Annotated in this window: 36 protein-coding genes; 9 read left to right on the top strand and 27 right to left on the bottom strand. The window is 67.9% G+C overall.

The features are described 5' to 3' along the window. Positions 1-581: 581 nt before the first annotated feature. Positions 582-1283 (bottom strand): hypothetical protein, encoded by a 702-nt coding sequence (locus NV1_RS00455; protein ID WP_067884273.1) that lies wholly within the window; start codon positions 1281-1283, stop codon positions 582-584. Between the two features lie 580 nt (positions 1284-1863). On the opposite strand from NV1_RS00455, the gene NV1_RS00460 reads away from it, so the two are divergent. Then, positions 1864-2961: an Rv0361 family membrane protein gene (locus tag NV1_RS00460; RefSeq protein ID WP_067884276.1), complete on the top strand. Its 1098-nt coding sequence runs from the start codon at positions 1864-1866 to the stop codon at positions 2959-2961. A 173-nt stretch (positions 2962-3134) separates the two neighbouring features. Next, complete coding sequence (locus tag NV1_RS00465; RefSeq protein ID WP_067884278.1) at positions 3135-4172, top strand: fused (3R)-hydroxyacyl-ACP dehydratase subunits HadA/HadB; 1038 nt, start codon at positions 3135-3137, stop codon at positions 4170-4172. Positions 4173-4208: 36 nt separating this feature from the next. Here NV1_RS00465 and NV1_RS00470 read toward each other — a convergent pair whose 3' ends face one another. Further along, complete coding sequence (locus tag NV1_RS00470; RefSeq protein ID WP_373864567.1) at positions 4209-5654, bottom strand: glycoside hydrolase family 183 protein; 1446 nt, start codon at positions 5652-5654, stop codon at positions 4209-4211. Between the two features lie 273 nt (positions 5655-5927). Between NV1_RS00470 and NV1_RS00475 the strand changes: the two genes are divergently transcribed. Beyond that, positions 5928-6266, top strand: a complete 339-nt coding sequence (locus NV1_RS00475) for an excalibur calcium-binding domain-containing protein (RefSeq protein ID WP_067884286.1) — start codon at positions 5928-5930, stop codon at positions 6264-6266. 1 nt (position 6267) lies between these two features. On the opposite strand, the gene NV1_RS00480 is transcribed toward NV1_RS00475, so the two are convergent. Both NV1_RS00480 and fbaA read right to left on the bottom strand, forming a co-directional pair. Then, complete coding sequence (locus tag NV1_RS00480) at positions 6268-7386, bottom strand: BTAD domain-containing putative transcriptional regulator (RefSeq protein ID WP_067884287.1); 1119 nt, start codon at positions 7384-7386, stop codon at positions 6268-6270. A 358-nt stretch (positions 7387-7744) separates the two neighbouring features. Continuing rightward, a complete protein-coding gene (fbaA, locus tag NV1_RS00485) occupies positions 7745-8812 on the bottom strand; it encodes a class II fructose-bisphosphate aldolase (RefSeq protein ID WP_281181762.1) in 1068 nt (355 codons plus the stop codon). Between the two features lie 141 nt (positions 8813-8953). Between fbaA and NV1_RS00490 the strand changes: the two genes are divergently transcribed. Both NV1_RS00490 and NV1_RS00495 read left to right on the top strand, forming a co-directional pair. After that, the gene (locus NV1_RS00490; protein ID WP_067884293.1) at positions 8954-9667 is read left to right on the top strand and encodes a DedA family protein; all 714 of its coding nucleotides are present in this window, start codon (positions 8954-8956) and stop codon (positions 9665-9667) included. Positions 9668-9707: 40 nt separating this feature from the next. Further along, positions 9708-10373: a DedA family protein gene (locus tag NV1_RS00495; protein WP_067884358.1), complete on the top strand. Its 666-nt coding sequence runs from the start codon at positions 9708-9710 to the stop codon at positions 10371-10373. A 12-nt stretch (positions 10374-10385) separates the two neighbouring features. Here NV1_RS00495 and NV1_RS00500 read toward each other — a convergent pair whose 3' ends face one another. Beyond that, on the bottom strand, positions 10386-11573 hold the full coding sequence (locus NV1_RS00500; RefSeq protein ID WP_084524940.1) for a glycoside hydrolase family 76 protein: 1188 nt from the start codon (positions 11571-11573) through the stop codon (positions 10386-10388). A gap of 83 nt (positions 11574-11656) precedes the next feature. Then, positions 11657-12310: a TrmH family RNA methyltransferase gene (locus tag NV1_RS00505; protein ID WP_067884296.1), complete on the bottom strand. Its 654-nt coding sequence runs from the start codon at positions 12308-12310 to the stop codon at positions 11657-11659. A gap of 322 nt (positions 12311-12632) precedes the next feature. Between NV1_RS00505 and NV1_RS00510 the strand changes: the two genes are divergently transcribed. Continuing rightward, on the top strand, positions 12633-13079 hold the full coding sequence (locus NV1_RS00510; protein WP_067884364.1) for a hypothetical protein: 447 nt from the start codon (positions 12633-12635) through the stop codon (positions 13077-13079). A 45-nt stretch (positions 13080-13124) separates the two neighbouring features. Here the strand turns inward: NV1_RS00510 and NV1_RS00515 are convergent, their stop codons facing one another. The 7 genes from NV1_RS00515 to clpB all read right to left on the bottom strand — a co-directional run bounded on the left by NV1_RS00515 (position 13125) and on the right by clpB (position 21167). Beyond that, a complete protein-coding gene (locus tag NV1_RS00515) occupies positions 13125-13811 on the bottom strand; it encodes a lysoplasmalogenase (protein ID WP_067884299.1) in 687 nt (228 codons plus the stop codon). Continuing rightward, on the bottom strand, positions 13811-14869 hold the full coding sequence (locus NV1_RS00520; protein ID WP_067884302.1) for a beta-ketoacyl-ACP synthase 3: 1059 nt from the start codon (positions 14867-14869) through the stop codon (positions 13811-13813). Before NV1_RS00520 ends, NV1_RS00515 begins: the two co-directional genes overlap by 1 nt. Before the next feature lie 88 nt (positions 14870-14957). Beyond that, positions 14958-15503: an orotate phosphoribosyltransferase gene (gene pyrE, locus NV1_RS00525; RefSeq protein WP_067884303.1), complete on the bottom strand. Its 546-nt coding sequence runs from the start codon at positions 15501-15503 to the stop codon at positions 14958-14960. A 50-nt stretch (positions 15504-15553) separates the two neighbouring features. After that, entirely contained in the window at positions 15554-16363 is an 810-nt protein-coding gene (locus tag NV1_RS00530; RefSeq protein WP_067884305.1) for an SDR family NAD(P)-dependent oxidoreductase, read from the bottom strand. Positions 16364-16423: 60 nt separating this feature from the next. After that, on the bottom strand, positions 16424-17617 hold the full coding sequence (locus tag NV1_RS46570) for a TtfA family protein (RefSeq protein ID WP_067884308.1): 1194 nt from the start codon (positions 17615-17617) through the stop codon (positions 16424-16426). A gap of 85 nt (positions 17618-17702) precedes the next feature. Then, positions 17703-18554, bottom strand: a complete 852-nt coding sequence (locus NV1_RS00540) for a DUF5666 domain-containing protein (RefSeq protein WP_067884311.1) — start codon at positions 18552-18554, stop codon at positions 17703-17705. Positions 18555-18611: 57 nt separating this feature from the next. Then, entirely contained in the window at positions 18612-21167 is a 2556-nt protein-coding gene (gene clpB, locus NV1_RS00545) for an ATP-dependent chaperone ClpB (protein ID WP_067884366.1), read from the bottom strand. 297 nt (positions 21168-21464) lie between these two features. Here clpB and NV1_RS00550 point away from each other — a divergent pair, with 297 nt between their 5' ends. Together NV1_RS00550 and NV1_RS00555 are read left to right on the top strand one after the other, a co-directional pair. Next, positions 21465-22625, top strand: a complete 1161-nt coding sequence (locus NV1_RS00550; RefSeq protein WP_067884316.1) for an FAD-binding oxidoreductase — start codon at positions 21465-21467, stop codon at positions 22623-22625. A 57-nt stretch (positions 22626-22682) separates the two neighbouring features. Further along, complete coding sequence (locus NV1_RS00555; protein ID WP_067884319.1) at positions 22683-23468, top strand: FAD-binding oxidoreductase; 786 nt, start codon at positions 22683-22685, stop codon at positions 23466-23468. Between the two features lie 232 nt (positions 23469-23700). Here NV1_RS00555 and NV1_RS00560 read toward each other — a convergent pair whose 3' ends face one another. The 10 genes from NV1_RS00560 to NV1_RS00600 form a co-directional block, all read right to left on the bottom strand. Next, positions 23701-24870: a globin domain-containing protein gene (locus tag NV1_RS00560; protein ID WP_067884321.1), complete on the bottom strand. Its 1170-nt coding sequence runs from the start codon at positions 24868-24870 to the stop codon at positions 23701-23703. A 433-nt stretch (positions 24871-25303) separates the two neighbouring features. Continuing rightward, positions 25304-25456, bottom strand: a complete 153-nt coding sequence (locus tag NV1_RS43110) for a hypothetical protein (protein WP_157116354.1) — start codon at positions 25454-25456, stop codon at positions 25304-25306. Between the two features lie 178 nt (positions 25457-25634). Then, entirely contained in the window at positions 25635-26714 is a 1080-nt protein-coding gene (locus NV1_RS00565; protein WP_067884324.1) for a phage tail tip lysozyme, read from the bottom strand. 132 nt (positions 26715-26846) lie between these two features. Next, on the bottom strand, positions 26847-27275 hold the full coding sequence (locus NV1_RS00570; RefSeq protein WP_245713490.1) for a heat shock protein transcriptional repressor HspR: 429 nt from the start codon (positions 27273-27275) through the stop codon (positions 26847-26849). A gap of 2 nt (positions 27276-27277) precedes the next feature. Beyond that, entirely contained in the window at positions 27278-28456 is a 1179-nt protein-coding gene (gene dnaJ / locus NV1_RS00575) for a molecular chaperone DnaJ (protein ID WP_157116357.1), read from the bottom strand. A 68-nt stretch (positions 28457-28524) separates the two neighbouring features. After that, positions 28525-29142, bottom strand: coding sequence for a nucleotide exchange factor GrpE (gene grpE / locus NV1_RS00580; protein WP_067884332.1), 618 nt, complete (start codon positions 29140-29142; stop codon positions 28525-28527). After that, complete coding sequence (gene dnaK / locus NV1_RS00585; RefSeq protein WP_067884338.1) at positions 29139-30974, bottom strand: molecular chaperone DnaK; 1836 nt, start codon at positions 30972-30974, stop codon at positions 29139-29141. The genes grpE and dnaK overlap by 4 nt, the downstream gene beginning before the upstream one ends. 435 nt (positions 30975-31409) lie before the next feature. After that, positions 31410-32054 carry an HhH-GDP family DNA glycosylase gene (locus tag NV1_RS00590; RefSeq protein ID WP_067884341.1) on the bottom strand — a complete coding sequence of 215 codons (645 nt, stop codon included), beginning with the start codon at positions 32052-32054 and terminating at the stop codon, positions 31410-31412. 67 nt (positions 32055-32121) lie between these two features. Beyond that, positions 32122-33006, bottom strand: a complete 885-nt coding sequence (locus tag NV1_RS00595; RefSeq protein ID WP_245713491.1) for an RNA polymerase sigma factor — start codon at positions 33004-33006, stop codon at positions 32122-32124. Between the two features lie 119 nt (positions 33007-33125). Beyond that, entirely contained in the window at positions 33126-34016 is an 891-nt protein-coding gene (locus NV1_RS00600; RefSeq protein ID WP_067884346.1) for a haloalkane dehalogenase, read from the bottom strand. 345 nt (positions 34017-34361) lie between these two features. Here NV1_RS00600 and NV1_RS00610 point away from each other — a divergent pair, with 345 nt between their 5' ends. Beyond that, positions 34362-35510, top strand: a complete 1149-nt coding sequence (locus NV1_RS00610; RefSeq protein ID WP_067884373.1) for a zinc-binding dehydrogenase — start codon at positions 34362-34364, stop codon at positions 35508-35510. 107 nt (positions 35511-35617) lie between these two features. On the opposite strand, the gene NV1_RS00615 is transcribed toward NV1_RS00610, so the two are convergent. From NV1_RS00615 to NV1_RS44400, 4 genes are all read right to left on the bottom strand, one after another. Beyond that, a complete protein-coding gene (locus NV1_RS00615) occupies positions 35618-35947 on the bottom strand; it encodes a hypothetical protein (protein ID WP_067884354.1) in 330 nt (109 codons plus the stop codon). A 181-nt stretch (positions 35948-36128) separates the two neighbouring features. Continuing rightward, positions 36129-37697, bottom strand: a complete 1569-nt coding sequence (locus tag NV1_RS00620; RefSeq protein WP_245713492.1) for a dynamin family protein — start codon at positions 37695-37697, stop codon at positions 36129-36131. A gap of 210 nt (positions 37698-37907) precedes the next feature. After that, positions 37908-39731: a dynamin family protein gene (locus NV1_RS00625; RefSeq protein ID WP_067884356.1), complete on the bottom strand. Its 1824-nt coding sequence runs from the start codon at positions 39729-39731 to the stop codon at positions 37908-37910. A gap of 31 nt (positions 39732-39762) precedes the next feature. Beyond that, positions 39763-41124, bottom strand: a 1362-nt coding sequence (locus NV1_RS44400) for a beta strand repeat-containing protein (RefSeq protein WP_373864568.1), incomplete at its 5' end; no start/stop codon positions are given.

The raw sequence follows: 41124 nt of genomic DNA on the forward strand, positions 1-41124 counted from the left end.
CGTCCCGGCGGACCCACCCAGGCGCCGAGCGCGCTCCGGCCCGGCAACGGCCCGACGCCAGTGCCCGGCACATCACGTCCAGGTGGCGGGTCCGCTCCCGACGAAGGGGCGACGACGAAATTCGCGGGTGGTCCAGTGCGGTCCACCGCTCCCGGCAACGGGCCCACCCCACCGCCGCGCACAGCACGCCCAGGTGGCGAGCAGACAGTGAAATCCGCGGGCGGCTCGGCCGGACCGACACCTCCGGGCGGCGCAGCACGTCCGGGCAACGGACGCACGCCCGACGCCCCCGGCGGCGCACGCACATCACAACAGCCCGGCAATGATCAGACCGCGAAGTCGGCGGCCGGATCGACATCTCCGGCCGAGGGGCCGACCGCGAAATTCGCGGGTTGGCCGGTCCGGTCGAGGAATCTCGGCGACGCGTCGGCCTCGAATCCGCCGGCCGCGCCGCTACCGGCGCGCCCCGGCGGCGGGTCTGCCCCGGAGGCGCAGACCGCGCGGTTCGGCGATGCGCAGACGGCGAAGTTGGCGGGTGCGTCGTCTCCTGGCGGTCGCGACTCGCGTTCCGCGCCGGGAAATCAACGTCCCGGGAGCGGCCCGGTGGCGGGATGGCCCAAGAGCGGACCGGCCCAGGACGCGCCGACACCGCCGAATCCCCCGGGCGGTACGCAGTCCGGCCAGCGCACACCGCCACCCACCAATCCGGCCCGGCCGGGACCGGGCCTGTTCGGCGCGTTGCGGTCGTCCCGAGATCTGGTGAACCCACCGGGCCGGTCCGGTCCGGGTACCTCGGCCTCGGCTGACGAACCCGCACGGAACACGCCCGCGAATCCGGCGGGGCGGCCTGGGCACGAAACCGCCGAAACCACGCGATTCGGCAGCGGACCGGCACAACGGCCGCCCGCGCCCGCCGACTCGGTGGATCGCGGGGCGGGCACAGCTGTGCGACCGCGATTCGACGGGAACGGTGCGGGGGTTGTGATGAATTCGAACGAACGGCCCGGGGACAACACATCCGGGAAGCAACGGCCCGGTGGCGGATCGTCGGGCGGGTCGGGGTCGGCTTCCGCCGACGGCGGAACATCGACGGGGGCCGATTCGGGCAACAGATCCGACCAGGGCACATCCGGCAATGCGACGGGACGGCCCGGGGCCGAGTCGTCGCGACCGGGCGGCGGGTCGGCGAAGGAGAAGTCCGCGGCCGACGATTTCGCGGGCCGACCGGAGCCCGGGACGTCCGCACCGAGCCCCAGCGACGGGCCGACTCGGGCGATCCCCATACCTGCGAATCCAGCGGCACGCCCCGGCACCGGGGCGCCCGCGGATTCAGCGGCTCGCCCCGGCTCACGGACACCCGAGAACCCCGCAGCACGACCCGGGGCAGGCGCACCCATAAACCCCGCAGGACGACCAGGCACAGGCACACCCACAAACCCTGGAGCACGATCCGGCTCAGAGGCACCGAAGAATGGGGGAGAGCGGCCCGGGGCAAGGCCACCCGCCAATCCGTCGGCCCGGTCCGGCTCGACGTCACCTGCCAATTCAGCGGCCGGACCCGACTCACGGACACCCGAAAACCTGGCCACACGACCCGGAACAGGCGCACCCGCCAACCCGGCAGCCAGACCGAGTTCCGGAGGACCCGCGAAACCAGCAGCCCAGCCCGGCCCGGCCACACCCGCCAACCCGGCAGCCAGGCCCGGCTCGGGCGCACCCTCCAATTCAGCGGCCGGACCCGACTCACGGACACCCGAAAACCCGGCCACACGACCCGGAACAGGCGCACCCGCCAACCCGGCAGCCAGACCGGGTTCCGGAGGACCCGCGAAACCGGCGGCGCGACCGGGTGGGGGGTCGGCGGTGCCGCGGCCCGGCAGCACCACGCCCCCGCAGTCGGCGGGCGGGCCGGGATCGGGCACACCGGCGGTATCGCTGCCGGGTGCGGCCGCCGGAGCGGCGAAGGGGGCGGGACAGGATTCCTCGGCTGCGGGTGCGGCGGAACAGTCCGAGGCCGTCACCCGGGCGATGGGCAAGGACGGTGCGACGAAGCCGACCGGCAGACCCGACTCCGATGCGCGAGAAAGGGATTCGGAGCGGCCGAGCACACCGGGCGACAGCGGTAAGACGACGGTCATCTCCAAGTCTTCGCTGCCGGGCGGAAAGGGTTCCGGCGCAACCAAATCCGATTCTGCGAAGAATGCGGCCGAGCAGCGTTCGAAGCCGATCGACCCGAAAACCGTTGTCATTCCGATGGTCCCGGATACCTCCGACGCGAATACGACCGTACTTCCGGTCCAGCGCCAGGGCGAGCAGGCCACCGAGAAGATGCGGCTCGACGACAAATCCGGCGCCGCGCAGGGCACTTTGCGCCTGCCGGATCCCGCCGGAGCCGGGGCCCCCTCACCGGCGGACGCGCGCCCCACCGTCCCGGAACAGCCCCGGCCGCCGCTGGCTCCGATCGCCGCCCCGCAGCGGATCCCCGGCGCACCGGACGAATCGGCCGGCGCACCCGGGCGCCGCAACCGGCGGGGCCTGCTGATCGCGGGTGCGGCGGTCGTTTTGATCGTGGTGGTTATCGGCGTGATCATCGCGGTGGTCGGCGGCGGTGACAATTCACCCGAAGCCAAGGTCTCCGCGGCCATCACCAGCTACACCAACGCGCTCGAGACGGGCAGCCTGACCGATCTGCAGGGCGCGACCTGCGGTGCGCAGAACGATTTCTACAAGAGCATGGCCAAATCGCCCGACCAGTACGCGAGTGTGCACAAACTCGCGGTCGAGCAGCGCAAGATCCCCAAGGTCGACGGCGTGAGCTCGGTCCAGATCACCGGCGACAAGGCGGTAGCGCAGGCCAACGTCTACACCGACGCCGATCCGACGCGCGCCTCGCGCACCTTCGACCTGCAGAACACCGCCGACGGCTGGAAGGTGTGTGATCTACCGAACGCCGGACAGTAACCCCGGGCAGTGAGATTTCGCAGCCGATCGACCACGGTGTGACGCGGCAATCCGCCGTGGGCTGTGACGTTTTCACGCCGCCCGGCGATAACCCTCACAGACACCTGGTCACCGGTCCGGCTCGTCTGTAGAGTGGCCGAGTTCTGAAAGACAAGCATGGGGAGCACAGGGATATGCCGCAGCTGGCACCCGAAACGTCGGCAACCACGGCGCTGATCGGTCGGCACTTCCGGATTCGGGATCACTACGATGTCCGCCGCGAGAAGATCCGGGAGTTCGCCCGCGCGGTTCAGAACAACCACCCGGCACACCGGATCGAGGACGAGGCGGCCAAGCTCGGCTACCAGAACGTCCTCGCGCCGCCGACCTTCACCGCAGTCATCGGCATGACGATCACACAGGCACTGCTGGATTCGGAGCTCACGCAGTACGACCTGTCCCAAATCCTGCAGACGGACCAGCTTTTCGAGATCCACCGCCCGATCATGGCGGGCCACCGCACGACCAGTCAGGCGAAGATCGAGTCGATCCGCCAGGTGCGCGGCAACGACTTCGTCACCGTGCGGGCCACCGTGATCGACGAGGACGGCGAGGTCGCTGTCGTCGCGACGGTGACGATCGTGGCGCGATTGGGGCAGGAGGTCGATCCCGATATCGTCCGGCTGGTCGAGGGCCTGGTGATGCAGCGCCGCGAGACCACCGACGCCGATCTGCTCATCCCGATCTCCGAGGAGCAGGCCGTCACCCTGCCGACGCTGGCGCAATCGCGCGAGAACATCGAGGTGCACACGATTCCGCGGTTCGAGGAGCTGTCGGTCGGCGATGAGCTGCCGCTCGGCCGGATGCAGCTCACCCGCGGCGATCTGGTGAACTACGCCGGTGTCGCCGGCGACCCGAATCCCATCCACTTCAGCGACCGCGCCGCCGAGCTCGCCGGTCTGCCGACCGTGGTCGCGCACGGCCTGCTCACCATGGGTCTGGGCGCGGAATACCTGAGCGCGTGGCTGGGCGACCCGACCGCCGTCGAGTCCTACAGCGTCCGCTTCGCCGGCCTGGTGCCGGTCGAGGCCACCGCGCCCGCCGAGATCGAATTCACCGCCAAGATCAAATCCCTGGACCCCGAACGCCGCACGGCCACCCTGCTGCTCTCGGGCACCTCCGCCGGAAAGAAACTTTTCGGCCGAGCCATCGCTCAGGTCCAGCTGAGCTGAGAGCTTGTCGCCCAGTAAGTTCGAGCATCGATATGCTCAATCCCGCAACTGGGCATGCATCAGGTAGACGTTGTAGTCACTCCAGGTGCTGATGGTGAAGTACAGGTCCGAGCCGGTGGACCACGGGTGGATGAAGCCGCCGTAGAGTTCCGGATAACTCATGACGCTGACCGTGGGTGTGCTCTCGGACCAGACGCCCTGAGGTGAATTCGCTTCGCGCAGAACGATTGCACCCTTGGCTGTGTCCAGATAACTCATCTGCCAGACGTTTCGGGCGGCGTCGTAACGCACCGACAACTCACCGGCCGGTCCCTGGGCTATCGGTGTGGCGGAAGCGGCTCCGCCCACCGGCGTCCACGAACCCGCGTGCCAGTACTGGTACGCGGAAGTGTTGAGCACCTGGGATTTACGCACCCGGGCCAATCCCACCGACCCCAGCCGGGTATTGGGCGTGCCGAACATGTAGACGTAGTCGCCCTGCGGAACCATCGCCGCCACTTGAAAATTCGCCAGACCGAAGATGTCGTCCCAGTGCGCGTAGGGGTCCTTGGTCCACGTCCGGCCGTGATCGTCGGAGTAGGCGATCCCGCCGTAGTTGGTGAAGAACGAGCCCGGCGCGCTGTTCCAGGTGCGAATCGACATGTAGCTCAGATATTGTCGCGATCCGATCGCGAAACCCGAGGTCGGGATCGTGGTGATCTCGATATTGTCCTTTTTACGACTGTCCAGCACTTCGGCGGCGTGGCACCGGTCGTCGGTCACCATGCGGTCGAAGATCACGCCGTGACTCAGATCGTGATTCCTGCTGAACGCCAGCACATTACTGCGCCAGTCGTGCCCCATGCCGCCGGGCGGATGGAAGCCGACGCCGACGGTGTCGCCGAAGGCCATGGCGACCTCGCCGGGCGCGCTCTCCCACGAAATACCCAGATCGGTGCCGTACACCTGCCACCGCTTATCGGTGCGATTGACCGAATTCGCGCCGGTTTCCGCGGCCACCTCGGTAACCCGGCCGATCCGCGGCGCGGCGCGCACCGGCGACTGCGGTCCCGCTTCGGTCTGCGGATGCTGCTTGGCGGGCGGCGGCGGTCCGGTGTGCGGCGAGGGCCCCGGAGGCAGCGCGAAATAGAAGGGCTCGGGATTCAACAGCACATCGGGCAGGCCGAGGCGCTGCAGCAGACTCGGCGCGGGTGCGGGCGTGTCGGTCAGATCGGGGCACGGATCGGTACACGGGTCGGCGGGCAACGTCATCACGGTGCGCTTCACCGGCCCGGGCGGCTGCGGCCCCGGATCCACGGTGACCACCGGATAGGGAATCGGAATCTCGAGCGTCCTGGGCACCAACGACGCGTGCGTCGGCACGGGATCGGTTGCACACGGCCCGATCCCGGGCGTCGACGCGGGTTCCGCGTGCACCACGGGCGGTACGCCCAGCACTGCGATGACAACCGTCCCGACGGCAGCAAACAGCCGCATACTCATGGTCCAACCCCTTTGCGTCGTCGCCCCGACCAGACCTTACTGTGTTCGATTGTTCGATCGGCTCCGCTTCGCTCCGGCGTGCCGCGGCCCCTCGAGGGCCGATTCCTTTCTCCCCCGCTCCGTCGATCCGAAATCGCCCCGGGCCCGGCCCAGGGGTCGGCGTTGCCCGGAGGGTGCGGGACTCGGTGCCCTTCGGGCGTTCGCCTGTTTCGGGAACGCGGCCTAGAGTTGACTCGAAGCCTTTGTCCGATAGCAGCGTTCAGGATTGCCGCCGTGAAGATTCCAGCATTTCGCCGCATGATTCCCGTCCTCGCCGCGGTCGCGCTGCTCGGCCTCGCCGCACCCGCCGCGGCCCTGGCCGCACCGGGCTCGGGGGCAGGCACCGGCGGTGCGAGCGCCGGTGGCAGCGGATTCACCGTGAACGATCAGGGCACGATCAGCCCGCCACAGAACAGCTCCGACGATCGGAACACTCCGGTCTGGTATCCGAACTGCGCCGCGGTGCGCGCCGCGGGCAAGGCGCCGCTGTATTCCTCGCAGCCCGGATACAACGCACTGCTCGACCCGAAGGGCACCGGCGTGGCCTGCGGACCCGGCAGCACCACCCCTTGAGCTAGCCCGTGACCGGTGCGAGCGCCGCGGTCGGGGGCGCGTCCGAGGAACCCTCGAACCGCAGGATCGTCGACCCGATCCGCACGGTATCGCCGTCGGCGAGAACCGAACCGCTGTCGATCGGCTCCTCGTTGATGTAGATGCCGTTCGCCGAGTGCAGATCCTTGATCAGCAGCCCGGCCCGGCTCGGCAGGATGTGCGCGTGATACCGGCTGACCTTCGGGTCGTCGAGGACCAGGTCGTTATCGGTCATGCGGCCGATCTTCAAGCCGCCCTTGGGAATCGGGACAGCTCTCCCGTCGGGGAGCCGCAGCTGCCCGGACCGCGCCCAGCGCGGCGTCTCGGTGACCGTCTCGGTCATCGCTTGCGCCATCCGCTCGACCTTCGCGATATCGGCGGTGTTCAGCGGTTCCTGCCGCAGCACCCGCTGTTCCAGCTCGATCAGCGCCGGACCCGGATCGATCCCCAGCTCGTCGGCCAGCACCGTGCGGACCCGGCGACACGCCTCGAGCGCGTCGGCCTGCCGCCCGGACAGGTACAGCGCGGTGATCAACTGCACCCACAGCGGTTCGCGCAGCGGATGCGCACTGGTCGTCGAGACCAGTTCACCGACCACGGAAGCTGCTCGGCCACAGGCGATTTCGGCATCGATGCGGGCCGAGGCGACCAGTAGCCGCTCCTCGTCCATGGCGGTGGCGAAGCTCTCGGCGAAGTGCAGGCCGGACAGATCGTCCAGCGCCTTACCGCTCCATTCGGCCAGGGCCGCGGCGAACAGTTCCGACGCCCCGCGATGATCACCTGCCGCGGCCGCCTCCGAACCGGCCCGCCGCGCCGCGTCGAACCGCCCGAGATCGCATCCGCCATCCGGAATCTCGAGCCGATATCCCGCTGATTCGGTGCGCAGCACCGCCGCCGGGTCCAGGCCCGAATTACGCAGTGTCTTACGGATATTCGAGACGAACACCTGCAGACTCGCCTGATAGGAGTCCGGCGGCTCCTCGTTCCAGACGATATCCGCCAGCGCCTGCGAGGACACCGCCCGCCGCCGATTCACCGTCAACGCGGCCAACAACGCCCGCGGCTTGGGCCCACCGACCGCGACGGGCGCACCATCGATCATCAACCGAACGGGCCCGAGCACCCGAACATCCAAGCTGTGTGACACTTTCTACCCCGCCTAGCCGCTAGGACGCCGCCTCGCCGAGGTCACAGAATACTCGTAACCCCAGCGGGCCTGCGCAACAACTGATCTCGCAAGCACTCGGCAACCGCGAGACCAGATCGCGCTCCCGGCCTCCACCCGGAAACGCGAGTCCGGCGGCACCGACCGACCCGATCCCCGCGCAACAACCGATTTCGAGAGAACATGGGTAACTTCCCGGGCACACCCGAAACCCGGCCACGCACCCATCCGTCGGCCCGACGCGCGCCTCCCCGGGCACCCAGCGACACGCCGAAGTCCCGGGGAGGCGGGGGAGTTACTTCGCGCTGACGGACTTGCCCGCGGATCTCAGGTCGTTGCAGGCTTCCACGACGCGCTCGGCCATCGAGGTCTCGGCCTTCTTCAGGTAGCTGCGCGGGTCATAGGTCTTCTTGTTGCCGACCTCGCCGTCGATCTTCAGCACACCGTCGTAGTTGGCGAACATGTGACCCGCGATCGGGCGGGTGAACGCGTACTGGGTGTCGGTGTCGACGTTCATCTTCACCACGCCGAACTTCAGCGAATCGTCGATCTCCGACTTCAGCGAGCCCGACCCGCCGTGGAAGACGAAATCGAACGGCTTGGAGCCGTCCGGCAGGCCCAGCTTGGCCGAGGCCACCCGCTGGCCCTCGGCGAGCACCTCGGGCTTCAGCACCACATTGCCCGGCTTGTACACACCGTGCACATTGCCGAACGTCGCGGCGAGCAGGTACTTGCCGTTCTCCCCGGCGCCCAGCGCGTCGATCGTCTTCACGAAGTCGTCCGGCGAGGTGTAGAGCTTCTCGTTGATCTCGGCCTCGACGCCGTCCTCCTCACCGCCGACGACGCCGATCTCGACCTCGAGGATGATGTTCGCCGCCGCGGTCTGCTCGAGGAGCTCTCCGGCAATTTTCAAGTTCTCGTCGATCGGGATGGCCGAACCGTCCCACATGTGCGACTGGAACAGCGGGTGCTGCCCGGCCTTCACCCGCTCCTGGGAGATGGCGATCAGCGGGCGGACGAAGCCGTCCAGCTTGTCCTTGGGGCAGTGATCGGTGTGCAGCGCGATGGTCACGTCGTACTTCGCAGCGATCACGTGTGCGAACTCCGCCAGCGCGACCGCGCCGGTCACCATATCCTTCACACCCTGACCGGAACCGAATTCGGCTCCGCCGGTGGAGAACTGGATGATGCCGTCACTGCCGGCCTCGGCGAAACCGCGGATCGCTGCGTTGATCGTCTCCGACGACGTGCAGTTGATCGCGGGGAATGCGAAGGAGTTCTCTTTGGCCCGACCGAGCATCTCGGCGTAGACCTCCGGAGTCGCGATGGGCACTGCAGTGACCTCCGTGGTGTGAAGAAACAGATCTGTCCTCTACTACCCTAGGGTGCCGGGTCACCACACCGGAAGGTGGTACCGCCGTGCGCGCGGCGAGCTCGGACCTCGGACCACCGCAAATTCGGCGCGGGTCGGTGTGATAGCGAAAGGGCCGGTACTGTGGGGGCCGTGACCGCGCTGGCCATTACCGACGTTCTCGCGAGCAGCTCCGGAATAAAGGGGCTGCTCGATCCCGTGCATCTGCTCACGGATACACCGCTGAAGCACGCCGTGCTGCCGGCCATCATGGTCATCGTCTTCATCGAAACGGGCCTGCTGTTCCCCGTCCTGCCCGGTGATTCGCTGCTGTTCACGGGCGGAATGCTGGCGGTGCACGATCCGCATCCGGTATCGATCTGGGTGCTGGTGCCCGCCGTCGCGCTCACCGCCATCGCGGGCGATCAGTGTGCCTATTGGATCGGGCGGGCCATCGGCCCGGCGCTGTTCCACAAGGAGGACGGTCGGTTCTTCAAGCAGCGCTACGTCACCGAGACGCACGCGTTCTTCGAGAAGTACGGGCCCAAGACGATCATCCTGGGCCGGTTCGTGCCGATCGTGCGCACCTTCATGCCGGTTCTCGCGGGCGTGTCCAGGATGGACTACCGCAAGTTCCTGACCTTCGACATCGTCGGCGGTATCGCGTGGGGTGGCGGCGTCACGATTCTGGGCGCTCTGCTGGGCAACGTGTCGTTCGTCCGAAACCACATCGAGGCGATCTTCATGCTGATCGTGATCGTCTCGATCCTGCCGGGCATCATCTCGGTCGCCAAGAAGCTCCGCAATCACGAGCCCGTGCTCGAGATCGAACCCGAAGTTGTTCCGACGAACGAATCCTTGCGCTGACACATTGCCGAACACCCCGCTCAACCTCGCACTCGGCGGTATGGAACCGCTGGATTCCGCCGGGCCGCTGCTGGTATGGACCGTCGTACTGATCTTCGTATTCCTCGAATGCGCCCTGATCATCGGCCTGTTCCTGCCCGGTGACTCGATGCTGCTCACCGCCGGAATCGTGCTCGCCTCGCATGAGACCGGCAGCACCCAGGTGTGGGGGCTGGCCGTGGGCACGATGATCGCCGCGATCGCGGGCAATCAGGTGGGGTACGTCATCGGGCACCGCACCGGGCATCGACTGGTGGCCCGTCGCGACGGGCGCTACATCAATTCCCGCAATCTCGCGCGGGTCACCGCGATGTTGCATCGGCACGGTTTCCTGGCGGTACTGGTGGCGCGCTGGATTCCCTGGGTGCGCACGCTGTGCCCGCTGGTGGCCGGCGCCGCGCGGATGGATCACCGCCGCTACACCGTCGCCAGCACGGTCGGCGCGATCATCTGGGCTCCGGTGCTGCTGCTGATCGGCTTCTACGCGGGCGGATTCCTGGGCAGGGTGTCCTGGCTCATGCCGACCGTGATCGGGTCCCTGGTCGCCTGCCTGATCATCGGGACCGTGCTGGGCATCCGACAGTACCGGGTGGAAATGTCGCGTCCCGCCGAGGAATTCGATCTCGATCGGCCCGAAACCGTATGCGTCGAGGGCGAGACCCGCTGATCGTCCGTGCGCTCAGAGTCCGGCGGCGGTCACCGTGTGCGCGGCCTCCATCAGCATCCATCCCGACAGCTGCACGGACAGATCCCGTTCCGGGGTGCGCGAGGGTGTGACCGATCCGTTCGAGGTGAATTTCGCCGCCCCCGCGGTGCCGACGGGCAGCTGCGCCGGATCGGTCCAGACGTCGCCGAACAGCGGCTCACCCTCCACCTCGAGCCGATGGTCCCAGGCCGCACGAGCCGATGCCGTCACGATCGAGGCGGCCTGCAGCCGGATCTGCACTCGTTCGGCATCCTCGCCGGGCAGCAGTAAGGCCACCAACGCCAGGTAACGCACCAGAATTCCGTTGAACAGCCCGCCGTCGCCGCCGCTGCCGCCGGTGACGACGCCGTGGTCGGTCATCTGCTCCGCGACCGCGGCGAGCAGTCTCCGCACCCGGTCAACATGCGCGGATTCGCCCGTGTGCAAAGCCAATTCGGTTTCCAGGCCGAGGACCACGCCCTGACAGTAGGTGAAGACGTTGCGCTCCACCCGATTCGAGGGCAGGTGCACACCGTCCAGGATCAGGCCGGTCTCGCGGTCGCGCAGATTCGTATCCAGCCAGTCGGCGATCTCCGCCGCCCGCGTGTAGCGGCCGAATCGGGCCAGGGCGATGGCGGCCGGACCGTTGGCCGGTGCGTTGAAGTAATCCGCGCCCTTCCGCCACGGGAGTGCGCCGATCCGCGGCTGCCAGCCGGAGGTCAGCGCCTTCTCCAGCGCGACGAGGCCGCCGCGTGCGTCGGTGACGCCGCGGATGCGCTCGGCGCGCTGCAGGGCCAGCGCCAACCAGGCCATATCGTCGTAGTAGTTGTTGGTCCAGCCGGTGATGTTGCGCAGCCGGTGCCCGCGAGCCAGGGCCGCGACGCGACGCACCCGGGCCGCGGTGGGCTCGCGGTTGGCGGCGTCGACCGCGCAGTCGATGAGGTGCGCCTGCCACCAGTAGTTCCAGGTGAGGAACAGGCGCTCGCGCGGCAACGAGGGCCAGCCGACGACACCGAGTTCGGTTCCCGGAATGCCCCACAACCTGCGCAAATCGCGTGACACGATCGCGGACTCGGCCAAATCGGCCCGGCGCGACCACTCAGCGGCCGTCGGATCGGCCGCCGCACCGGACGCGCCCCGGGCGCGCGCGGATCTGGGCACATCGTCGCTGGACGCACTCATGCGGTCCATGTTGCCAGCAGAACGCCTGTTTTCGCGCCCGATTTGTTACTCAACCGTCTCGTATCCGCGATCGGTAGGGAGGTTCACCAAGCCCGGTTCAGATCGGCGTGCTGGGCGATCCAGGTGTGCATGGCGATCCCGGCCGCGACCCCGGCGTTGATACTGCGCGTGGAACCGAACTGCGCGATCGAGACGGTCATGGCCGCGGCGGACTTCGCCTGATCGGTGACCCCGGGCCCTTCCTGCCCGAACAGCAGCAGACAGTTGCGCGGCAGTCGCACCGTCTCCAACGGGACCGCGCCGGGAACGTTGTCGACCGCGACGACCACCAGATCCGCGCGTTCGGCGAACTCCAGCAGTCCGGCGATATCGGCGTGATGTTCGATGTGCTGATACCGATCGGTCACCATCGCACCCCGCCGATTCCAGCGCCGCCGACCGACGATGTGCACCGCCGCCGCGGCGAACGCGTTGGCGGTGCGGACCACGGTGCCGATATTCGCGTCGTGCCCGAAATTCTCGATCGCGACATGGAGTTCGTGCCTGCGCCGATCGATGTCGGCGACGATCGCCTCCCGCGTCCAGTACCGGTACGCGTCCACGACGTTGCGCCGATCCCCCTCGGCCAGCAACTCCGGATCCAGCCGCGCGTCCTCCGGCGGCTCGGTGCCGAACTCCCGCACCCAAGGCCCGACCCCGTGCGGATGCTCACCCCATTCGGTGGGCCCGGGCTCCATCTTCTGCCTCCGCTTCGCTCCGGCGGGGCCGCGGCCCCCCGAGGGCCGATTCTTCCCTCCTCCGCTTCGCTCCCCCGCTCCGTCGGTCCGGAATCGATCCGGGCCGCGGCCTTGGAGTCGGCGTTGTCCGGAGTGGGCGAAACTCGGTTGTCCCGGTCTTCACCTGCTCGACCCTGCACCTTAGCCGGTCCGGAATCGACTCGCGCCGCGGGATCGATGCGCCGACCCGCCGGCCTGGGTGATAATGCTGGTGAGGGCGCATTTCCCGCCCCGGACGGGCGAGCCGGCACTACTACTCTGGAAGTTGGTGTGGAGGTGGGTCGTGAACCACGCTCGGATACTTCGTACGGTACTCGGTGTGACCGTCGGGTACCTGGTCCTGCTCTCTGTGTGGCTGGGGTGGATAGTGCAGCACACCCAGCCGGGGACGGTGGTACTCCAGATGGTGGCGCTGGTGGGGTTGTTCGGATCCTGTGTCGGCTTGGGAATGCTCTACGCGCAGCGCCCCTCGCACAGTGATCGGAAGTTGTTACGGCACGGGCTGGAAGGGTGGGCGGTGATCGAGGCCGTCCATCCGCTCGCGCACACCGACCACCACACCGAACTCACCGAACTGGATCTCGAACTGAACGTGCCGGGGTCCGAAACCTACCGCGGCACCATCGTTTTCGACGTCGCGCCGATCGATCGCCCGCGGATCGCGGTCGGCGAGACGATCTCGATCCGCGTCGACCCGGCCGACCGGGACCGAATCATCCTGTGCCTGTGAGGGATACGCTCGCTCACGCGAGCGTGCGCGAATCGGCCGAGGCGATCACCGTTCATGAACCCGGGAATCGGCCAGCAGGAACTGCGCGGCGGCATAGGTTCCCAGGATGACGCCCTCACTGATCCGCCGAGCGCGCGAGGTGCGAACGAACAGTCGGCGCAGCACGATCAGCCCGTCCGAGAGCGTGAACAGCAGCGCGCCCGATGCCAGGCGACTACGCGGATCGGACGACGGAAGTACCATCCCCGCAACGTTTTCCGCGCCCGGAGCAAGACCGGGATCCGAGGCGAGCACCGCGGCCGTGCCGAGCGTCGCACCGTAGGCGCTCAACGGAATCGCGATCCGGGGCGCCCGGACTCGCAGCAGCGCACCGGCTCCCGCCCAGGCCACGATCCGGGGCAGCGCCACGGCGACCCGCGGCCGCGCGCCACGCCGCCACCACAGCGCCGAATATCCCGCCTGCATCACCGCGAACGCGCTCGCACCCGCGACCAGGCGGCGATCATCGTCCGGATCGATCAGCAGCACATCGCCCACCGTCGCGGCGGCCAGCGAGCCGAGCAGCAATCGCCGATCGGCCGGCGCGAGCGCATCGCCCGCGGACACGACATCGGCGGCCAGCAGCGGCATCATCGCGGGCTTGCCGACCCACTGCAGCCGGTCGCGTCCGGTAACCGCACCGGCCACGGTCAGTGCGGCCGCCGCCAGATAGGCCACTCGGAACGGCCGCATCAGAAGCTCGGCTCGCGCGGTGCGGGCGGCAGCCGGACCACCTGACCGGCATAGCTCAACCCGGCGCCGAAACCGAGCAGCAGGGCCAGCTGACCCCCCTTGGCCCGACCGCTGACCAGCATCTCCTCCATTGCCAGCGGGATCGAGGCCGCCGAGGTGTTCCCGGTGTTCTCGATATCGTTGGCCATCGGAATATCGTCGGCCAGACCGAGATTCTTGCGCATCAGCTCGTTGATCCGGGCGTTGGCCTGGTGCGGGACGAAGATCTCGATATCCTCCTTGGCCACCCCGGACACCTCGAGCGCCGAGGACAACGCCCGCGGCAGCGTGACCGCGGCCCACCGGAACACCCGCGGCCCCTCCATCCGCAGCGACATCCGGCCCACCGGATCGGTCTCGGGATCCGCGCCCTGCAACGCCTGTGCCTTGTCCATGTACGCGAGGAAATCGACGTTCTGGGCGATGGCCCCGGCATTCTCGCCGTCACTGCCCCACACCGTCGGGGAGATCGCGTTCTCCTCGCTGGGCCCGACCACGACCGCACCGGCGCCGTCGCCGAAAATCATCGCGGTGCCGCGATCGGCCGGGTCCAGGCCGACGGTCATCGTCTCGGCCCCGATCACCAGGATGTAATCGGCCGAACCGGCCCGGATCATATCCGCCGCCACCCCGATCCCGTAGCCGAAACCGCCGCAGCCCGAGGTCAGATCGAACGCCGGGACACCGTTCATCCCCAGGTCGTACGCGACGCTCGGCGCACCGTGCGGGGTCAGCTTCAACCAGCTCGAACTGGCCAGCACCAGCGCGCCGATCCGGGAGCGATCGACACCGCTGTTGACTATCGCGCGCTCGCCCGCCGCGGCCGCTATCGTGCGCAACGTCTCGTCGCCGCTGATCCAGCGCCGGTTGCGAATTCCGGTGCGCTCGTAGATCCATTCCGGGGTGGAATCGAGCACTTCGCACACCTCGGCGTTGCTGACTATCCGGGTGGGTCGGTAAGCGCCGATGCCGAGCATCGCGACGTTCTCACGCCTCTTGTTCACCGCAATGCTCACCACAGGCGACTCACACGACCCTTCAACCACACTGTTCAACCGGAGACCAGCGTCAAGGCTAACCCAGTGCCAACAGTGTCGGATGCCCCAGTCACCCGAGGGCGAGATCCTTCAGCCCGAGGATCGATCGGTATTCCAGCCCCTCCGCGGCGATCACCTGATCGGCCCCGGTCTCCCGGTCCACGACCGTCGCCACGCCGACCACCGTCGCCCCGGCCTCGCGCAACGCGCGCACCGCGGTGAGCGGGGAATTGCCGGTCGTGGTGGTGTCCTCCACCACGAGTACCCGCTTACCGGTGATGTCCGGCCCCTCGATCTGCCGCTGCATGCCGTGCGTCTTGGCGGCCTTGCGCACCACGAACGCGTCCACCGGGCGGCCGGGTGCGTGCATCACCGCAACGGCCACCGGATCGGCGCCCATGGTGAGCCCGCCGACCGCATCGAACTCCCAGTCGGATACCAACTCGCGCAACAACTTTCCGATCAGGGGCGCGGCCTGGTGATGTAGCGTCGCGCGGCGCAGGTCGACGTAGTAGTCGGCCTCCTTACCCGAAGACAGGGTGACCCGGCCGTGTACGACGGCCAGTTCCCGTACCAACTCGGCCAGTCTGTCCCGGTCGGTGGTCGATTCGATCATGTTGTGTGCCGTGTCCTTTCTGGTCGACCGGCCGCTGCGGGCCTGGCCGCTCAAGTCCTACCGCGTGCGTTGAACAGGGTCCGGCTGGCGCGGGCCAGCAGGGAGCGCGGGATCATCCCGGCCACCGTGGTCAGCACCTTGTACTGGGTGCCGGGCACGCTGACCACCTGGTTCGATTCCAGATCACGCAGTGAACCCGCCACAACCTGCTCGACATCGAGCCACATCGGCTTCGGCAGCGACGACATATCGATACCGGCCCGATCGTGGAATTCGGTGTGGACGAATCCGGGGCACAGCGCCTGCACTCGAACTCCCGTTCCTGCGAGTCCGCCCGCCAGCCCTTCGCACAAGGATACGACGTAGGCCTTCGACGCCGAATACGTCGATCCGCGTCCGGGAATCAGGCCCGCGACGCTGGCGACGTTCACGATCGCCCCCTTCGCCGCGGCGATCATCGGCGGCAGCGCGGCGCGGGTGAGTCGCATGACCGCGGTCACGTTGACGTCCAGTTGCGCCTGCAGCAGCGCCGGGTCGTTGGTCCAGAACTCGCCGGAGATGCCCAGGCCCGCATTGTTGACCAGGAACTCGACGCCCTCGGCCAGCCGCGCGGCGACCCGCTCACGGTCGGCGGCGACCGCCAGATCCGCGGGCAATATCTCGGATGCGGTGTCGAACCGCCTGCTCAGCTCGTCACCCAGGGCGTTGAGGCGCTGCTCGTCGCGGGCGACCAGCACCAGGTCGTAGCCGAGCGAGGCCAGGCGCGTCGCGTAGGCGCGGCCGATTCCGGACGTCGGGCCGGTGACCATGGCGACGGGCCTGCTCGCGCCGGGTAGGCGAGCGGCGGGTGTTTCGGTCATGCCTTCATCATCGCGCACCCGGGCGGATCACCGTGCACCCGCGGTCCGCACGCGGCGTGCTCAGCGCGGCGCGGGTCCCTGATACGGACGGAAACCGGGATGGAACGGACCACCCGGCCGGTCGGACTGCTCGGCCTCGTGCAGATCCTCATCCAAGTCCTCGGCGAATTCGGGTTCCTCGGACTCGCGCTCCTCGTCCTCGGGCCACTTCTCCTCGGCCGGGGGCCAGTTGCGGCGGACCCGGGTGCGCGGATCGGGCACCACGGCCAGCGCGGGACGACGTTGCGGCGGTTCGGATTCCCCGGCGATATCCTTGACCAGCGGGGCGTACCCGTCCTCGGCGCCCTCGGCCGGGATCTCGTAATCGCGTCGCTCGGAATCGAATTCGTCGAACTTCGCGGACGGGTGCGCGCGGTCGTCCGGGTCCTCGGGGTCGCGGTCGTAGGGGCGCTCGTCGTACCGGCGGTCCGCATCGGAACGTTCGGCGTACCGGCGTTCTGCCTCGTAGCCACGGTTCTGGTCGTGATCGTCGTAACCGCGTGCGCCCGAGCGATCCTCGTCGTAATCCGGATCGTCCTCCGCGCGGGTGCGCGGACGCGGGCGGCCCGGATCGTGCGCGTCGGGATCGCCGGACTCGCCGCCACCGGCGACCGGCGGCAGCACGTGCAGCAGGCCGGACAGGCGCAGCACCGCGTCGATCGCGCCCTCCCACTCGCGCGAGGACAGGCCCACGGGCAGCACGCCGAGCGTCCAGTTGCCCTCACTCCACAGCTGTTGCACGCTGCCGGAGAGGGTTTCGATGAAAGCGACCATGCGCTGATCCACCGCGTGCCGGGCGATATCCGGGTTCGTCGCGAACACCACCCGGTCGCCGATCGCGCCGAGCAGTTCCAGATCCGCGTCCTTGGGCGGGGCAGCGGTCTTGAGCCGCAGGTCGATATCGATATCGGAGCCGATCTGCCGGCGCACGGCGACCAGCGTCGCGGCATCCTCCAGATCGAACAGAACGAACTTCTCGCCCTTGCGGTTACCCGAGACCACGTCGACCGCGGACAGGTACCCGAGTTTGGCCATCGCACCGCGACGCCACGTGGACGCCAGCGCCGGTTCGACCGAAACATAGGTGTAGCCCTGGGCTTTCGCCCAGACCTGACGCACGTGACCGGTCCGCTGCCGCTGGAGCCGATCGAAATACAGCAGCACGATCGCACCAACCAGTGCGATCGCCGCGAGTCCGAACCACATTGCCGTCATCGCGGACGAGTCTAGTTGGCGTGCGTAGCGCACGTGGTGTGCGCACTGCGTGTTGTGCGTGGCCGTCCGGTCCGCGGGCTACGGATCAGCGAGTGGGCATGGGCTTCGGGGTGCCCTGCGAGGGCAGCGCCGTGCCGATGACGATCTTCGCCTGGATCGATCCGTCGGGGTTCTTGTCGCCCTGAACCACGACCATATCGCCCGGATGCAGATCGGCGATGGTGCTCGAACCCAGTGCGATCACCTCGGTCTTGGCGTCGGTGTGCACGGTGATGCTCGAGCCTGACAGCGAATCGACGGTCAGGGTGGATCCGTCGTTGGCGCTGATGGTGCCCATCGTCGCGCCGAGGCCGTCGGCGGTGCCGCCCAGGCCGGGCAGCTGCGGCGCGGTGGTCGTGCCGGTGCCGGGCGTGTCGGGCGACTGCGGGAACAGCGGGAGTCCGGTGGGAGCGGAGCGGTACGTATTGCCCCCGGCGCTCGAGGAGGACGACGAGTCACTGCCCAGGAACAGCCCCACGGCGACGGCGCCGAGCACCACCACGGCGAAGGCCAGCAGGGTCAGCCCCACCCACATGCCGCGGCGGTTGCGATGCGGCGGTGGCTGGTCCGGCGGCAGGTCGGGCGGGCCGACCAGCGTCGGCTGCGGACCGTTCTGGACGGGTACCGTCCGGGTCGGGCCGATCCACTGGGTGTCGTACGCGGCCTCGCCCGGACCGGGGCCCTCGTACACGCCCCACTGGCTCTGATACGGCGGCAGCTCCCGGGTCGGATTCGGCCCGGGAGCCTGGTCGAAGTACTGGTACGGCTCGGTCGAGCCGTACGCGTCCGAGTACTCCGTCGTCCGCCTGGCCTCCGGCTCGCCCGACGCTCCGAGATGTTCGGTCGGCGCGTCGGACGAGTCCGGCCGCTGTGCCCACGGATCGCTCGGATTGGTCATACATTCCAGACTAGGGGAGATGCACGCCACATCCGAGGATCAGCGGTATCGCCCCGGTCACCTGCCGACTATCAGCCCGTCACCGTCCGGTGAGACGTTGACCTTCACCAGATCGCCGTCGGTGACCTCACCTGCCAGCAGTTCCTTGGCCAGCGAATCGCCGATGGCCTGCTGGACCAGCCGCCGCAGCGGGCGGGCGCCGTATGCCGGGTCGTAACCCCGCACGGCCAGCCAGAACCGCGCCGAATCGCTGACGTCGAGGGTGAGCCGACGCTGTGCCAGGCGCTTCTGCAACTGATCCAGCTGGATGCCGACGATCACCTCGAGCTGCTCCTCGTCGAGCGCGTGGAACATCACCACATCGTCCAGGCGGTTCAGGAACTCCGGTTTGAACGCGGAGCGCACCGCGTTCATCACGAACTCCTTGTCGCCGCCCGCACCCAGGTTGGAGGTGAGGATGAGGATGGTGTTGCGGAAGTCGACCGTACGACCCTGCCCGTCGGTCAACCGGCCCTCGTCGAGCACCTGCAGCAGGATGTCGAACACGTCCGGGTGCGCCTTCTCGATCTCGTCGAACAGCACCACCGTGTACGGCCGGCGCCGCACCGCCTCGGTCAGCTGACCACCCTGGTCGTAGCCGACGTATCCCGGCGGCGCGCCGACCAGGCGAGCCACCGAATGCTTCTCGGAGTACTCGCTCATGTCGATCCGGATCATGGCGCGTTCGTCGTCGAACAGGAAGTCCGCCAACGCCTTCGCCAGCTCCGTTTTACCGACGCCGGTCGGGCCGATGAACATGAACGAGCCGGTGGGCCGGTTCGGGTCGGCGACCCCAGCCCGCGCGCGGCGCACCGCGTCCGAAACCGCTTGCACCGCTTCGGTCTGCCCGACGACGCGCTTGCCCAGCTCCTCCTCCATGCGCAGCAGCTTCCGGGTCTCGCCCTCGAGCATCTTGCCCACGGGGATGCCGGTCCACGACGACACCACCTCGGCAATGTCGTTGGGGCCCACCTCTTCCTGCAACATCACGTCGCCGTCCGCGGCCTTGCCGACCTGCTGTTCGGCCTCGGCCATGGCCCGCTCGGCCTGCGGGATGTCCTCGTAGCGCAGCTTCGACACCTTCGCGTAGTCGCCGTCGCGCTCGGCGCGCTGCTCCTCGCCGCGCAGCGCCTCCAGTTCCTCCTTGCGGACCCGGATCTGGTCGAGGGCGCCCTTCTCGTTCTGCCAGCGGGTGGTCAGCTGATTCAACTTCTCGCGCGCATCGGCGAGTTCGCTGCGCAGCTTCTCCAGCCGCTGCTTGGAGGCCTCGTCGGTCTCCTTCGCCAGCGCCATCTCCTCGATCTCGAGCCGGCGCACGGACCGCTCGACCTCATCGATTTCCACCGGGCGCGAGTCGATTTCCATCCGCAGTCGCGAGGCCGACTCGTCGACCAGGTCGATGGCCTTGTCCGGCAGGAACCGGGAGGTGATGTAGCGGTCGGACAACGTCGCGGCGGCCACCAGCGCGGAGTCGGTGATCCGGACGCCGTGGTGCACCTCGTAGCGCTCCTTGAGGCCGCGCAGGATGCCGACGGTGTCCTCCACCGACGGCTCGCCGACCAGTACCTGCTGGAAGCGGCGCTCGAGGGCCGCATCCTTCTCGATGTGCTGGCGGTATTCGTCGAGCGTGGTGGCGCCGACCAGGCGCAGCTCACCGCGGGCCAGCATCGGCTTGATCATGTTGCCCGCGTCCATCGCCGACTCACCGGTGGCGCCCGCGCCGACGATGGTGTGCAGCTCGTCGATGAAGGTGATCACCTGTCCGGCACTGGACTTGATCTCCTCCAGTACCGCCTTCAGCCGTTCCTCGAACTCACCGCGGTACTTCGCACCGGCCACCATCGCACCCAGGTCCAGGGCGATGAGCTTCTTGCCCTTCAACGACTCCGGCACGTCACCGGCGATGATGCGCTGGGCCAGGCCCTCCACGATCGCGGTCTTACCGACGCCGGGTTCACCGATCAGCACCGGGTTGTTCTTGGTGCGGCGGCTCAAGACCTGGACGACCCGGCGGATTTCGGTGTCGCGGCCGATGACCGGGTCGAGCTTGCCCTCGCGCGCAGCCGCGGTCAGATCGGTGGAATATTTCTCCAGCGCCTGGTAGCTGCCCTCCGGATCGGGGCTGGTGACGCGCGTATTGCCGCGCACCGAGGTCAGCGCCTCCCGCAGCCCGTCCGCGGTCGCGCCGTACTTCAGCAGCAACTGCGAGACATCGGAATCGCCACTGGCCAGACCGATCAGCAGCACCTCGGTGGAGACGTATTCGTCGCCCAGCTCGGTGGCGAGCTTCTGGGCCGCGTTCATCGCGGCCAGAGCCTCACGGCCCAGCTGTGGCGTAGTGGTCGCGCCGGTCGCGCTGGGCAGCCGGTCGATGATGTCCTGGGCCTCGCCTCGAACCTGGACCGGATCAGCGGCGACGGCCTTCAACAGGGGGGCGGCGATGCCGTCGGTCTGATCCAGCAACGCCACCAGCAAGTGCGCCGGGCGAATCTCCGGGTTGCCCGCGGCCGAGGCGGACTGCAGCGCGGCGGTGAAGGCCGCCTGAGTCTTGGTGGTGGGATTGAACGAGTCCACGATCACCTTCCTACGTATGTGCAGCCCGTCCGGCTGCTTCCGATCTGTTCAACGCAGTAGAAGTTGAGTCTGTTCCGCTCAAGTTTGGTTCTTTTCGGCGGTGCGCGCAACATCACCGAGGACCGCTTCCACCACGCTAGCCCCGCGAACCGGCCGACCACGACGTTTCGCCCTCGGCGAGGTTGGGTACCGTCAAGACCTCATAACCGTGCGACCACGGTTTTTTCGGGGATACTGGAACCCGAGCCGATCCGGGCCCGCGTCCGGATCGTTGTACGCAGAAAGGAAGCTCGAGTCGTGGATGCGCGTTCGGCTGCGCTGGTCCGCGCCAATTTCCGGTCCGTCATCGAAGCCCCGAACGGTCCGGAACGGCTGGTCAGCGCGTTCTACGGCCATATGTTCAGCGAAAACCCTCGGCTGCGGGAGCTGTTCCCACCCGCCATGGATATGCAGCCCAAGCGCGTGATGACCGCCGTGCAGTTCGTGCTCGACCATCTCGAAGACTGGGACCGCGCCCAGCACTTCCTCGAACAGCTCGCCCGTGACCACCGCAAATACGGTGTCGAGGCGGCACACTACGATATCGCCGGCCGCGCGATCGTGGCCGCGTTCCGCACCTATTGCGGAATCGGCGGCTGGTCGCGCGAACTCGAGGAGGGCTGGCGCGATATCGGCATCCTCATCTCCGCTTCGATGGCCATCGGCGCGAATTCCGATACCTCCCAGCCGTTCTGGGAGGCCACGGTGGTCGGGCACCGGCAGGTGCTGGAGGATCTGGCGATCGTGCGACTGCAGTCCGAGACGCCGATTCCGTATCAGGCCGGACAGTACGTCCCGGTGTCGGTTCCGCAGCGGCCCAAGATGTGGCGGTACCTGTCGCCCGCGATTCCGACGAATCCCTACGGGGAGATCGAATTCCACGTCCGCAAGGTGGAGAACGGCTGGGTGAGCCCGGCCATCGTCGCCGAGACCGAGGTAGGGGACGTCTGGCAGATCGCCGGACCGCTCGGCGGGTTGCACGTCGACCGCGACAGCGGCACCGATGTGCTGATGATCGGCTCGGGCACCGGTATCGCACCGCTGCGCGCCCAGCTCATCGAAATGGGCAGGCGCGGAGACAATCCGCGGGTGCACTTCTTCATGGGCGGACAGTATCCGTGCGATCTGTACGACGTGCAGAACATGTGGCAGCTGTCGCTGAGCAATCCGTGGCTGACCGTGATTCCGGTGTGCGAGAACGCTTCCAATCCCTGGTGGTATCCGCATCCCCCGGCCGATCCGCCGTTCGGCATGCACCGGCGGCTGATCGGTAACCTGGGTGCGGTGGTGGCCAGCTTCGGCTCCTGGTCGGATCGGCAGATCCAGATAGCCGGATCGGCCCGGATGATCGCCGCGACCACGCGAGCCCTGGTGGCGGTCGGCACACCGGAATGGGCCATCGCCGCGGATCCGGTGTGATCCGCAGCCGATCTATTCGACCGCAGCACAAGGTAGTTCGACGAACAGGGATGGTGTATGACCCTCGGCCCCGATGAGACCGGCGAAATCCACCTCGGCGCACCCACCGAGTGGGCCGCGACGGTGGTCGGCCACCACCGCCTGCGGCACGACATCGCGGTGGTCCGGTTGATCGGTGACTATGTGCCTTTCGTCGCCGGGCAGTCGGTCGAGGTGCAGATTCCGCAGCACCCCGGGTTGCGGCGGCGCTTGTCGCCCGCGCTCGCACCCTCCCGGGACGGCAAGTTGGAGTTCCACGTCCGGACCGTGCCGGGTGGGTGGTGCAGCGGATCGATCGTCGCGGAGACGCAGCCGGGCGACGAATGGCGGATCACCGATCCCGCGGGCTGGCTGTCGGTCGACAACGACACCACCGACGTGGTGATGCTGGCCGGCGGCACCGGCCTGGCACCGCTGCGTTCGATCCTGCTGGAGATCTCCCGTCGTCCGGAACCGCCGCGCACCCATCTGTTCATCGGCGGACGCTCCCCCCGCGACCTGTACGCCTCGGACATGCTCTACCTGCTGACCGGCGAATTGCCCTGGCTGACGGTCATTCCCGTGGTGGAGAGCCCCGACGATCCGACCTGGGAAGACCCCTGGTACGAGGCCTGCCGGGTGGATGTGGGCTTCGATGTGGACGAGATGCTGGAGGGCACTCTGGCGGACGTCGTCGGCGAGATGGGCCCACTGGAACACCATCAGATCCTGGTCTGCGGCTCCCCCGGCATGACCACCGCCACCGTCGACCGCCTGATCCAGACCGGCACCCCCGCGGAAGCCATCCGCTACGAGGGGGTTTGAGACCGACGCCGGCAGGGAAAAACCACCCGCTCACCTGGTTCCGCCAGCCCGGGACCACGCCAACCCGCAAACAGCCGGAGCGAAGCGGATGCAGTCGAACGCGCCGGAGCGAGCGGAGGCACTCAGACACAGTTCGCGGCCCGTCTCGCCGGTCGGACGCGTGGCGGGTGCCCGACACGGGGCCGAACGGTGAGACTTCGGAGGCCGCGAACCCACCGGAGCGGAGCGGAGGTCACAGATACGGATCGTGGCGGATGTTGGTGACCGGGGTGCCCGCGGCCATCAGGCGGAACTTGGTGGTCTGCACCATCGATGGGGAACCCGCGATCTGCACGTCGCGATCGGCCCACGGGCCGTAACCCGCTACGACGGCGCCGATCCGGCCCGTGCGGCGCGGGTCCAGGCCCGGCAGATCCGCTGACGGCTCACCGGAATCGAAATGCCACCAAGGGTTCTCGTCGCTCTCGACGATCGGGGTGACCGTCAGCCATTTATTGGCCGCGGCCAACTGGCTCAGCGTCTCGAGGTCGTACAGATCGCACGGGTGGTGCCCGCCGACGAACAGGTGCACCCGCGGATTGGACCGGCGACGCGACATCGCCACGAGTTGTGCTCGCAGCGGGGCGATTCCGGTGCCGCAGCCGATCATCAGCAGTTTGTGGCGGGGGTTGCGGGGCACCCCGAGCCCGCCCATCGGCGCACTCAACAGCCATCGGTCACCGACGTCGGTGTGCCCGACCAGCGCCGGGCTGACCCAGCCGCCGGTGCGGCCGCGCACGTGGAATTCGATCTCCCCCTCCGGATTCGAGGGAACGGCGGGGGACAGATACCGCCACATCCGCAGCCGGGACGGGATCTGCACGCTCAGGTACTGACCGGCGGCGTAGTGCATCGGCTGGTCCAGCCGCACCCGCACGACCGCCAGATCGGTGAGCACCCGGCGATGTTCGATCACGGTGCCCGCCCACACCGCGGGCGTGTCCTGGTCCTGGGCGCCCACGATCATGGTCCGCGTGATCAGGTCGACGCACTCCTGCCAGGCGTGCTCCACCTCCTCGGTCCACAGCTCGGTGCCCGCATGGGCGCGTACCGACGTGATCAGCGATTCCCCCACGGAGGGATAGTGTTCCGGCTCGATGCCGTACTTGCGGTGATCGCGCCCGAGTTGCGCGAGGAACGGCAGCAGCTCATCGGGCTCGTCCAGCCGTTCCACCACATGGGCGAGCGCGGAGACCAGGCGCTCGCGCTGAGTGTCGAGGGATGCGGGAAAGAATTCGCGCAGCCGCGGTTGCGCGGTGAACAAGATCGCATAGAACGACCTCGCCAATTTCTCATGTCCCGCCTCGACCGCAGCAACCGCTTTGAACGTCGTCCTGACCAGTGCGGCGGCACGCGAATCCATCTGTCTCACAACCTCACTTCGCACTCGAATACGAGTCCGGCCACGAGTGACGCACCGTCCAGAAACCCGGCAGCAGCCGATGCGATCCGAGTGTATGCGAGGTTTGCCAGCAACGGACCGAACCGACTGAACAACCCACATGTAATTCCCGCCGAACCTGCTCGAGGCAGGTCGCGACACCTCGAAACCAACCGTTTGCCCAGTAAATTCGGTCATTCCCCAGCGAATCATCACCGAATCAACAAGATTCGTTTTGAAAGACTCGATCTTATAGCGATCTCTCTGCAATCGATCACCACTCGACCCGGACGCCTCCGAAGCCTCGAATCACGCTCCCGGCAACATTTTCGCCACCTCGCCGCGGATTTCGGCACGGCCGTCACGGCTCCGCATCGAATCGATTCCCACCGCTGGCACAGCATATATCCGGCAATCAGGCGCTGGACCGCAGGACGACATCGGCCGGCCACGTCACCGACTCGGCGGGCGGCGGGACCGTTTCCCTCGTGCGGCCCCGCACTATTCGCCACCAGCGCTGGACTTCGGGCCCCAGCAGCAGTCCGCCCAGTAAGAGACGACACACCACGACCGGACCTCCTCGACGGATCGGTCATCGCGGGCAGACGCTGCCGACGCCGGAGCGCGGTTCTCGAACCCGGCCGCCGGAATGTGCCTCTGGCGATTCTGCCGCAGTGGGATTCGAGGGCCGGGCGAGCCGGATCTTTCAGCCGCGCCGCGATAGACGTTGCGGCGGACCGATATTCCTACACCCGCACGATGCTGTTGTAGATGTTCTGGGCGTCTGCCATGCGGGTGCCGCGCGAGGAGCCCGAGCTGCGCTCGTAGTACTGGTCGAAGGCGGCGGCCGCGGCTTCCGGGGAGTTGGCGGCCTTGAGTTGGGCCAGGGCGCCGGATTCGTTGCCGTTGAGTTCGGACATCAGGAAGTCCAGTTGGGTGTTCAGATCGGAGGCCACCGTGTGTCTCGATGCGGCGAATGCCCGCAGGGCCGACAGGCGGCCGCCTTCCCACTGGGACAGCCCCAGGGCGCCCTCGCCGGAATTCCACGCACTGGTGTTGAAGCTGGACTCGACCTGCATATTGCCCAGGATGCCCGCGATCTGCGCCGAGGTCAGACCCATCTTCGTGCCGGGACCGTAGTGCTGGTAGAGGTAATCGTAGATCTGTTGCGCGGTGGCCTTCACGCCGGACAGCTCCTGCGGGCTGCTGGCGGCATAGTTCTGCGTCGAGCTGCCGGTGCGGAAGGTTCGACTGCCGTCGGAATTGGTGGTCACCCTCGGAGGTGACTGAGCGGCGATCTGGGCGGCCTTCTTCTGGATCTGTGTATTCGCGTCCTTCAGATCGTTGTGAATCTCGTCGACCGTGTTCGCGCACGCGGTGAGCATCGGGCCCTCGAGGGCGATCAGGCTCCTCGGGTCGTCCTTCGGCAGGCTCACGTTCAGCTGACCCTGCAACCAGGTGATCTTTTTGATGATCTTCCCGGCGGTGGTGTCGGCGATGCCCGCGGTATCGCCGGTGTGGTCGCCGACGTAATGATCGAAACCGGCCAGGTCGGTTTTGACCTGCTTCACCTGTTCGGAATGACTGTCGTACGCGGCGACCATCTTGGAGGCGTTCGACGTGTCGGACATCGATTTGCCGTCCTTGCCCACATCGGCCTGCAACAGGTCGGAGAAATCCGGGGCAGTGGACGGATCGCCGTTCCCGGTCAGATCGACACACGTCTGGGCGTACTGCCACACCGCGTCGACGGCCGCGATCAAACCGGGCGAGGCGTTGGCCGGCGCGGTGAGCTTGGGCACGTCACGAAAATGCTGGTCGGCCACCTCGTATCACCCAGCCTTTCGCGAGCATCCTCGTCCATCCTCAACTATGCCGCCCTCCCATTGCTGGGAGCACGCATACGAAAACAGCGCCCCTGTCGCCAGGGGCGCTGTCCGGAGTTGACATTTCGCGGTCTAACGCCGCTTGTTGCGCGGCTGCCAGACCACCAGGGCGGTACTGCGTTGCGGCGGAGTCAGATCGGGACGGTAGGCCGAGCGCAGGCGTTCCACCTCTTCGGTGAGTTCGCCGACGCGCTGCTGTAACGCCTCGACCTGATTGGTGAGTTCGATGATGCGTTTGATACCCGCCAGGTTGACGCCCTCGTCCTGGGAGAGGCGCTGCACCTCGCGGAGCAGCTCCACATCCCGGTTCGAGTAACGCCGCCCACCGCCCGAGGTGCGATGGGGAGTGACCAGACCCAGCCGGTCGTAGGTGCGCAGGGTTTGCGCGTGCATACCGGCCAGCTGGGCGGCAACCGAGATCACGAAGTACTCGGCGCTTGCTCCACCCCGGCCGCTACCGGGTCGTTGTGGGGGCGGAGCCCCTGCCTGACCGGACGTCATAACTACGCACCTGCCCATCCAGCTCGCGGGTCGAACCCGCCGGCCTTCTCCGCCTCCGCATAGCGCCGCAACGCCTCGGAGGCCTCGTCGTCCAGCTTCGGCGGAACCGCGACCTTGACCGTCACCAGCAGATCGCCCGCACCGCCGGAACGCTTGGGCACACCGCGCCCACGCACTCTCAGGGTACGGCCGTCGGCGGTGCCCGCGGGCACCTTCACTCCGACACGCCCGTCCAGGGTGGGTACGGACACCGTTGTGCCCAACACCAATTCGCTGTAGCTGACCGGCAGCACCAGGGTCAGGTCGTCGCCGTTGCGGCCGAAGACCCTGTCGTTGCTGACGTGCACGGTGACGAACAGATCACCCGCGGGAGCACCGCGCAGACCCGCTTCGCCCTGGCCCGCCAAGCGAATTCGCTGACCGTCCCGCACACCCGGCGGAATCCGCACCGTGATGGTGCGGGTCCGGTTCTGGATGCCGGTGCCGCGGCAGTCCACGCACGGGTCGTCGATGATCGATCCCGTGCCGCGGCAGTCGTCGCACGGTTCGCTGAATCCGAACGCACCCTGGTTCCGGCTGATGACGCCGGTTCCGTTGCAGTGCGGGCAGACTCGCGGACTCGTGCCGGGCTTCGCGCCGCTGCCGTGACAGGTCGTACACGGCGAGGGGCTGGTCATCCGCAGCGGAACGGTGACACCCTGCGCGGCCTCGCGGAAGCCGAGATTCGTCTCGGTTTCCACATCGCTGCCGCGCCGCGGACGCGTCGAGGTGCGCGTCGCACCGCCGGGGCCGCGGTTGAACAGACCGCCGAGGATGTCACCCAGACCGCCGTCCGCCGCGGAACCCGCTGCGCCACCGAAGATGTCGCCCAGGTTGAATTCGTTGAACCCACCCTGTCCGTAACCGCCACCGGGCGAGAAGCCGCCGCGACCGAAACCGCCGTTGGCGAACAGCCGCCGGGCCTCGTCGTACTCCGAGCGCTTCTCCGGATCGGACAGCACGGCATGCGCCTCGCTGACGGCCTTGAACCGCTCCTCGGCCTTGGTATCACCCGGATTCTTGTCCGGATGCAGGTCCCGGGCCAGTTTGCGATAGGCCTTCTTGATCTCGTCCTGGGTGGCGCCGGAGGAAATACCCAGCTCCTTGTAGAAGTCCTTCTCGAGCCACTCACGATTCACCAGGCATCTCCTCCTTTCTGTGCTTGTGCATACCCCCACCCACCGCACCGGTCAGCTCAGATATGCGTTTCTCAATCGTCGTCGTCATCGGTGCCAGCGTTTCCTGTCACCAGATCTGTTACCCCGTCGGTCACTCCGACAAGCGCGTGCCGCAGCACCCGGTCACCGAAGCGATACCCCTTACGCATGACGACACCGATCACCGGATCGTGGCCCTCGCCCTCGTGCTGCACGGCCTCGTGCAACGTCGGGTCGAACGACTCGCCCTCCGCGCCGAACTGCTCGAGCCCCTGCTTCTGCAGCGCCTCGGCCAGCTTGTCCGCCACGGACTTCAGCGGCCCGGACTCCAGGTCGCCGTGTGCGCGAGCACGATCCAGATCGTCCAGCACGCCGAGCAGTTCGGTGACCACCGACGCCTTGGCGGTATCGATCGCGGCCTTGCGGTCGCGCTCGGTGCGCCGCCGGTAGTTGGCGTACTCGGCGGTCAGACGCTGCAGGTCGGCTGTGCGCTCGGCCAATTCGGCATGCACCGGGTCGGCCTGCGCGTCGGCGTCGGCCGCGGGTTCCGGCCCACCGTCGGCCGCGGCGTCCTGCGACGCCGCGGCCTGGCGGACCTCACCAGTGACCGGATCGACCTTGCGGTTGTCCACGATCGTGACCGGTTCGGATTCCGAATTGTTTTCCGTCACTTCTTCTCCGGCTCTTCCACGACCTCCGCGTCGACGACCGTGTCATCGGATTCGGGAGCGGCACCGTCGCCCGCTGCCGAGGCATCGGCCGCCGACGCCTCGTAGATCGCCTGACCCAGGGCCTGCGACTCGGTGGCCAGCTTCTCCACCGCGGTCTTGATGGCCGCGATGTCGGTGCCCTTCAGGGCCTCGTTCGCCTCGGTGATGGCCGACTCGACCTTGCCCTTGACGTCCGCGGGCACCTTGTCCTCGTTGTCCTTGATGAACTTCTCGGTCTGGTGCACCAGGGACTCGGCCTGGTTGCGGGTCTCGGCCTCCTCGCGACGCGCCTTGTCCTCGGCCGCGTGCGCCTCGGCGTCCTTGACCATCCGGTCGATCTCCTCCTTGGACAGGCCGGAGCCGTCCTGGATCTTGATCGTGTTCTCCTTGCCGGTGCCCTTGTCCTTCGCGGTGACGTGGACGATGCCGTTCGCGTCGATGTCGAAGGTGACCTCGATCTGCGGCACGCCGCGCGGGGCCGGCGGGATGCCGGTCAGCTCGAACGAGCCGAGCAGCTTGTTGTGCGAGGCGATCTCGCGCTCACCCTGGAAGACCTGGATCTGCACCGAGGGCTGGTTGTCGTCCGCGGTGGTGAAGGTCTCCGACCGCTTGGTCGGGATCGTGGTGTTGCGCTCGATGAGCTTGGTCATCACGCCGCCCTTGGTCTCGATACCCAGCGACAGCGGAGTGACATCGAGCAGCAGGACGTCCTTGACCTCACCCTTGAGCACACCGGCCTGCAGGGCGGCGCCGACCGCGACGACCTCGTCCGGGTTCACGCCCTTGTTCGGCTCCTTGCCCCCGGTCAGTTCCTTGACCAGCTCGGAGACCGCGGGCATACGGGTCGAACCACCAACCAGGACAACGTGATCGATGTCCTTGACCGAGATGCCGGCGTCCTTGATGACGGACTGGAACGGCTGGCGGGTGCGGTCCAGCAGATCGGAGGTGATCTTCTGGAATTCCGAACGGGTCAGCTGCTCGTCCAGGAACAGCGGGTTCTTGTCCGCGTCGACGGTGATGTAGGGCAGGTTGATCGAGGTGCTCTGTGAGGAGCTCAGCTCGATCTTCGCCTTCTCCGCGGCCTCACGCAGCCGCTGCATCGCCATCTTGTCCTTGGTCAGGTCGATGCTGTTGCTGGACTTGAACTTGTCGACCAGCCACTGCACGACGCGCTCGTCCCAGTCGTCACCACCGAGGTGGTTGTCGCCGGACGTGGCGCGGACCTCGACGACGCCCTCGCCGATCTCCAGCAGCGAGACGTCGAAGGTGCCGCCACCGAGGTCGAAGACCAGGATGGTCTGCTCCTTGTCGCCCTTGTCCAGGCCGTAGGCCAGGGCCGCGGCGGTGGGCTCGTTGACGATGCGCAGCACGTTCAGACCGGCGATCTGACCGGCTTCCTTGGTGGCCTGACGCTGCGCGTCCTCGAAGTACGCCGGGACGGTGATGACCGCGTCGGTGATCTCCTCACCGAGGTAGGACTCCGCGTCGCGCTTGAGCTTCATCAGCACGCGGGCGCTGATCTCCTGCGGGGTGTACTTCTTGCTGTCGATGTCCACGGTCCAGTCGGTGCCGATGTGGCGCTTGACCGAGCGGATGGTGCGATCGACGTTGGTGACGGCCTGGTTCTTCGCAGGCTGACCGACCAGCACCTCACCGTTCTTCGCGAACGCGACGATCGACGGAGTGGTCCGCGATCCTTCCGAGTTGGCGACGACGACCGGTTCCCCGCCTTCGAGAACGGCGACGACCGAGTTCGTGGTCCCGAGGTCGATACCGACCGCACGAGCCATTGTGTTCCTCCTATGTGACGTACCTATATGTGGCGATGCAGGGCAGACGCCTGCCGCGGCTGCCTGGCGGCAACCACCGGACCTCACCCCGACACCGCCTGGAGCACGGTCCTCAGCAACACTGAGCGTGGTCGGCTCAATCCTGCATCCACTCGGAGTCCGAGTCAACTGGGAACTTGAGTCCATGACACTCAGCTTTGCGTCGATCTACTCAACGAGCGGCCGGTCGTATGCATTCCCGGTCGCCCGAGAATTTTTCCCGGACCGGCCGATTCACCGGAACTGCCCGGTCAGCGGGGTTGTCCTGGCGTCCGCGCCGAAGATGCGGTCTCGGCCCACCGGTATGGACCCCGACCCGTGGACGTCCGGAGACAGCGGAGAACCCGGCCACACGACCACTCGAACGGCGATCGGGTGACCGGCGGGACAGCGGCGCTATCCGGCCGCGGCGAGAACTTCCTCGGCGAGATCGTCGTCCAGGGTGACCCGGACCAGCGCGGCGGCCAGTTCGGCATCGTGACCCGAGGGGCTCAGACGATCCAGGCTCGCGGCATCACCGGGCAGGCCGAGGCGTTCGGCGCCCCGCCGGGCCCGGGCGTCGAAATGCGGCCGCACCCAGGTCCAGACGTCCTGGATCTCCCGCAGGAAGATGTCCGCGCCGGTCGGTCCGATGCCCTTGAACTGCTGCAACAGCTCGGCCAGCCGGGCCGGATCGCCGTCGGCCTCCTGCGCCAGCAGGCGCAGATCGCCGTGATAGCGCTCGAGCAGCAGCGTGGCGTTGGCACCGAGGCGGGTGGCGGTGGATTCGTCGTAGCGCTTGTAGTGGCCTCGGCCGAGCGCGTCGACGAGGTCCTGCCAGTCGGCCTCGGCGACGTGTTGCGGCGTGGTGTACTCCGAGGAGATCAGCTCCCGGGTGGCGCCCAGCGCGATCTGCGCGGAAATGGGATGGCTCAGCAATTCGGCGAGCATCAGCAGTTGGAACAGCGGAGCGGGCTTGTCCGCCAGCGTGATCCCGGCCTGGCGCGCATAGCTGGTGCCCGCGCGATCCAGCAACTCGCGCACGATATCTGTTCGGCTCATCTCGCACCTGCCTTCCTTTCTCGGTCGACTTACCCGGTACCGAGGCGCTCACCCGTCACCTGCGGAATCAGTCGTGCGGCCGGTCCAGCATGGGGAAACGACCCGAGTCGAGCAGGGCGGCGACCGCGTCCCTGCGCGCTTCGGGCGCGGCGTAGTCCGGATGCGCGCGGAATACGGCCGCGGCGTCGTGCAAGTGGACCATCTGCTGTTCGGCCGCCGCGGCCGTGCGACCGCCCGGGGTGACCGGGTGGGCGGCCAGGGCCGGCCGGCGCGGGTCGACCCGGCCGAGTTCGACGGCCTTGCCGACCCGGCGCGCACATCGGCACGGCGCTTTCGGATTCACCACGCCGCAGGTCGAGTTCAGGAACGCGCCCAGGCGTTTGCGGGCCCGCTCCGCCCGCTTGCGGAACGCGGCCGGTGACGTGCCGAGAATCCACGCCGCCTCGGCCGAGCCGAGTTCGAACACGTCGTGCAGGACGAATGCGACGCGTTCGTCCCGGCTCAGGCACTGCAACATGCCCTGACTGCAGGACAGGCGGACCTCCCGCGTCAACACTGCCGCCTCGGGGCCGCGGTAATCCTGTTCGGCCAGGCCGTCGCGCAGACCGGTGGCGAATTCGTCCAGCGACAGCTGCACGCGCTCCTGCGGGCTGCGCCGGCGCAGATTCGTCAGATAGTTCACGCCGATGCGATACGACCAGGTCAGCAGCCTGGCCTCGGCGCGCCAGGTGCCGAGATTGCCGACGACCCGCAGCAGGATCTCCTGGGTGGCGTCCTCGGCGTCCGCCGGCCGGCCGGTCATGCGCAGCGCCAACCGGTACAGCGGGTCCTGCAGCAGCCGGATAACCTCGGTGACCGCGGCGCGATCCCCGGCGACGGCCCGCGCGACCAGGTCCGCCTCGCCGGGAACGGGCTCGTGCGTGAACGGCTCCGCCGCCGATTCGATGTCCACCACATCATCGTTCGACGGATCGGCCGGCGGCGCAACAACGGCATCGAGCCGATGGTGGCGACATCGCCTCCGCCCCCGGGGCGCGGCCGAGCAGTGTGGCCGCGCCGTGGCCGAGGCCCCTACACCGAACCGCCGGGACCGGACAGCGCCTGCGCTGGTTCGGTCAGCGCGTGCTCGTGCAGCCACCGTGCGACGGCGGTGCCGATCTCCTCGGGCCTGTCCTCCGGAGCGTGATGCCCGGCCGATCCGATGCCGACCGTTTCGACGTTGGCGAATGTCGCTGCGGCCCAATCGATCGCCTCGTTCGCACCCAGCCCGACGCCGTCCTGCACCGCCATGATCAACTTCGGGATCTGCGGTGAAGTCGCCATGGCGCGGCCGTAACCGTCCATGACCGCGGCGATGTCCGCGGGCTCACCGTCGAACGGAATCTCCCTGGGCCACACCAGCATCGGGCGCCGCGACTCGGGCGTCGGGTAGGGCGCGCGGTAGACGTCCAGATCGGCCGGGGTCAGGCTCTTCGCGCCGAAGGGCAGGTTGAATTCGATGAACATGTTCTCCTGCAGGATCATTCGCTCACCCTCCGGCGAACGGAACCGGCGGAACAGATCAGCGCCCTGCGAGGGCATCTCCGCCCAGCTCAGCGGGCGCAGAAAGGTCTCGACCAGAGCGATCCCGCGGACGCGTCCGGGAAATCGCGCCGCGCGGTCCATGGCCAGCGCCCCACCCCAGTCGTGCCCGACGAGTACGACCTGGTCCAGCCCCAGCGCGTCGAACCAGGCGTCCAGATAGCGCGCGTGATCGGCGAACCGGTATCCGATATCGGGCTTACCCGACTCACCCATCCCGATCAGATCCGGAGCCAGCGCCCGCACCTCACCGCTGACATGCGGAATCACGTTGCGCCACAGGTACGAGGACGTGGGATTGCCGTGCAGGAAAACCACCGGCTTGCCCTCGCCGGTGTCGGTGTAGTTCATGAACGAGTCGAGAACGTCGATGACGGGCATCGCGGATCCTTCCGGTCGAAGTGCTTACACCGGGTTGGACACATCCCTCGCACCGCTGTGACAACCCAGTCCAGTGATGCGCATCACACCCGAAGCACCCATTCGAACCCGTACGCCTGAACGGCGGATAACGCGGCAGCAACCCCCGACCGGATCGCCCAGGGTCTCGGTCTCGGCGCGGTCGGAACGATCGTGATATTCCTCGGCTCCGAGCCGACCCTCCTCGTGAGCGGCGTCCCGCGGTCGAGGGGGATCGATCCGACCCACCCCGGTACGCACCCCGATGTGCGGGCGGGTGCGGCGAAGTCGATGCCGCCCGCGGTGACCGCGCGGTACGGTTCGGGCATGAAGGCCGTGGTCTGTTCCGAGGGCGAGCTCGAAGTCGCCGAAATGCCCGCACCCGAACCCGGCCCGGGCCAGGCGCTGATCGCGGTGCGGCGATGCGGCATCTGCGGATCGGATCTGCATGCGCGGGTGCACTGCGACGAACTCGCGGATCTGGCCGTCGCGACCGGATACGACGGGTTCATGCGGTCCGATCAGCGAGTCGTGCTCGGGCACGAATTCTGCGGGGAGATAATCGATTACGGACGCGGCTGCCGCAAGCGCTGGCGGCCGGGCACCCGGGTGGTCGCGCTGCCGATCCTGCGCACCGAGCGGCAGCCGCAACTGACCGGACTGTCCGAGGCCGCGCCGGGCGGTTATGCCGAACAGGTCCTGGTGCAGGAATCGATGACGTTCCCGGTGCCGAACGGCCTGTCCGACGAGCTGGCCGCCCTCACCGAGCCCATGGCCGTGGCCTGGCACGCGGTGCGTCGCAGCCGCATCGCCGCGAAGCAGACCGCATTCGTGATCGGTTGCGGCCCAATCGGTCTCGCGGTTATCTCAATGCTGAAGGCGGCGGGCGCGCGAACCGTCGTCGCGAGCGATTTCTCTCCGCGCCGCCGCGAGCTGGCCGCGCGCTGCGGTGCGGACGCGGTGGTCGATCCCGCACTCGAACAGCCTTGGACCGCGGGTCCGCGCACCGGCCGGATCGAGGGCGTCACCGATATCCTCGATCTCGGTTTCGACGCGATGGAGAAATTGCGCCGCATCCCGAATCTGCCCTGGTGGTACCTGTTCCGGATGATGCACACCCTCGGCCGGGAGCCCGCCGGTCCGGTGGTGTTCGAATGCGTCGGCGTGCCCGGCATGATCGAGCAGATCGTCACCGCCGCACCGCCGCGCTCCCGGATCGTCGTCGTCGGCGTCTGCATGCAGACCGACCACTTCCGCCCCGCCATGGCCATCAACAAGGAACTCGACCTGCGCTTCGCCTTCGGCTACGACCCCGGCGAATTCCGCGACACCCTGCACATGATCGCCGGGGGCAAGGTCGATCCCGCGCCCCTGATCACCGGAACCGTCGGCCTGGACGGCGTCGAGGGCGCGTTCGCCGCCCTCGCCCACCCGGACCAGCACGCCAAGATCCTCATCGACCCGACCGCTTCGTGATCCGCCCGCCACGGCGCGGAGATCAGCCCAGCCACCGCCCGAGCTCATCGACCCAACTTGCGACCCTCGTCACCGGCTCCGCGACCGACGACCCGGCTGGATATGTCTCACAGTTGTCTGAAGGCGATCGGAATACCGGCCCATGTGTCGGAGCCCTCGCTACCACCCGAAATTTCGTAGAGCACGTCGTCCGGATTCCTGTTGGTCCGATGGTTCTGCCACGAGACCATCAGTTTCCGGCTGGTCGGGCATAGGTTTCGCCAGTGGATCGTCGTAGTCGGCGTGCCGCTGTCGGTCCACCACCACCGAATGCACTCGGTCGCGCCTTCATGCCTGTGCACCGCGGTATCCTGGCCGCCTTGCGCAGTGCCGGCCAGCGCCACCACTGAGACCGCAGCAACCACAAGACCCACCGCCAGCTTGCGTATCGAGGTCATATCCTGGATCTCCTGTCTGCGCCGCGAAATCCGTTGTGAGTCAGTTCTAATGCCTTCCCACAGCCGGAGAAGACGTCATGCACCACCAATCCGAATGACGCGGATACGACCCCACCACTCCGGATGCGGCCACTGCCCGCCTCAGCTGTCCGAGACCCCTATGTCCGACGCCGAAGCGGGTTCAGCGGGGTGGTGCGATTCGGGCGAAGGGAGTGGTCGGCGGGTCCTGGAGCAAGTCCAGTAGGCCCTCGGCGCTTCGGGTGGCCGTGCGGCAGGCGTTGGCGGTGAATTGGTCGGCGAGGGGGTGGGCGGCGCGGGCGCGCCACTTGCGGATTGCGGACAGCGCTCGGTCGCGGAGTTCGGTGGCGGTCGCATCCGGGGGGAGGCCGAGGCGGAGGTGAGCCGCGATGCCGGTGCCGCCGATGAGACGATGCAGTTCCGTGAGATCCTCTGGCGGCAAGGGTAATTCGTCGGTGCGGAGGTGGCCGAGGAGGCGGAGTTCGGCGAAGCCGTGCACGTCCGCGAGCAGCGTGCGGACGCGGGGCAGGAGCTGATCGGACGCCGTGCCGGGGTGGGCGGTCAGCACGCGGGCCAGTCCGGTGAGGGCCGAATGCGCCTTCAATTGATCCGCGCGCTGGGCGAATTGGACGTCGAGCACGGTACGCAGTTCGTCCAGGCCGCTTCGCCTGGACAATTCTGTCGCCAATGCCGAGGAGTCGCGCGCTCCGAGACGAATCAGGGTGACCGCCAGTCGAATTCCGAACAGTCCGAATCGTGCCACCAGATGTGCCCGCAGCGCGGGCGGTACGGGCAGCGACAGGTCGGGGCGGGCGAATCGGTCCGCGGACAGCAGGGCGAGTCCGAGATCGTCCACCGGGACCGCGGCCAATGCCTCGAAGGCGTCGAATTCGCGCTGGCGCAGCGTGGCCGCGGCGAACGCGAGCAGCCCGGCGACCGGAATAACCTCCTGGCACAAGCCCGTTCGCTCCAGCTCACCGGCGAATCGGGACGCCACGTCGCGGGCCGAATGCAGGGCATCGATGCGGCCGGAACCGATCTCGTCGGCGCGCGAGACCACGCCGATCACGCCCAGCGGGCCGTGTTCACCCGTGCCGATCTGCTCCAGGAAACCGATATCCGCGGCGTCGAGACGGCGCAGCAGATAGACCACGGCGTCCGCGGCGGGCAGCGCGTCGTCGGCCGACTCGTCGGCGAGCAACCGCTCGGTTCGGCGCGAGACCGCCCGCGACAGCGAGGAGATGCCCGGCGTGTCGATGATCGTCGTGCGTGCCAGCGTCGCGGCGGGCCACTCGACCGCGAGATGGTCGACCTCCCGATGAGCGCCACCGGGCCAGCGCAGCGCGGACAGGTCGAAGGTCAGACCGTGCGCTCCCGGCAGCCCGTCCGCGCCCGGCAGGCGGCGCACCACGACATCGGCACGGGCGCCGTCCGTCGATACCGCGCTCACCCGGGGCGGGGAACCGTGCCGGTACCAGGTGACCATGCGCGTGCACTCGGTCGCGTCGGTCGGCGCGATGTCCTGTCCCACGAGGGCATTGAGCAACGTCGACTTACCCGCCTTCAGCTGGCCCGCCAACGCCACCCGCAACGGCTGATCCAGCCGCCGCGCACAGTCCTCGAGCAGCCCGTCCGCCCGCGGCTGCCCCGCGAACTCCCGTCGCGCGGCCGCGAGCAATGCCCGCGCCTCCGCCACGATCCCCTGCCGCACGCCTCCGACCTCGTCGTTCACGCGGTCACAGTATCCAAGGCCGCTGTGAATTCGCTGCGATCCCGGCGAATCGCCCCCGGGCGGGAGTACGTCGCATCCGGACGCTCCTGCGCGACCGCTGCTCCGGTACCGGCCAGCAGGCAATCTTGCGCGGAGCGGGGTGTGCGACGAGCGACTCCCGAGCGGCGCGGCGTCCGTGCTGCCCGCGGAGATCCCCGCCGACTCGGACGTTCACCCGACCGGCAGCATCGCATCCGCGTACCGGCGCAGTTGCGCGACGGTTCGCAGTTGCTGCTCCAATTCGGTGCAGCGGGCGGCGCGGCGGGCGTTCTCCATGCCGGCGGCGTCCTGGGCGGCCTGAAGCGAGTCGTTGATCGAGCGGAGGCTGCGATCGGCGATGCCGGTGAAGTGATCCCGGAGCGAGCGGTGGATGCGGTGCAGGCGATCGCGGGACTGTTTGCCCGCCTCGAAACTCACATCGTCGAGATAGCGGCGCACGGCCACCTTCGCCTCACCGCGGCGGCGGGTCAGGCGTTCGCGCTTGTCATCGCGGAATGCCTTGCCGCCCAGTAGAACACCCGCACCGAGGGAGAACGGATTGATCAGCGCGAGACCGGCGACCGTACTGGCCAGGCCGATCATCACCATGCCGCCGTAGGAGCCGCGCATGCCGACCAGGAGTTTGTGCCCCAGTCCGAGATCGGGTTCGAGATCCGCGAGCGTCACCGATCCCGTGTCCGTGGGGTTCAAGCCCTGGCGCAGGGCGGGCAGCTCCACGCCGCCGAATTCGAGGAAATGCTCGCCGACCCGTTCGGCCAGTTGGACCGCCCGCGCGTGCGTCCACAGCAGGTTGTCGCCGATGGCGGTGTCGGTCGTCGCGGTCAGCCACTCCTCGATGTGTTCCCAGTGCCGCGCCGGATCGTTCTCATCGATCCAGTCCTCGGCGGTGCGGCCGATATTCCGGAGACGATCACGCAGGTCGTGATCGATATCGCCGGTCAGATCGGTGATCCCGTCACCGAGGGTCTGCTGCCAGGAGGCGGTGCGGCGGTACAGTTCCTCGGCCTGGGTCCTGGCCGTACGCAGTTCGCGCACGGCCAGTTCGCCGCGTTCGGGATCCTTCAGCGCAACCAGTTCGCTGCCCAGTGTGAGTGCCAGATGTTCTGCGGCAGAGGAGATGTCGAGCGCGACGGCCCGCCGGGTCGCCTCGTGTCCGCGCGCGACGACCTGTTCACGCAGAAAATCGTAGAGCTCGCCGAAACCCGACTCGCGGCCGAGCTGTTCGTCCCGCAGTCGCAGGGCGTGCGTCCGCAACAGCGCCGACATCGGGAGGATCGGCACCTCGATCTCGTTGCGCCGCAGATGTTCCCGATCCGCGTCGAGGACCTGCCGCCAATGCGGATACAGATCGGTCTTACTCAGCAGCAGGGCCGTTGCCGGGCACAGTTCGGCGATCTGCCGCAGCAGGTCGGCCTCGGGTTCGGTGAGTTCGGTGGATGCGTCCGAGATGAACAAGACCGCATCGGCCGCGGGGACCATCGCGAGTACCGCCGCCCCGCCGGAGATTCCGTGGCCTCCGGCGGCCGGGGTGTCCACCAGCACGATGCCCTCGGCGAGCAGCGGATTCGGCGTCTGGACCTCGAGCCTTGCCGCGCGGCCGTGCGAATGCGGGGTGACAGCGTGAATTTCCTCGAGCGACACCGGAATGCGCTGTTCCTGCGCCGAATTCCCGTCCGGACCGGCCAGAACGACCTCGGCCTTCGGCTGCGTCCCGTAGCCGAAAACCAGCGGAACCGTGGTGGTGGCATCGTCTCCCACCGGACTGATCTCGAGATTCAGCAGGGCGTTGACGAACTGACTCTTGCCCTGATTTCCCATGCCGGCCACCACGATCCGACGCCGCGGATCGCGCACCCGCTCGGTCAGCGTCTCCAGCCGACCGACCAGGTCACCACGGTCCGCGGCCCGCGCGGCCGCGATCGTCTCCGTCAGCAGTGTCGGCAGTGCCACCGCCGTTGTGCCGGATGATGATTCGTCCACCACCACAGTTCCCATCTCCGCTGTCCCTCTCCGCACCGTATTCCGCTCAGTGCAGCAATCCACCGGTGATATCCGCACCCGTGTGCGTTTCGGTGGTCGTCGCGGCGGTGGTATCGCCGAACAACCCCGCTCCGGTATGCGCCGCGGTGTCCAGCCCACCCCCGAGCGAGCCATTCGCTCCGGCATTCAGTGTGCTGTCGATGGTGCTGTGCGTCGCGGCGCCCAGAGTCGAGTCCACCCCGTTCCCGAACGCGTGCGAAACATCCACGCTCGCCCACGGATTCGCCGCTGCGGTCGGCGTGGTCCCACCGAGCTCGCCACCGACCCCGAGCGCACTGTGCACCGCGCTGTCCGTCACTCCACCCACATTCGCCCCGAGCCCGGACTCGAGCCCCGTCCCCGCATGCAGCCCCGTCCCCGCCGACACTGCCGAATTCAACCCCGGCGACACGACTGTGGACAGATCATTCCCGGCATGCACAGCCGACTCGGTTCCGGTCGAAAGCGTTGTGGACAGACCACTTCCAGCGTGCGCGGCAGAATCCACACCCGTCGACAACGTTGTGGACAACCCGTCCCCGACATGCAACGCCGAATCGGCCCCCGACGACAACGTGGTCGACAAACCGCTCCCGGCCTGCGCCGCCGAATCCGCACCGGCCGACAACGTGGTCGACAGCCCACCTCCCACATGCGCCGCCGAATCCGCGCCGGCCGACAACGTCGTGGACAGACCGTCCCCGACATGCAGCGCCGAATCCGCACCGGCCGACAAGGTGGTCGACAAACCACTTCCCACCTGGGCAGCCGAATCGGTGCCGGCCGACAACGTTGTGGACAGACCGCTTCCGGCCTGCGCAGCCGTATCGGCTCCGGCCGAAAGCGTTGTGGACAGACCACTTCCCGCCTGCACGGCGGAATTCAGCCCGGAGGACAAGGTCGTGGACAGCCCGTTACCGACCTCCGCACCCGCGGCAACCGCCGACTCCGCGCCCGCCGACAATGCCGCGGACAGATCACTCCCGGCAGAAGCCACCGAATTGACTCCGGACGACAACGCTGTGGACAACTCCGTTCCCGCCTGCGCGGCAGAATTCACACCCGCGCCCAGACCCGCGGCCACACCGGCCACCGACTCCACACCGGTGCCCAGTTCACTACTACTCGACTCGGTCCCCAGGCCGGCGGCCGACTGCAGACCGGCACCGAGCCCAGTGGTCAGACCAGCGGCGGAATTCAAGCCGGCGCTCAGCCCGGTGCCGAGGTTGGCCGCCGACTCCACACCCGCGCCCAATTCACCACCGACGTTGGCAGCCGACCCCAGACCAGCGCCCAATTCAGCACCCAGACCCGCGGCCGACTCCAGACCCGCGCCCAGTTCACCGCCCAGGTTCGCGGCCGACCCCAG

The sequence above is a fragment of the Nocardia vaccinii NBRC 15922 genome (assembly GCF_001613305.1).
Lineage (GTDB): Bacteria > Actinomycetota > Actinomycetes > Mycobacteriales > Mycobacteriaceae > Nocardia > Nocardia vaccinii.

Excerpts from the sequence above, each read along its gene's own strand:
- NV1_RS00515 (WP_067884299.1), bottom strand. The coding sequence starts at position 13,811 with ATGCGGCCGTTCCGAGTGGCCTATCTGGCGGCGGCCGCACTGACCGTG.
- NV1_RS00610 (WP_067884373.1), top strand. The coding sequence starts at position 34,362 with ATGAAGGCCGTGGTCTGTTCCGAGGGCGAGCTCGAAGTCGCCGAAATG.
- NV1_RS00480 (WP_067884287.1), bottom strand. The coding sequence starts at position 7,386 with ATGATCGATGGTGCGCCCGTCGCGGTCGGTGGGCCCAAGCCGCGGGCG.
- dnaK (WP_067884338.1), bottom strand. The coding sequence starts at position 30,974 with ATGGCTCGTGCGGTCGGTATCGACCTCGGGACCACGAACTCGGTCGTC.
- NV1_RS00555 (WP_067884319.1), top strand. The coding sequence starts at position 22,683 with ATGACCCTCGGCCCCGATGAGACCGGCGAAATCCACCTCGGCGCACCC.
- NV1_RS00465 (WP_067884278.1), top strand. The coding sequence starts at position 3,135 with ATGCCGCAGCTGGCACCCGAAACGTCGGCAACCACGGCGCTGATCGGT.
- pyrE (WP_067884303.1), bottom strand. The coding sequence starts at position 15,503 with ATGATCGAATCGACCACCGACCGGGACAGACTGGCCGAGTTGGTACGG.
- NV1_RS00530 (WP_067884305.1), bottom strand. The coding sequence starts at position 16,363 with ATGACCGAAACACCCGCCGCTCGCCTACCCGGCGCGAGCAGGCCCGTC.
- NV1_RS00495 (WP_067884358.1), top strand. The coding sequence starts at position 9,708 with ATGGAACCGCTGGATTCCGCCGGGCCGCTGCTGGTATGGACCGTCGTA.
- NV1_RS00455 (WP_067884273.1), bottom strand. The coding sequence starts at position 1,283 with ATGGGGATCGCCCGAGTCGGCCCGTCGCTGGGGCTCGGTGCGGACGTC.
- NV1_RS00500 (WP_084524940.1), bottom strand. The coding sequence starts at position 11,573 with ATGAGTGCGTCCAGCGACGATGTGCCCAGATCCGCGCGCGCCCGGGGC.
- NV1_RS00625 (WP_067884356.1), bottom strand. The coding sequence starts at position 39,731 with ATGGGAACTGTGGTGGTGGACGAATCATCATCCGGCACAACGGCGGTG.
- NV1_RS46570 (WP_067884308.1), bottom strand. The coding sequence starts at position 17,617 with ATGACGGCAATGTGGTTCGGACTCGCGGCGATCGCACTGGTTGGTGCG.
- NV1_RS00615 (WP_067884354.1), bottom strand. The coding sequence starts at position 35,947 with ATGACCTCGATACGCAAGCTGGCGGTGGGTCTTGTGGTTGCTGCGGTC.
- NV1_RS00570 (WP_245713490.1), bottom strand. The coding sequence starts at position 27,275 with ATGACGTCCGGTCAGGCAGGGGCTCCGCCCCCACAACGACCCGGTAGC.
- NV1_RS00470 (WP_373864567.1), bottom strand. The coding sequence starts at position 5,654 with ATGAGTATGCGGCTGTTTGCTGCCGTCGGGACGGTTGTCATCGCAGTG.
- NV1_RS00600 (WP_067884346.1), bottom strand. The coding sequence starts at position 34,016 with ATGCCCGTCATCGACGTTCTCGACTCGTTCATGAACTACACCGACACC.
- NV1_RS00590 (WP_067884341.1), bottom strand. The coding sequence starts at position 32,054 with ATGAGCCGAACAGATATCGTGCGCGAGTTGCTGGATCGCGCGGGCACC.
- NV1_RS00540 (WP_067884311.1), bottom strand. The coding sequence starts at position 18,554 with ATGACCAATCCGAGCGATCCGTGGGCACAGCGGCCGGACTCGTCCGAC.
- NV1_RS00560 (WP_067884321.1), bottom strand. The coding sequence starts at position 24,870 with ATGGATTCGCGTGCCGCCGCACTGGTCAGGACGACGTTCAAAGCGGTT.
- NV1_RS00505 (WP_067884296.1), bottom strand. The coding sequence starts at position 12,310 with ATGGAGCCCGGGCCCACCGAATGGGGTGAGCATCCGCACGGGGTCGGG.